Source organism: Candidimonas nitroreducens (assembly GCF_002209565.1).
In the GTDB taxonomy this organism is placed as follows: Bacteria; Pseudomonadota; Gammaproteobacteria; order Burkholderiales; family Burkholderiaceae_B; genus Candidimonas; species Candidimonas nitroreducens.
In genome coordinates, this window is record NZ_NJIH01000004.1 from 228,737 (window position 1) to 286,407 (window position 57,671).

Sequence of the window (57,671 nt, forward strand, 5' to 3'; positions counted from 1 at the left end):
AGGCCGGTATTCCGGTCGTCGCACAGCCTTGCAGGCTGCGCTCCTTCAACCAACTGAACCTTGGAATTGCCCGTTTCGGTGCAAATTCGGTGCACTGCCTGTTCCGTCGCCAGCAGCACGGAGCCGACAACATGGCATCAATCACACGCATCCCCGGCGGTCAATGGCGCTGCCAAATACGCAGGAAGGGATACCCCACGCAGGGCCGGAACTTTAACAGCAGAGCGGACGCGATAGCGTGGGGACAGACGGTAGAGGCGGACATTAACCGGGGGCGCTTCGCCGTTCCGGACAAGGCAACGCAGGACATGACCATAACCGCCCTGCTGGGCCGCTACCTGTTAGAGGAATCCAGCCGCAAGGCGTCCGCGTCGGACGACAAGCAACGGGCTGAAACCATCAAGCGTGTGCTGGGTGGCTTCGGCGTCACAGAGCTAACAGCGGCGCACCTGAGCCACTACAAGCGTAGCAGGCTGGCTGTACGCGCTCCACAGACGGTAACGCATGAACTGAACCTATTGCATCGGGCCTACGTGGTTGGCGTGAATGAATGGGGCCTGGTGCTGCCCCAGGGGATACCGTGCACAGGTAGGCCCAAGCTGCCACCTGGCCGCAATCGCCGGGTGCGCCCCCATGAGGTACGGGGACTCCTGGCTTGTACCGGGTCGCGTGAGCTGGCGGCCATTGTGCTGCTTGCCGTGGAAACGGCCATGCGGCGCGGGGAAATCCTCGGCATGCGGTGGGAGCACATCAACCTGTTACGGTGCTCTGTGCTCCTTCCTCACACTAAAAACGGGGATGCTCGGACGGTACCGCTGTCTACTGCCGCTGTGGCTGTCCTACAGCCGCTACAGCGGGATAGCGGGCCAGTCTTTAGCCTTACCCCAAGGTGTGCCAGCCAAGCCTTCAAACGGGCTGTAGATCGTGCAGGGCTATTCGATCTGCACTTTCATGATCTACGGCATGAGGCTACCAGCCGGCTATTCGAGAAGGGGCTGAACGTAATTGAGGTAGCAAGGATCACCGGGCATAAGTCCCTGGCCATGCTGAATAGGTACGCGCATCTGGACGTTAGCGGCCTGGTAGAAAAGCTGGCGGCAGCATCATAAGCAGATGCCGCAGGCGCGGCCAAACATCGACACAGACACGGAGGCCATATGGCGACAATCAGCAAGCACGGGGAACGGTTCAAATGTCAGGTGCGGCTAAAGGGATTCCCGCATACAGCGAAGTCCTTCCGGGACAGGGCCGAAGCCGAGGAATGGGGGAGGGACACAGAGACAGCGATACGGGAAGGTACCTACGAGGAACGCATTTCCGAGCCGCCCCCACGAACCATCCGGGAAATGCTGCAAAGGTATCAGGCCGAGGTATCACCCGGCAAGGCCGACAATGGGCAATCCGACAAGGCCCGCATAAAGCGCCTACAGGCAACGTTGGGCGCGTACTCGGTACATACCCTACAGTCCACCCGGCTAGCCCGCTACAAGGCCGATAGGCTGGCCCAGGGCGCGGCAGCGCAGACTGTGCTGCATGAGCTGGTCATCCTGCACCATGCTTACCGGACGGCCTGCGATGAATGGGGCTTACAGATGGATCATGCGATACCCCGGACAAAGCGCCCCCGGCTGCCTCCGGGCAGGGATCAGCGGATACGGCCTGAGGCCTTGCAGGCGATCCGGAAGGCTACAGGCAGCAAGCTACTAGGGGATGTTATCGAGTTCGCCATAGAAACGTGCATGCGCCGCACGGAGATAACCAGCTTAACCCCGGATCACGTTTCGCTGGAGAACCGGACGGCCTTCCTACCCAAGACCAAGAACGGCATGCCGCGCCTTGTCCCGCTGACGCCCCGCGCCGTAGAGCTGCTGCGGCCCCGGATGGAATCCACGGGTACGGTGTTCGGCATTGAGCCTAACAGCCTGTCGCGGGCATTCTGCCGGGCAACACGGCGGGCTGGATACCCCAAGCTGCGATTCCACGATACCCGGCATGAAGGCATAAGCCGGATGTTTGAGCGTGGCTTGGGCGTACTGGAAGTGGCCAAGATCAGCGGCCATAAGACTCTGTCGCAGTTGAACAGGTACACCCACTTGGACGTTAGCAGCCTGGTGGAAAAGCTGGCCAGGGCGGTAGAGCCTCACGGCTCGCCATCGCCGCCTAGCGCCCGCACAGCGCAGCCTGCGGCGGGCAAGGTGTCCCTTTGGGCAGTCGCTCCCGCTACCATGGTCACGTACAGCGTGTTCGGATCAGTCAAGACCACGGTGAACTGAGCATTCAATGGCCGGACGCTACATAATGAGTCGCGGGCGCGACGGCGAAGGCAGCATAAGGGAGGCGGGCTGGGATTGCCCCGGCCCTTGCTTGCCCCGTTAGTCCGGCTCTTTCCAATGGTTCATCATGTACGTGCCAATGATGGAGTTACCGCCCGGCACGATACGTAGGATTGCGCGCTTGTCCCTGTTGGGATTGTCGGAGCCTGTCAACAAGTTGACCACGCCATGCGCCGCTTTCGTCGTGTTGCCGTAGAAGCTGATAGCGGCTGCTGCCTCGGGGGCGTTCTGGTAAGCATGACCACCGAACAGCACATCAGCCACGCCCACCCCCTCGGGCAAGATACCGGACATGTTGAAGTACGTCAGTACACCTTGAGCCAGTGCAAAGCCCTTGGTGTTCTTGTCCATATACTCACGCGCCGCCGTAGCCGACATACCGGCGGTATTGAGTTGAAGCCGGGAGTAATACAGCAGAGACGCCCACACAAGACCAAACGAGAAAGCCGCCGCCGTGCGGGCGTCGAACAAGGCCGCATTGCGGATAACCTGCTTGCCCATTGCCGTCATGCCGTAGCCGTGGAACTGCCCCAGGACAGCTCCGATAGCGGACTCGCTGCGCCACATAGGAGCCTCACCAATAAGGGCGCGCTGCAGCACTTGGTACGTTGCCCGGTGGATAGCGTCAATCATCCTGTCTGCCGCGTACTGGTCATCCCACTTATCCCAATGGAACGCATCGCCTTCCTTACGGCTTGGCTCGTACTTGTCCAGCTGGGTCTTGATGCGAGCCAGTACTTCCTTGGACAGCCCGGCGTCAGCTAGGCGGGCCGTGCTCATGCCGCCATCAAGGCCGCGCGCCGCACGTACAAATGTCTCGGTCAACAGCGGTAGGAAAGCTTTGTGCAGCATACGGGTTACCGCGTGCGCGCCACTGATATAGCCTGTGGCGTGGGCCACCCGCTGCGAGATGCGCAGAATGCGCTCTCCGAAACCATGCATTGCCCGCCCGTTCGGTTTCAGGTCTGCCGTGTACTTCTGGATGCGGTGATCTGCACCAGTAAGGCCGGTGCCGAACATTTCCCCAAGCTGCTTAACTATCGGCGTTTCCTTACTCAGGGCCAGCCCCACCACTTGCGGTAATTGCCCTATGCCTAGCGCCGTTACCATGTTGGACAGGTCGGCCAGGTTCGCTATGCCCAGCTTGCCCATTATTGACGAATACGTGAAATTGCCTAGGGCTTCCAGCAGCGGATAATCCTTGACAACCATCGGCGCGAAGCCAAAGGCGCGGCCTGCGAACTTGATATGCTCTATGTCCTGGCGGCGCGGCCCATCTTGTTGTACCAGCTTTAGCAGCGAGTCGAAATCCGCCTTGGACTTGAAGCCATGCTTGGCCATAGCGGTTTGCCCAGCGAACCTGCGGGCCATATGCGTAATGGTCTCGGGTAGGTCATGCTCCACGTAGTCCAGCAGGCGCACGCCGTCTACTTCCCGCAGAAGGTCGAACTCAGTCCGGCTGTAGTCCTTGCGAAGCGCGGTCAACTTGTCGCGGAACTGTGCTATTACGTCGTCCGTGACTTCTGCACCGTGGAATAGTTCATCCAGCAGCTGGGCCGCTAGCGTTTCGTACTCCAGGCCTTCACCTGTAACCCGTTCGTCAGGGCTTTGCAGCGCCTTCAATAGCCGGTTATCTACTTGGCTATCTACCTGCTGTACCAAGCGATCCCGCGCCGCCGCGATAGCAGCCGGGTCTGCACCATCCTTCACCATTTCGGCTAGTACCGGATCTACCTGCCTCTCCATGTACTGCTGCTTGAAGTTCTTACGCAGCGCGTTCCACGTTGGCTTATCGTTCTCCAGTGCTTCGCCGAACTTCCGCCAGTTCCATATCTGAGGCATGAAGCCGACAACCCCGCCGCCCTTGACTGCATCGGCGTACTCGCTGCCCGCTGCTACTCCGTCCTCTACCATCTTGAACACTTGCTGATCCATGATGCTGGCTAGCTTCTGCACAGCGGCGGGGGCGGTAGACACGTGCGCTACTCCAGCCTGCACAGCTGCGCGGTGCTTCATGCGTTCCTCGATCGCCAGCGTAGAGATACGCTGCCGGGCCTTGATTCCTCCTGCCATGTGATCCAATTTTTCTTTGGTGGTCATGAGGCCGGTAATGTGCGGGTCTGCTTGCAGTAGGAATGGGCTGCTGTAGGCTGATCGCAGCCGCTCGAAGTCCATAGAAACTGTACCATTGCGCGGGCGTGCGGCGCTGCCGATAGAGTTCTCGAACAGTACCGCCCCCGCCTGCCTGGCGTGCACGCTGGAGGAAGTGGACATAGACACGCCGGGCGACATGGCCCACTTGCTTTTGACCCATTCTGGTGCCTTGGCCAGCACCGCCTGCAAGCGGTCTATCTGCTGCTGCATGGCCGGGTCTATCTTATCGTTGACCGTGCTCAAGTGATCCGCTACGGCTTGCTCACGCGCGTTCAGCGTGAAGCCGTGATAGTCCGGCGCATTGCGCTGGGTAGGCTGCTGCCCGGTGCGGGAGTAGCGCGCCTCCATAGACAGGTCGGAATCTCGGAACAGAACATAATTCGAGTTCTTCACATTAGCGCCGCGTGTACGGCCTGTGGCGTACTTGATGCCGGGTACACCCGCAGCCGCCAAGGCTTCCGACGCAGCTTTCTGGCTGCCCAGCTTTTCGGCCAGCTCGTTGTACGCCTCGCCTCCGGTCTTACCCTCCAGCTCTATGCCGTGCTCCTTGAACGCGGCGGCGGCGCGCTGGCCAGCGGCGGGCGCGTCCCAATCGACCATATGCGCCGGGTCAGCGTTGACCCGCAGTCGGTACAAGCCACCTGATTCAGCAGGCTTGCCGCGCCGGGCTGTTTCCTTGTTCCGATAGTCCAGGGCCGTGCCCTTCTCGGACGTGACGTAATGGCCGAAGCCAAAGGCACTCTTTCCCTCGCCGCTGCCCGCATAGGACAAGTCCAGGGACTCTATGCCCTTGGTAGGCGAGCCGTGCCACACGTAGGGGAAGGTCAAGTCGGCGGATTGCTTGCCCTCGCGGCGTGCTCGCTCCAGCGACCCGCGCACGTAGGCAATTGCGTCGTTGGCGGATACCGCCAGGTTCTTGAACATCGGCACGTTCTCGCGCAGCCAGTTCCGCAGCTTGGCCACAATGTCCTGCACCACGCCCAGCGTGGGGTACTTCTCCACCAGATAGCCCAAGGCTTCCTCAAGCCGCAAGTGCTCGGGGGTGTCCGTGGGGATCGCCTTCATGGCTTCGCGCACGCGCGCATCTTCGGACTTGGTAAGGTCGCCCAGGATCTGCCGGTAACGCTCAGTGCCTACCGTGCGTTCAAGGCCGTAGTGAACGCCTACCTCATGCATGACCAAGCCCATAGGGTTCTCGGCGTTCTCTTTGGTCAGCCGATCCTTGAACACGTACACGCGATCCTCTTGGGGGATATACACGGCCTGGGCGTCATCGGGGATGGCTTCGCCAAAGTGGCGCTGATAGCTGGATACCTCGGGCAAGTCCTTCGCGCTGCGCAGCTCGGTAATGATCCCGGCATCATGTAGGGCGCGGTACGTGGGGTCGCCCAGCGTGGGCTCGGGCTTGTAGCCCAGCGTGGGACTCCAGGCGTCAGCGGGCGTGTACTGCTCCTGCGTCAGGCCCTCGTAGTACACGCTGCCATCTTCGCGTTCCACGCGGCGCGGGCCGGGGGATGGGCCGGTGCCCAGGTCAACATTGGGCATGTCGGCGGCGTCGGTGCTGATAGACAGGTCATCCACCGGGCCGTCCGGGTCGTCGCCTGCTAAACCCTTCGCGCGTTCCCGATTGCTTATGCTGTTCTGCACGGCTTCGACGTTCTCTCGGGCATTGTCCAGTACGGGCTTGAAGTCCTCGGGCACGTCTACTTTGTCGTCAGTGACTAACTTGCCATCGGGTGTATGCATCAAGCCACCGATGCCGCCCATAGCTGCCCCGAACGTGGCATTGGTCAGTAGAGAGGACATGCGGAACCGCTGGTTCTCCATGTGGTCTACGAGTTCCCCTATCGCGACGTTCTCCGCCGCACCGGCTGCCGCACCGCGCATGAAGCGGGCAGCTCGGCCAGCCGCTGCTGCGCCTCGGGTAAGGGACACTGCTGCGCCTGCGCCAGCCGAGCCAAGGATAGCTACCGGGTCAACCATGCCGCCTACCAGCTGGCCCAGCTCTGGCGACCAGCCGGGCGTATTCCCCATGCGGCGGAATAGATCGCTGCGTTCCTGCGCCACTTCCAGGCGGTGCGTGAAGTCCTTGGCGTTCACGGCCCCGAGAACGTAGTCCATCATTTGATCGTTGCCGTACAGCCCGGCCTTCTGGATGATGGCTTTGTTGTCGTCACTCATGGCATTGAACGATGGATCCGGCTTGCCTTCGTCCACCCAGGCCGCAAGCTGCCCCGTAATGGTGTTGTGTACCATCGAGTCCAGTACGGATTCAGCAAAGCCTGCGTGCTGCCCCTCGAACGCCAGTCGGCGGGCATCTTCGTCGTACAGGCCGGACTCGGGGTCATCCTCCGGGCCGTACTGCGCCTGGAAGGCTTCTGTAGGCTTGCCAGTCTCTTTAAACAGCGGGGCGTCTACCCCACTATCGTCCAGCGCCTGGAAGCGCGCAGCGGCCTTGGTAAAGGCCGGTAGCCCCTCCGTGGCCTGGAAGGTATCGACTACCTTCTCACCGGCTGCGCTTAGCACCTTGCCCGCGTATGCGGACGTTTCCGCGTTGCCCCACTTCGCTTTATCCCAGCCGCCGTTATAGGCGCGCAGCGCATCGGGCTTGTTGCCGAAGTGGCCCAGGTTCTCTTTGAGCACCTGTGCGGCCATGAACAGGGAATCGTGGAAGTCGTTGGGGTCGAACTGGATGCCTAGCCGCCCCTCCAGCGATTGCTGAGTTTTGGGGTAGATCTGGAAATCACCCAGCGCGCCAGCAGAGGACGGCCCCTTGTTCTGGCCGTTGTCGGATTCCGTGTGCCAGATCCCCCGAATTTCAGCGGGGGTGAAGCCGGAGAATGACGCGGCGGCGCTGATCGCGGCATCCGGGGATAACTTCTTGAAGTCGTTGTAGTCCATCTAGTCCTTTGAGTTGATAGGTGTCCGGGTTAGTTGAATAGGAAGCCGGTCGCCATGTCTTGCTGACGATTGCCCAGGGTGTCCATCCGGGCGCGATGCTTCGCTGCGGTGTCGGCGTGCTTTTTAAGCAATGATTCGTACTCGTCCACTACCTGCTGTGCTGTAATCGTTACCCACACGGATTGCATACCCGCTGTGGCGTTCTTGGGCATGCGTTCTACCTGCAATATGCCGGGGCCAATCTGCCGCGCGGTAGCAGATTGATAATTGCTGGGGTCAAACGGATCTATTACAGGTTGGAATGGCCTCATCTTCCCCGTAGCGTCATCCAACACCCAAGCCTCGGGTATGCTGCCCCTGGGTGGCGGGGCAATCTGCGTGGTGGGAAGTGTGGATGCAGCTACCGCCTTGGCCATCGCGTTATTGATGACGTTGGTAACGGCCTTCTGGTAGTCCTCGCTGCCCTGGTTGGTAATGCCGATCTTCTCCCGCACGGCGTCGAACATGCTTTTCCAGTTCGATGACGGATTGGGTTCCGACAGCGTGCCATCCACGTAGTCCACCTTGGATGGGTCGCGGAACATGATGGAGAACGCCAGCGGCACAGCTGCATCGCCGCCTACGCCGGAAGCGCGCATACGGGCAACTTCGGGGGTCAGCAGCGAGCCAAGCCTCTCCTTGGTTTTGTCGTTCAGCGAATACGGCGTCAGCGCCCCCTGGCCGAATATAGGTAGGTACTTCTGAAATACCGTGTCATTGCTGGACAGGAAGTTAGCTACGTCCTTGCGGTCTTCCTTGGACACGGGCGCGTGAAAGTTTCGCATGATCGCCGTGCGGATCGCGTCTACGTCGCTGGGGTTCCGCATGTCCACGCCGGATTGCATGAAGGCCACCATCTTAGCTGCGTTCTCGCCGCCGACGTACTGCCCCAGGGCTGCGATACCACCGGGGGCGGCGGTCATGATGCGCATGTAATTAAGCTGCTGCTTCATGTCGTCATTGATCGCGGTGCCCTGCGTGAAGAAGTTATTCGCTGCCGTGGTCATCTGCATGGACAGCGACTTATTCACCATCTTGCTGCCCATCGCAGAGGCGACCGATAGCTTATTGATCTGGTTGGTAAGCTTCACCGGGTCGTTCGACGCTACCGCGTCCTGCCAGGACTTATCCAGTGCGCGCTGCGCCACGTCGGGCGATACGTTGTCCAGGCCGGGATGCATGGCCCCGTTGTTCAGCGACCACTGCACGGCGGTTTCCTGGCCGATTACATCCTGCGCCTGCGCGGTAGCCTTGTCTCGGGCCTTCTGTGCTATGGCCTTCTGGTGCTCCAGATACAGCATGCCACGCTGCCGCGCGGCCTCCAGGCGGGCTATGGCTGCGTTGTCGTACAGAGGCTTATCGCTGCCGGACTGCACGCGCCATTTCTCATTCTGCGCCGTCGTCCATGCCGTCAGCGCCTCGGCGGTCTGCGGCCCGCCGCCGTGCAGCAGGGCCACTTGTAGGGCCGATTGATCCATCCAGCGATCAAGGTAGCTGGGGTCGTTGCGCTGTACCCACTGCTGGGCATACGGAAGCACCTGCGTTTCCAGGTGCGTCTTGTTGTCTTGCGACAGCTGCGCGTACATAGGCGACTGCTTGAACGCCTCGTAGATGGCGAAGTTCCCTTGCATCATGCCGCTACGTAGTGCCTTGACCGTGGTGCTCTGCCAGGCATCCGGCGTCATGCCGGGTATAGGCTTGAAGGCGTCCACGGCTCGCTGTGTCTCCAGCTGCATTTCCTCTGGCGTGAAGAAGCCCGCACCCGCTTGGGTCTTGTTCTGCAAGGCCGTGCCCGCAGTCACAATGGAGTTCCCGAAGGAGACTGTGTTCTGCTCCTGCACGTACTTCAAGTGCTGCTTGAGGTGCTGCGAGAGCATGGTAGGCATTTGCTCGGCCAGCTTCGCCTGAATCATGGCGTCCATGTTCGGGTCGCCTGTGTTCCCCACCTGCGACATTTGGCCCACCAGCCATTCGCGGGCCTCGTCGGGCGACTTCTGGAGCAAGTCCGGCATAGCCGTGTAGAAGTCGGACTCTGCCTTGTTCAGCGCCGCCGAGAGGGTCATTGCTTGCGCCCCCTGGACAGAGGCGGAAGGGCCGAAGATCTTGGTGTACCAGGGCTGTTCCTTCTCTACATCCAGCAGCGTCTTGCCCTGTGCTACTTGGGCCATGCCCTCGAAGTACTGCCGCTTCTGCGCACGCTCGATAGCCTGCTGCATGATGCCGCCCGTAAGCTTGTTCAGGGCGTCCAGCGTGCGTATGCTGGAATCAGCAGCAGCCGCGAAATTGCTCTGCGGCGCTTGCGATGCTTGGCCGAAGGCCGTAAATCCCTGTGCGCTGCCGCCGCCTATCCGAGTAGCCGGGCCGCTGCCTACGCTCTCCGGCTGCTGGAGTACAACATTGCCGCCTGAATCAAGGCCGTAATCACCTGCCATACGTGGTTTCCTTATTGATGGTTATTGCCCTGCGGGCGTATGCACGTCAGCCGGTTTGTTATGGCGGCGTTGCAGGATTTCGCGGTACTCGTCTATGACCATTTGTGCTGTGACGTCCACTGAAACCGGCTGCATGTTCGGCGCAGATTCCATAGGCACGCGGCGTACTAGCAGTTCACCGGAATCAATCTGCCAGACCGACGCCGTTTTGTATTTGCCTATCGTTGAAACCCCTACGGCCTCTGCCGTTGCACGCTCGATAACGCGCCTGATGGCAAGTTGGTATACCTCAGAGCTTTGATGGGCAAGGTTGGTCTTTTCCTGCACGCAAGCAAAGAGGCTTTTCCCGTTCACGGATGGCCGGGAAAAGGACGTAGTGCCGTCGATGTAGTCCCAACACTCCATGTCGTCATCGGCGGTGGCGGACTGGTGCGCATCGTTGCTGCGTGCAGCGGGGGTATGTTGATCTGTCATGGTGTTCCTTGGATTGAATGCGGCTGTCTGTGCGATCCTAGAAACGCAGGCCGATCGCAGCCGCGACCCTGAGCTACAGGGCCGTGAATGGAAATGGAAGGGGGATGGGAGGCCGCTAGAACGCTAGGGCCTGTATTGCGGCGCGCTGCTAGATGCTTGCGGGCGTGGCTGATGGGGCGGTCTGTGTATGTCGAGCTTTGCGCCTTACGGATCTATCGGGCGTTTTGCGATAAACCCACGTAGCATCAAGCCTACCCTTTTCGGAGGATCGGCTATACGCAGGCCGCATGGTCTTACGCTGGCGCTGTTCGTCCCGCGCGGCCTTCCTGTCGTACTGTGCCGCGAAGATCCGCTCTGCCCGTATTGCTGCTGCTGGGATAACGGGCCGGTCTGGCTTGACATACCGAGTACGCCAGCACCGGCGTTTTTTCTGACCAATCAGCGTTTTTGTACGGCGTTTGATGCTGCGGATACTGCTCATGCGGTTTGCTCCATCGTGCAGGGTGGGAGCCGCGTCAACCCCTGGCCAAGAGGCGCGGGGGCGGCGGGGCATTGAACGAGGTGGCAGACCGGCCTCATTGGACACCGGCACGCCCGGAGGCGTCCCCGCTCAAGCCCGCCATAGAAAAGCGTGCACAAGCTACAGACATAAAAAAAAAAATCCGCGTGGTGCGGAAGTCCGCCGATGAGATTTCGAGCTGCCAGGCTCGGCCGTGTTTGGTGACACAACAGCCGCATCCTACCAGGGGCCGCGTGAGTACGTCAATCGGAAATGCATGCGCTGCTAGCCAGTATTTCTTGCAAGGCTGCGGCCTTCTCTGTGCCAGCGGATGCCCTTCAACACTCCGCGTTGTACCGCACGGTCGATAGCCGTAGAAAATGAATCCGTGCCTAATTCCCCCGCCGCCCCGATAGCCTGCTTTAGCGTTCGCGTAGACACCTTGGTTATATTTTCAGCTAGACCCGCCAAGTAACCCAGGATGGCATGCGCGGCGGTGTCGGTCTTGCTCTCGCCCGCCTGCTTGTCCATTGGCTCCGAAGTCACCCAGCGCGCCCCAGGCATGGCTTCTTCAAGGACTGCGCGAAAGCCCCCCGTGTCCGCCGACAGGATCAGTGTATCCGTGCGCCCCGCCTGTCCATCGGCATCCGACATACGGCAGGCGGCCCGGTGGATACCTTGAAGTACACAGTGGGCCTGCTCGGCTATGATCACTTCGGCAACTTCCGTGCGGGCGTTACGCCGGGGCTGCGCTGCCTGCTGCTGTGCGGTCAAGCTAGCCGCTAGGTCAAGCGCGTCCCGCCGCAGTACGCCCGCCATGATGACCAGTCGGCAATGCCGCATATCGTTCCTGCTAGTCTCTTGGCCCCAGGTCAGGAACTGAATACGGGGGCGCTGCTTGCCGTCAACTGTGATCTGCCGCGAGAGGTCAACCCCGATCTTCTCCAGGTTCCGCTGCAAGTGGGATAGCGACCGCTTGAACGTGAAAATGAGTACGCAGTCGTCAGCAGGGGCCGCAGCTATGGCGCGTGCAATTTCTCGCGCAGCTGGAAGTGACGCGGCCGGCGAAGCCGCCATGCGCCGGTTGCCGGTCGGCATATTGATCAGCCGGAGGGTGACGTTATCGTACCTGCGGTACGCGCGCATTTCTGGGCTTGTGCGATCAACGATGCTGGGGTCGGCGCGAGTTAATAACCTAATTGCATGGCTTGCGTCCAGTATGGCAATGTTCTGCAGCGCCGGGGATACCAGCACGTCACACCGCAGTACGCCATCCCCGGCCTTGCCGCTGCCTGTTTCTACCACGGACACCCGACTATCAAGCAGGGATAGCAGGCCCTCCGTGGTATCGCGTATGGCTCGTATGTAACTGTTTGAGCCGTGGACGCCTTCCAGGGCTGCCCGCAGCGCGTCCAGCTCACCCGGTGACAATACGTCAGCAAACACCTGTGGGTGCCGCTCTGGATCGGCCCGCAGCGCGTCCAGCTCTACCGTGGCCACAGCTGCCACCTTAGCCAGATACGGAACCAGAGCAGGCGCGTATTGCGGCGCGAGTGCGGCTGCCGCCTGTATGTCCGCTACGGGGATGGCGTGCGCGCGTGTAGCAATCAAGGACTCGTCCCATATCGTCAGGCTACGCGGTTGACCCCGGTACTCGGGGATGTTGCCCCGCCTTAGCTTTTCGTGAGAGAGTAGCAGTATCGGCCTGGCGTCATCATCTGGAGTCGCAGGCAGAGAGGCATAGCCCGATCCTGCTTGCGCCTTGGCTGCGTTTACCCGAAGGGAATGCCATAGCCCTATGGCTTGTTCAGGAATCCCACGGCCCATTAGCTGACGCTTGAAGTCGCATAGAGCCTCTACGTGTGAGGCGGCTACAGCAAACGTCAAGCCTAGATCCAGCTCCCAGGCCGCGACAATCAAGGCAATGGCCCCTTGGGTCTTGCCGCCCCCACAAGGGAGGCTGTAGGCGTACCGCCTGGTATCCAGCCCGACAGCTTGCCGCGCCATGCTTCCCAGCATGTAGTGCAAGGCTTTGTACTGGTCAGGTAAAACCGTATTTTCCAGCTGGATTACGGCCATCTGAATTTCTAATGCCCGATCTGTAAGGGCAGATGCTGCGTTCGACCTGTGCTTTATCCGGCCTGGTGGCGGCAATAGGTGCTCCTGGAAAGTGGAATTGATTTAAAGGGGGTAGTCCCAAGAAAAGAATATGGTTTATGGGCACCACCCCCGTTAAGTTGGTCGGGCTACTTGATACCCATGATCTGGCGTATCAGGCCAGGGTCAGCCGGGACGGTGATGGTTCCCTGTGGTGTCTGGATGGTGGCCGTGGGCACCAGCGCATTGCTGCTTGGTACCGGGTGCTGCTGGGTATCGGCCTTGGCGGGGCCGTCGCTGGTGACTGCTGGGGCTGCGTCCTGCCGGACAGCGGGCTTTACCGCTTCTGGTACAGGGTATACAGAGGCGTACCGCCCGGGCGCTGGTCGGCAGTCCGGCCTCGGTGGTAGCTGCGGGGCAGGCGCAGCCCGGTCATAGTGCCCATCTTTGTAAGCCCCATGCCAACCTGCCACCAGATGCGGCGATAAGTCCTCTTGCTGGGCTATCTGTCTGATCGGTAGCCCACGGACTGCGTGCAACTCGGCCACCCATCGCCTGTACTCCAGCGTGTACGGGCTGTTGTCGCCGCAGGCATTGCGGTTACGGTTACTCATTGCTGGGCGTCCCTGCTGCTTGGCTGGCCTGCTACTTTATTGCGGCGCGCGCGGCCAGGTTTGGCGCGTTCCGCCCAGGTCGGCAGGAAGCCAGTGCAAGCCTGAACGGCGCGCCGGTAGGCGGCTGCGGGCGTGCCATTGGTGTCGAGTTTGAGCAGCGAGAAATAGTCTTGTTCTCGTGTGTTGTCCTCGATAGGATGTTTATCCATATGTCCTCTGGTGTGGATTGATTGGCGACAGCCATCGATTGGCCTTGTCTTTATGGGGCCAATATGAAATGGATATGGTATCTATCCTATATGGGGCACAAATCAAGCAAGGCAGGCGGTGCGCCGGGCGCTGGGTCGGGGCAATGTGCGGAAAAAAGAAATAGACAGATACCCGCACGCGCGCATGCGCACAGGCAGGCACCCCGTTCCTTTTCTTCTATATGAGTCCCGAAACGCCCGCGCTGCCTGCCCAGGCGCGCCGGTCAATCCGCGCCTGTGTCGCCGTCGTCATCTTGCGACCAATCCGGCGTTATCCTCGGCGCGGCCCCTCCCTGTTCCCGGCGTGCCCGCAGGTTTAGCAGCTCATCACCTGACGCAAGGATGCTCCGCAGTGCGTACTCTTTCCCCCGCCGTAGTGCCTGGCCCAGCTTCGTACCGCCTGCTGGCAGGTCGCCGAACTCGAATCGCTTGCCCGGCACCTCCCCCCACAGGTCAATCGGCCCAAACTCGCCTGCCAGCCAGCGTTTGAACGCCTGCCCATAGATTAGCCAGTACTCTTGCACGCGGCAGCAGCGTTCATCATGGCTCCATGTATCCCATAGCTGCTCGGCCTGCTCCACACATTCCACGCTCAGGGCATACAGGGCTTCCGTGCTCAGCGGCACAAGGCTGCCCATGAACGCCTGCATGCGGTCATTGTCGCGCAGCGCGGCGGCTCGTTCAGCTTCTGCGGCCTTCAAGCGTTCGGCCTGCGGCGCGCCTCCGGCAGGGGCGGGGCCGGGAGTCGTAGCGGCGACAGCGCTGCCTCCAGATTTATGGCTGCGCTTGGCTGTCGCCGGGCGCTTGGCCTTGGGCGTAGAAGTCATCGCCTCATATGTCCCTGCATAGCCTTGGGCGCTGCGTCCGGGTTGATGTCGATTCTTTGCATAGTGCTCCTTTATCAAAAGTTGGATTGGTAGGGCTGCCGCCCTGATGCATGCATGCCAGCCGGGTTCCTCCTTACGTGCGAGTTCGCACCTGTCGGCGTTGACATGCCAGTGACTGCTGCTTTGCCGGGTTTGCATACGGCTTGCCTCCCGGTGCCACCACGCCGGGGTACAACCTCCAGATTGTTAAAGAGCAAGCCCGATTGCTCGGACAGAAAGCAAAAAAAAGGCACACCAAGCAAGCCTCTCCCATGATGGGAAAAGCCTAATTGGTGTGCCTTCTGTATCCGGTCGGCTGGGGTGTTATGGCCCATCGCCGGGGGTGCTATTGGCACGGCGCCCCGCCAGGACTTATTTGGATGCCCGGAACGCTCAAACAGCAATTCGTTTCCGCTCGCTCTGTATTCACGAACGCCGCAGTTTCCTGCGAAGGCGTGACTCTACCGGAAACGATTGCCGATTGTCAATACTTCCCCTCAGCATTGGCTATCTGGTCGTATACCTGCGCCTTCGGCGTCAGCTCCTTGACCTCGCCCGCCAGGGCCAGCCGTTCCTGTTCGGATTGCATGGCAATCTGGATTAGCTGCATGCGGGACAGCTCCGGCGGCTTCGCCGCTTCCAGCTCCTGCCATCTGTCGATGATGGCCGCCCGCATCTGGACGCTGTACCCGGACACGAGAATCAGGGTTTCCCGCTTGGGGAGGTTTAGGCAGGGTTTTTCCCTGCCGTAGGCGTCCGAATAGATGCCTCCAAATTTGGATGCATCTTGTCCCAGCCCCTCCAGCGTGCGCTGGGCGTCCCGTAGAACATGGAAATGATTCTTTCCCACCAGCCGGGCTATCTCCTGCGTGGACATGGTGAGGGGCACGCCGGTACTCAGTGCTACAACGTTGTTGTTCATGGTCAATTCCTATACGGGAGAAAAGAGGGATTCGAGTTTCTGCAAGGCGTTCAGCTTGCTAGGGGCCATGCGGATGTACCGCCACTTCCCGCTACTGGTGGCATGCGCCGCGATACAGCGGCCTTGCTTGTCGTAGGTACGGGTAATGAATGCGGAGCCGTCGCGGGACAGCTCCGGCAAGTTGCTCAAGTCGAATTGCATGTACATTCCTCGCCACGCAACGGCGACCCGCTGCGCGGCAAAAGAGGCAAAGAGAGTAGGGAAGGGTGCGATCAGGCGGCAGCGCCGAGGGCACGCGCGAACGCGCTACGCATCTGGCTGCTTTGAATCGCTTGGGTGCTGCGGCGCTGGAGAATCCCCCGGATGAATGCCGGAAGGTGGCGCACGCGCTGGAGATGGTGGTAGTTGGGGTGCGGCGAGTGGCTACTGCTGGATACCGAAAACGGCGATCAAGCCACCCGCCGAAAACGCAACGATGCTGGCCACGCAGAGTAACACCACTGCCTGCACCCACCGTAAATGCTTGCCCCTAGCGATTGCGGCTATGTTCTCGTTGTGTAACGTGTTCTGTGTGAACCACCCGCCCAAAGTCGCTAGCATGGCAAAAATCAAGCCGAGCAAAAACGCCGTCAACGAATGGCGCAAGGTGTGTGGGGCCAGTAGCCGCGATAGCTTGTCCATTGCAGCCACGATGCCCGCAGCCGCCGCGCCATTGAGTAGGATTAAAGCCCTGAATACCTCCACAGATAGGGTAATCATGGACTTGTAGGTTTCTATCTTGTGGCTTTCTCGGAATCCTTCGTGCATGCTTACTCCGTGCCTTGCATAGAATTGTGCTCGGTGCGAATCAGGCCCGCAGCTTGCCCCAAGTGCGCTGAGGGCCGAAGTACAGCTCTGCTACTCGGGCGTTCTCCGTGCGACAGGCATACAGCAGGGCTATGGCCCGGTGGCGATCAACCTTACGCGACTCATCGAACGAAATTTGCATCATCGTTAAGTCAGTCCATAGGCCATCATTAATGCCTAGGCTGCGAAGGAATGGCCGGCCGCTTTCTATCGTTTGTATGAGTGATGCTTCTTCATCAATTGAACTGTCTGGAGGCGGTGTACCGGTTTTTGCCAAGTGCGCCGCCACCACAGTCTGATGCATTGCGCTGCATAGATGCGCAAATGCTGTGCTCAGATCGCCCGCAGTCTCCGCCTTTTGCGCTAGATCATATGACTTGTCTGCATAGACAAAGGCCTCAAACGCGGCATGCAGATCAACGGCGATGACGTGGGGACGGCTTCGTTGATTCACCCATATGATGACCGCAGCGGCCAGGATGACCACCACCACGAATACACCCATTGCTGTCCCTCCTCTTGCCCGTAAGCAAGTTAACTTTTGTCACAGTATCCGTCCGGTCTGCCTGCTAAGCAACAGGCATAAAGGCAAACGGCCCCGAAGGGCCGTCGTCTGCTTGGTCTGTGTGCCTGTTCAATACGCGCAGGCTGCCGCCTTCCGTGCCGCTTGGGCGTGCTTGCCGTCAGCCTTGGCCTTTTCCCGGCCCGCTGCTGTACGCTCGGCTATCCGCTTGCGCTCCATGTCGGCCACCTGTGACAGCACGGCAAGTATCAATTCCCCTGCACATTCCGGTACGTCATGAAGTGCCGCTTCGCTCCACATCGGCAGCGGGTTCACCTTTGCCCGCGATGCTTTGCCGCTTGTACTCATCCGATCTAAGGATCAATTCGGAGAGTTCGAAGTAGGCACCAAAGGCGGCGTTCTCGTTAGCGTAGTGCCTGGCAAACGCCCAGAAACCGGGGTTCTGCACACCTACGCCGGTCATCGGGTCAATTGCAATCCGATGCTTACTAGTTCTCCATCGCTCCCATGCGGGCCAGAACTGGCTGTATGCGACGCTTGCGCGTGCGCGCCTTTCTTGTTTATCCCGCTTATCCGAGTACAAGCTAAACCCGACTACCGCCGCCACAAGCAAGAAAGCTATTACGCCCGTCATACCACCTCCATTGCTTTTTGTTGCGAGTATCCCGCGCACGTTGAGAAACTGCAACCGCACGCGCTAGCCATCAAATCAGCGGCCATACAGAAAACCCTCCCGAAATTGCGGGCCTGCTGCCTAGGGAGGCGCGGCTCGACCCGTGATATACAAATAACATTTGTTTTCTGTATGAATTGCGGATAGACTGGCGGCAACAATCAAGCATGAGGTGCAGCCATGAAAGCCAAGCGCGTTGCCATATACGCCCGCGTATCAACCGACAGCCAGACCACGGAGAACCAGCTAGCTGAACTGCGCGCCGCCGCCGGGCGGCACGGCTGGGAAGTTACCGGCGAGTACGTAGACCATGCCATCAGCGGCGCGAAGGGACGCGACCAGCGGCCACAGTTCGATAAGCTGCTCAAGGGAGCGGTGCGCCGGGAGTTCGACGTTATAGCAGCGTGGTCTGTAGACCGCCTTGGGCGCTCCCTACAGCACCTTGTCTCATTTCTAGGCGACATACAGGCGGCAGGCGTAGACCTCTATCTACACCAGCAGGGCCTGAACACCACCACGCCGTCAGGTAAAGCCATGTTCCAAATGTGCGGCGTATTCGCTGAGTTCGAACGCAGCATGATTCAGGAACGGGTTAAGGCCGGTCTGAAACGTGCCAAGGAACAGGGCCGCATAGGCGGGCGCCCCAAGGTGGACGGCAAGACAGTGGCCCGCGTACTCGAGCTGCGCGGCCAGAGCATGGGCATGTTGAAGATAGCCCAAGCGGTCGGCTGCGGCACAGGCACGGTGCAGAGGATTATCAAGGAGCATGCGCCCGCGTAACGCTCGGGCAATCAGTGCAGTCTTGCTGGCAAGCTGACGCGCCAGCCAGGAAACATATTGCCAGGCTGGCCGCTGAATGCGTAATGGGGTGGGGTACCCCTTGCGCGGGCCGCGCGGGGGAAATTGCGTGGGCGCGCGGGGGCGCAACCCTTACGACTAATCGTATCGATTTTCGGCCCGGCCTTCCCGGTGCAAATTCCGTGCAATTACATAGGGAAATGGCGGTGCAAAATCGGTGCAGTCAGGGGCTATAATCGACCCATTCAGGGCACACGCTGGCTGCCCTGTCTCCAGGCAAGCATCTGATTTTTCTAGGGAATTTTGGCGGAGCGGACGGGACTCGAACCCGCGACCCCCGGCGTGACAGGCCGGTATTCTAACCAACTGAACTACCGCTCCGCAGCGGTGTATGCATTTGCCCGCAGAACCACGATACGAGGGTATCATGGCGTCCCCTAGGGGATTCGAACCCCTGTACTCACCGTGAAAGGGTGATGTCCTAGGCCTCTAGACGAAGGGGACAGGACGAAAAACACAAGCCACATGGATATTTGACACATCGAATGCGGCTTCTTCGGCAGACTGGCGATTGGTGGAGGTAAGCGGGATCGAACCGCTGACCTCTTGCATGCCATGCAAGCGCTCTCCCAGCTGAGCTATACCCCCGATACCGGCGCGTCTAGCGAAGAAACGAGATTATGCACGAAACTTTTCTGGAGATCAAATTGAGGGTGGCGGGCTGTGGCCGGAAGGCGTCATGTGCGCTGCCACGGGAATCGGGGGAATGCAGCGCAGATGCAGGGCACGGCACCCGCCGCTGCCGTCTGCCCCTGACCACTGACAATAGGCCCCTGCTCATCAGGCCCTGAATCCGGGTCACCCTTTGCCTTTGCCTTTGCCCTCTGACCGCCGGCCCGGGCGCCCCAGGCCTCGGATTCGGGTCGCCAGTCGCCAGCTGCCGAAGAAGATAACCCCGCCAGAATACCCGATGACTATAATTTCCCCAGTCATCGCACCGGCAGCCAGGTACGCACAACAACACAAGAAAGGCGGAGACAAGCATGCCAGCACGTATCAAGAACCGTCTTTTTCGAAACGACGGCAGTGTTCTGCGGCTCGGCGGCCGCGGTGCTCCGGCGGGCGACGCCGGCGCTCGGCACTTCGCGTTCCCGGCCTGAAATGCCTGGGCTTTCTTTGACGGCGTGGCTGCGGCTGCTGCCCCTGATTCTGGTCATTCTGATCGATAGCATCGGCTATACCGTGATCATCCCCGTGATGTCCACGATGCTGCTGGGCGATGCGCCGGCCATGATGATGGGCGCGGATGCGTCCACACGCTACATCGTGTATGGCGTGGCGGTAGGCATCTACGAGCTGATGATGCTGTACATGGCGCCGGTCATGGGCGAATTGTCCGACCGTGTCGGGCGGCGGCGTATTCTGCTGGTCTGCATGGCGGGCGTGGGCGCCGGCTTTGTGCTGATCGGCGTCGCAATCTGGCTGAACCTGGTGCTGCTGCTGTTGCTGGGGCGGCTGCTGGGCGGCGCCACGGCGGGCAGCCAGGCGGTCGCCCAGGCGGCCGCGGTGGATCGCAGCACGCCGCAGGACAAGTCCCTGGTTCTGAATATATGCCTGCTGGCCTCGTCGGTCGGCTTCATACTCGGCCCCTTGATCGGCGGCATGATGTCGTATGACGAACGGGTCGATCTGAATGATTTCACCACCCCGGTTTTCCTGATGGCGGCGCTGGCGGGCATCGGCCTGCTGTTGCTGGTCTTCGGCTTTCGCGAGACGCCGCCGGCGCGGGTGGCGCACGGGCGCATCGACTGGTGGATGGGCGTGCGCGGCTTCAAGGCGGCCTGGGCGGATGGCGCCATCCGCCGCCTGGTGGCGGTGTTCGGGCTGATGCAGCTCGGCTGGGGCAGCTATTTCCTGTTTTTCCCCAGCCTGCTGATCAACCGCTTCGGCCAGGACGCCGGCACGATCTCGCTGCTGATGGGGCTGCAGGGCGTGGGCTTCTGCCTGGCCTACGGCGTATTCCTGCCGGTGCTGCAGCGCCGCCTGGAGTCGCGCGTGCTGGCGGTGGCCGGCCTGTGGTTCACGGCGGCCCTGGTGGCGGTTTCGGCCGCCGCCTATCACATGGCGCTGCAGTGGGCACTGACGCTGCCCGTCTCTATTGCCGTGTCCGTGGCCTACGGCGCAATCATCACGCTGTTTTCCAACGCGGTCGGCCAGGAACGCCAGGGCTGGATACTGGGGATCAGCATTTCGGTCAACGCCGCCATGTGGGGGCTGGCGTCGATCGTCAGCGGCGCCCTCAGCGGACTGGGCTATGGGCTACCCATTCTGCTGGCGCTGCTGTCGCTGGCCGCCAGCGCGGTGCTGATGGGCAGGCCCGCGCCCGGTGCCGGCATCGAGGCGCCCTCTTCCCACGCGGGAAGCCCGGGCCGATAACGATGCACCGATGAATACATGATCGAGGAAGCCGCCATGACCGATTCCGCCACGTTCCATAGCTTGTTCACTCAGACGGCGCAGGCCACGCCCGATGCCGTGGCTTTGTCCGACGAGGCCCGCAGCATCAGCTACGGGCAGCTCGACGCCCTGGCCAACGGCGTCTCGCACGCCGTGGCGGCGGCACTGCCGCACACGAGCGGGCCCGTCTGCGTGGGCTTGAATCTGTCGCGCAGCATCGAGGCCGTGGCGGCGATGCTCGGTGTGCTCAAGGCCGGCGCGGCCTGGGTGCCGCTGGATCCTTCATACCCGGCGGAGCGGCTGCGCTACATGCTGGACGACAGCGGGGCACCGGTCGTGCTGCATACGGCACTGGCCGGCAACGGTGCCTCGGGCAACAACACCTCGCACGACGGCGCTGTAGGCATTGCCGCCAGCGACCGCAGCCTGCGCCTGGGCGAACTGGCAGGCGCAGGACATCAACAAGGAAGTCAAAACCCACCGGTACTCATCGACATTGGCCGGATCCAGCCCTTGCCCGAGCCCGCGCCGGCGCCGCGCCCGGCGGCCGGGCAGGAAGACATGGCCTACGTCGTATATACCTCTGGCTCTACGGGGCGGCCCAAGGGCGTGCCCGGCACGCATCGCGCCATGCTCAGCCGCTTCGACTGGATGTGGCAGGCCTTCCCCTTCGAGGCCGGCGAACGCACTTGCGCCAAGACGGCGCTGAACTTCGTCGATTGCATCTGGGAAACCTTCGGCGGCCTGCTCCAAGGTGTGCCGGGAGTGATCGTGAACGATGCCGTGGCGCGCGACCCGGCGGCGCTGCTGGCCTTGCTGGCGCGTGAAAACATCAGCCGGCTGGTGCTGGTGCCGTCCCTGCTGGCGGCGCTGATCGACATGTCGCGGCACGGCGGCCCGCAACTTCCGGCGCTGCGCTATCTGACTTCGTCGGGGGAATTGCTGCCGGCGGCGCTGGCCCGCCAGGTGCCGGTGCTGGCGCCGCGGGCGGTGTTGCTCAACCTCTATGGCTCGTCTGAAATGGCGGCCGACGCCACGTGCCAGGTCGTCGAGCCCGATGCGCTCGACGGCAAAATCGTGCCCATAGGCAAGGCCATCGGCCGGATGCGCACCTATGTGCTGGACGAGGCGCTGGCTCCGGTGGCCGCCGGCGAGCCGGGCGAATTGTGCGTGTCGGGCCCGGGCCTGTCTCGGGGCTATTTGAATCGCCCCGACCTGAGCGCCGAGAAATTCTTGCCCAACCCGCATGCGCCCGAAGGCGAGGCCGAGCATACGGTACTGTTCCGTTCAGGCGACCTGGTCGCGCAGCGCCCCGACGGCGCGCTCGATTATCTGGGCCGCCGCGACTTCCAGATCAAGCTGCGCGGCTTTCGCATCGAGCCGGGCGAGATCGAGACCGTGCTGGCGACGCATCCCGGCCTGCGCGCCTGCGCCGTGGCCGCCATCGAAACCGCGGCCGGGCGGCAACTGGCGGCGTTCTACGAGGTCTTGCCGGGCGCTTCCGAGCCGATCACGCCGTCCGGGCTGCGCGCCTTCCTGGCCGAGCGGCTGGCCGACTACCTAGTGCCGGCCCGCTACTTCCGCGTGCCCAACCTGCCGCAGCTGCCCAACGGCAAGCTGGACAGGCATCGCCTGACGCCGCCTGAAACCGCGCCGGCCGAGGCGGCAACGCGGCAGGCGCCGGGCAACGACGTCGAGCGCGCACTGCTGGCGATCTGGCAGGAGGTGCTGGGCGCAGACCAGCCGCTGGGCGTGGACGATGATTTCTTCACCATCGGCGGCGACTCCATCCGCGCCGCCGGCGTGGCGGTGCGCGCCCGGGAAAAGGGCTACCGATTGACGCCGCAGGACGTGTACCAGTACCCCACACTGGCGGAACTGGCGCATCGCGCCGCAACGGCCGGCGGCACCGACGCAGAGCAGGCGCCGCCACCGGCGCAGGATGTGCCGCTAAGCCCGATGCAGCGCTATTACTTCGGCTGGGCGCGGCCCAACCCCAACAAATTCAACGTCGGCTTCATTGCCCGCAGCGGCGAGCGCCTGTCGGCGCAGCATCTGCGCCAGGCTTTGCGCGCAGTCGTCGACCATCACCCCGCCCTGCGCCTGCGTTTCGGGCCCGATGGCCAGGGCGGCTACCGGCAGTGGCACGCCGACCCGCCCGATGTCTACGATGTGCCCATACACGAATACGTGCTGCCCGCCGACTCGCCCCGGGCGCAGCTGGCCGCGATCGAAGCCGTGGTGGCGCAGCTGCATGACACGCTGGACATCGAGTCGGGGCCGGTGATGACCGCGGCCATCTTCGAAGACCCGGCCGGCCGCATGCATCACTTCTTCTTCACCATGCACGAGCTGGTGACGGACGCCCTGTCGCTGCAGATCACCCTGGAAGACCTGCGCACCGCGTACCTGGCGGCGCGCGACGGTCGCACGGCAAGGCTGCCGGCGCGCACGCTGCCCTATCACCAGTGGGTGGCGCGCGTCATGGACTATGCCCGCGGCCCGCAGGCGCAGGCACAGTTCGATTACTGGCTGGCCCAGGCCGACGCCCAGCCTTTTCCGGAAGACGACAGGGCCGACGGCGCCCTGCAGCGCGACATCGATCAGCATGGCTTCGAAGTGTTCGATGCAGCAACGGTGGGTGCGTTGCGCAAACGCCTGGGAGGCGGCTTCCAGCCGGCCCTGATCCACGGCATCGTCGCGGCCCTGGCCGTGGTGGCGCACGGGCGTTCGGGCCAGCGCAGCCTGGTGTTCCACAAAGTCGCCCATGGCCGCGAGGCCTGCATCCCGGGCGCGGACGTGTCGCGCACAGTAGGATGGTTCATCACCCACACGCCGATCACGCTGCGGCTGGAGTCCGATCCGTCCGAGCCCGGCGCCCTGCCTGCGATCCTGCAGTCGGTGTCCCGCCAGTACCGCGCCATTCCCGACAACGGGCTGGCCCACAGCGCGCTGCGCTACTACAGCGACGATCCACGCGCACAAGTGCTGGCGCAGTTCGACCAGGTGCGCACCCTGTTTCAATACATCGGCGACGTCTGGGAAGACAACTACGACGGGCAACTCTTTCTGCCTACCAACCAGCGGCTGATGGATCTGCCCGACACCGTGGCCGCCGAGAACCTGGCCGACTATCACTTGCACGTGTACGCACATTTGATGGAAGGCTGCCTGCGCATGAAATTCTTCTATACGCGCCCCAACTACCGGCAGGAAAGCATTGAAAACATGGCCGCCGCCTTCACGCAGGCCATGGCGGGGCTGCTGGAAACAGCAAGCCCGTCCGGGGCTGGACGGGCTTAGGGCCTGCTTACACTAAATAAAAATAAAAGGGGCGGTATTTCCGGCATTTCCGATTTACGCATCGGAGTGGCAACAGAGCTCGAAACCGTGCGGGCGCATCGGCCCGCCCTCATTTCCAGAACTACCACAGGCATCCGGCGTGCCAGACGCCGGATGCCTGCCCGGCCGGCGCCTACTCGACTTTTCCGATGTCTTGCACCGCGCGCCGCAAGACCACGTCATCGGCATCCCAGTACTTCTGGAATTCGTCGGCGTCCATGTAGTCGATGGGGCTGCCGGCCGCCAGCACCTTTGCCTGCACGGCCGGATCATTGGCGACTTTCTTGGCCGCGGCGCGCAGGCGCGTGATCACCTCGGCGGGCACGTCTTTGGGTACGAAGATGCCCGACCACTGGACGAACTTCACGTCATAGCCTGCCTTGGCCAGGCTGGGTACGCCGGGCAGCGTGTCCAGCGGCTTGTCGCCCCAGTGCGCCAGGGGGCGCACCGCACCGGACTTGATGTGCTGAAGAATGCTGGACGGGCCGGTGGCGATCGCATCGACCTGCCCCCCCAGCAAGGCCGCAACCGCCGGCCCCGCGCCCGTATACGGAACATGCGTCATTTTGACGCCCGCGTTCTTCTCGAGCATGGCCATGGGCACGTGCATGGAACCGTAGATGCCCGAGCTGCCGTAGTTCAGGGAGCCGGGCTTCTGGCGGGCGGCGGCAATGAACTCGTCGACGGTCTTCCACGGGGATTTCGCCGACACCACCAGGACGGTGGGATCCGCGGTGATGCGCGCAATGGGCTTGAAGTCCGTCGTCTTGTAGGCCGCCTTGCGGCCGAGCAGCTTGTCGGCCTCGGGCAGTATGGAAATGGACGAAAGCATCAGCATGATGGTGTAGCCGTTCGGCTTGGCATGAGCGGCTTCGCCCGTGCCTATGGCGCCGCCCGCGCCGGCCTTGTTTTCGACCACTACGGTCTGTCCCAGCTCTTTGCCGAGCGCATCGGCGATGGGCCGCGCCACGGTATCGGTCACGCCGCCCGGCGGGAACGGCACGATCATCGTGACGGGCCGTTCCGGATACTGCGCCCCGGCCGCGCCGCAGGCCGCCATGGCCAGGCTTGCCGCGAACATCTTCAATGCAGATACTTTCATCGCAATCCCCTCTGTTAGGTGGCTATAACCACTTTTGTACCACTATGGTAAATTGGTATTTAACGGAAAGTATATGGCCCTAATATGCCCGAGACAAGTGGTATTTAACCAAGGGAAATTCATGCATCTCTCGCCACCAGATATTTTGACCAATTGGTACACAAACGGCCTGGCGGCACTGATAGCCGGATCCAGCCCGGCGCCCGGCAAGCCATGACATCCGAAGTACCCGCACTGCGGCTGCGCAGTGCCGGGGCACAAGCCCTGGCCGCCTATCTGCTGGCCGAAATCCGTTCCGGGCGGATATCTACAGGGGTGAAACTTCCCGGAGAGCGAGAGCTGTGCCGGCGCTTCAATACCTCCAGGGGCTCGGTGCGGCGCGTCCTGGCGGCCATGCGCGACGAGGGCTGGATTACGCAGGCGGTCGGCAGCGGCACCTTCGCCGCCCGGCCCGCCCACGTCTATCAAACAAGCACGGACTGCGACGGCGGCGGCCAGCTTTCGGATCAGGTCAGCCCGGCCGAACTCATGGAGGCCCGCCTGCTGATCGAGCCGCTTATGCCGACACTTATCGTTCGCCATGCCACCCATGCCGACTTCGTCCGCATGCACGCATGCCTGACGAAAGGCGGCCAGGCTCAAACCATCGAAGACTTCGAGCGTTGGGACGGAGAGTTCCACCAGGCGCTGGCCCAGGCCACGCACAACCATTTCTTCCTGCAAGTGCTGGCCCTGACCAATCGGGCTCGCCAACAAGGAGACTGGGGCAGGCTCAAACGCAACTCGCTCACAGCGCAACGCCGCGCCGAATATGAACACCAGCACCACGCCATCGTTGCCGCGCTGGAAGATCGGGACGCGGAATCGGCACGCGAGGCCCTGACGGCGCATTTGGCGCAAATCCAGCGGAACTTGTTCGACCCGCCCGCAACGCCCTGATCGCTCGCGGCAGGCCGGCCGCCGTCAGCGCCCCGGCGCGTACGCGGGCGCATCCGTTGCCGCGCGCATGGCCCTAAGTGCCCCGGCCGGTGCCTTGCGGCTTGCTCGGCAAAGGCCCATGGTCAGGAGAGGCGGCGGATTTCTTCGCGCCGTTTCAGCCACCATGAATAGCCGGACGGCAAGAAATCGAGCGCCTCGCCGACACCGAGAGCCTGCGCGGCGTGCACCGGCCAGCTCGGGTTCAGCAGGAATTCCCGGGCCATGGCTATCAAGTCCGCGTCACCGTCGCGCAGGATCTGTTCCGCATGTTCGGCGTCCGTTATGAGGCCGACTGCGCAGCTTTCCACCCCGGCTTCGCGCCGCACGCGCGCAGCGTACGGCACCTGGTAGCCGGGTACGCGCGGCACGATCGCCATGTTCAGCGGGCCGTTAATGCCGCCCGATGAGCACGTGATCACGTCCACGCCGCAATCTTTCAACGCACGCGACAGCGCGACCGTGTCGTCCATGTCCCAAACACCGCCCTGACCGTCGACCGCGGACACCCGGAAGAACAGTGGCCGATCGGCTGGCCAGACGGCCCGAACCGCCTGCGTAATTTCCAAGGCAAGCCGCATGCGCCCCGCCAGGTCTCCCCCCCAGGCGTCGCTGCGCTGGTTGGACAGCGGCGACAGAAACTGATGAATCAGATATCCGTGCGCACCGTGTATTTCGCAGATGTCGAAACCCGCGTCGACGGCCCGCCGCGCCGCATCGGCCCAGGCACGGATGACCTGCCGTATATCGTCCTCGTCCATGGCATGGGGAACCAGCGCCCCCGGCTTCGCCGCGATGGCGCTGGCCGAAACGCCCTGCCATGGAGGCTGGCCGTTTGCGGCATCCTCTTCGGTCAGCGGCCGAAACATCGTCCACGGGGGGCCGCAGGATGCCTTGCGGCCGGCGTGCCCGAGCTGAATTGCCGGCAGCGCGCCATTCGCACGGATGTGATCCGTCAGGCGCCGATAGGCCGGCACGTGCTGATCGCTATAGATGCCCGCGCACCCATAAGTCTTGCGGGCACGCTCTTCCACCGCTGTCTCCTCTGAAAATACGATGCCTGCGCCGCCCATCGCAAATTTGCCGAGATGAACCAGATGCCAGTCCGTCGGCGCGCCAGCCTCGGACAGATACTGGCACATGGGCGAAACCACGATACGGTTGCGGCTGCTCACGCCGCGGCATTTCCAGGGCGTGAACAGCAGGGGAACAGCGGGTGGAGTTGCTGCGTGATTCATCTCGTACCTTTCATCTCATTTATTGAACGTGATGCCCCGCTGAGAGATCACCCGGCCCCATTTCTCCCGTTCGGCCAGCGCATAGGCGGCGTACAGCGAGGGATCGGGGTCGACGAGCTCGAAGCCGAACGAAGCCAGGCGTTTTTGCACGAACGGATCTTTCATGGCGGCGCGCAGCGCCTTGTTGACACGCTCGGCAACCGGCTTGGCCAGGCCTTTGGGCCCGAACAGGCCGAACGACGTCAAGGACTCGAACCCCGGCACGCCCTGATCGGCGATAGGGGGCACCTGCGGCATTGCGGCGCTGGGCCGCGTGCCACTGGTGCCCAGCGGCCGTATCACGCCGCTTTTGAATGCCGCGTCACCGATACTGAGGTCGACGAAAGCCGCCTGTGTATCGTTGGCCATCAGGGATTGCAGCGCCGGGCCGCCGCCCTTGTAGGGGACATGCAGCATTTCCGTGCCGGTCATTGCGAGGAACATTTCCATCGCAAGATGGCTGGAACCCCCATAGCCCGCCGAAGCGTATGCCACTTTTCCCGGGTGCTTCTTCAGATAATCGACAAATTCGCGAACACTCTTGATGTGCATCGAAGAGTTCACACACAATATCTGCGGATTAGAGGCGATCATGCCCAGCGGTGTGAAATCGGTATCGATGTCGTAGGACAGGCCCTTGTAATAGTGCGGCGCCATCGCAAATGTACTGTTGGTGCCCATCAGCAAGGTGTAGCCATCGGGCTCGGCGCGCGCAACGTTGGCATAACCGATAGTGCCGGTGGCGCCAGGTTTGTTCTCCACCACTACGCTGACCCCCAGATCCCGGCCCATGCTTTCCGCCAGAACCCGGCCGATGACATCGGTAGAACCGCCGGCGCTCCATGGGATGACCAGTTTGACCGGGCGATTCGGATACTTCCCCTGCGCCGAGGCGAAGCCCGGGCATAGCATCAGCCCGGCATAAGTGGCTGCGCCGAACACGATGCGTCGACGGTTGAGGCGGTTGATTCGCTTTGCATTCATGGTGTCTTCTCCTTCCCTATGTGCCCTGTGCAAGGGGCTCGTAATAATGCTTATTCCATGAACATCGAGACGGGCTTCCCGGCGATGAGAGGCGCGGCTCAATTCCACGGGGCTTACAACGTCAGCGTTCCCGCAATGCGGACATCAGTGCGTCCGCCTATCCATATGGCAGCCGCGTCCGCGTGCACATGGACGCGGCCGCGCCGGTTCAATACAGTTCCCTGGCGAGCCAGGTAGGTCGAGGGCATGCGCCCGGTGTGCGTCAGCCACCAGGCCAGGCCCGCCTGGAGATTGCCGGTGACCGCATCTTCCGGTACGCCCTCGGATGGCGCAAATGCGCGCACTTCGATATCGCCATCGGCAGTGTCGGTGGTACAGAGAGCGGCTACGCCTATCTTCAATCGCCCCATGGCGCCAAAGTCGGGCTTCAGCGACAGCACAGTCTCGACATCACGCAACAGAACCGCGCACCAGCCGGAACCGTTGTCAATCCACTGAGTATCGAGCAGATCCGCAACGCCCAAGCGCAGCGCCCTGGCGGCTTGCGCGCGGGTATCGCCATCCATTGCCCCGGTGCGGCGCAGCGGCGGCGCGCGGAAGGCATAACCTTGCGGCAGCGGCCGCACGTCGACCGGCCCGGCGGCGCAGCGCTGCACCATCGGATTCGCGGCCTGTATGGCATGATGGGCGACCCATGCGGCGCACGCGCCCAATGTGGGATGGCCGGCGAACGGCAGCTCGCGCCGCTGCGTAAAAATGCGCACGGCGTAGCCGGCCTCGGCATCGTCCATCGACGCCATGACGAAGGCGGTTTCACTCAGGCCGAGCCAGGCGGCGACGCGCTGCATCGTGCACGCATCCATGTCCTGCGCGTCGAGCACGACGGCCAGCGGATTGCCCGAGAGGCTCCCGTCCCCGAATACATCGACTTGATAGAACGGATAAGTTGTCATGTGCTCGGCCACGTCAGGGGTTGAAAATGACTAGCCTCTCCTCCGTCATTTCGTGCACGGCATAGGCGGGGCCCTCTTTGCCAAAACCACTGTCCTTGACGCCACCGAACGGCATGGCATCGGCACGGCAACTAGAGCTTTCGTTCAGCTGTACAGTGCCGAAACGCAGGCTGCGCGCGGCTTTCAACGCCACATCGACGTTCTGCGTGAAAATCCCCGCAGACAAACCATACGGGGTATTGTTGGCATCGTCGAAAGCCTCTTCGATGCGGTCGAACATCCGCAGGGCCAGCACTGGCGCAAAGGCTTCTTTACACCACAGATCCTGGTCGGCGGGGACGTCCGTCAGCACCGCGGGGGTGACCACGGCCCCATGCCGCTGGCCGCCACAATGGATCGTGGCGCCGGCCCGGCTCGCGCGTTCGATGACGGCCACTGCGCGTTCGGCGGCGTCCGTGGAGATCATCGGGCCGATCTGCGTCCCGGGCGCAGACGGGTCGCCCGTCTGCATGGACTGGACGAGCTTCAGCACCATGGCCAGACATTCGTCATAGACGGAATGGTGCACATATAAGCGCTGCACCGAGGTACAGACCTGCCCCGCCTTGCGGAATGCGGCGCCGACGATCTTGGGCACCGCGCGCTCAAGAATCGCATCGCCGTCGACGATGGTGCTGGCAATGCTGCCCAGTTCCATTTGGGTGCGCCGCAAGCCGGCCGCCTGCTGGATTCTCCGGCCCACCTGGGTGCTGCCGGTAAAGGCGTAGAAATCAATCCGCGGGTCGCGCAGCAGATGTTCGCCGACGGCCTGCCCGCTGCCTTGCAAAACGCTGAGGAAATCGGCGGGCATGCCCGCGTCGAGCATGGTTTGCGCCAGCAAGCCGGCAGTAAGCGGCGTCAGCGCCGATGGCTTGAGCACCACGGCGTTCCCGCCCGCGTAGGCAGGCGCGATCTTGTGCAGCACCGTGTTCAATGGAGAATTGAACGGCGTGATGGCGCAAACCACGCCGACCGGCAGCCGCAAGGTGAAGCCGATGCGATCTTCGGCGCCGGGCGTGGCGCCAAACGGCACCATGCCGCCCGTCAAGCGCGTGGCCTCGTCGGCGGAAAGCGTCAGGGTGATAATGGCGCGGCCGGCTTCCGAGTTCGCGTCAGCTGCGGTGAAACCGGCCTCTTTCACCAGCAGCTCGACAAAATCATTGCGCCGCTCGGCCAACAGCGCCGCGACACGGCGTAGAACAGCCGCGCGCTCGGCCGGCGGCGGAGCGCCGCGGTCGACAGCCCCGCGGGCAATGGCCAGCGCCGCATCGATCTGCGCAGGGCTGGCCGTGGCCATCTGCGCAATCGGCTGCAAGGTGTACTTGTCAAGCACATCGAAATGCGCATCCGAACGAACCCAGGCGCCGTTGATCAGGCAAGCATTGCGCCAGTTAGGACGGGATGTCATAGGGGCTCCTTTGCCGCCGGGGCGGATCGCGTCAATTCGATGCAGGCTTGCTTTAGCCGCGCGCACCCTTCCCGCAGCACCTCGGGCGCGGGCGCATACGATAAGCGAATATGGCCGGGCAGTCCGTAAGCCTCGCCGGGCAGTACGGCCAACCCCTTGCCGGTCAGGAGGTAATCGGCAAAAGCGATGGCATCGCGCATCGGCACCGCGCCGTCCTCGCCGAGCAGCGCTTGCACGGAAGGAAATACATAGAACGCGCCTTCAGGCACCTGCACCGATAAGCCCGGTATTTCGCGCAGCGCCTCTACCATCAGATCCCGCCTCTGCCGGAAGTGCCCGGCGAACTCGGCGACGCAGGCCTGATCGCCAGTCAATGCGGCCACGGCCGCAGCCTGCGCGATGGCGTTCGGATTGGATGTGCTTTGCGACTGCAGCTTGGTCATGGCCTTGAGCAGTTCCGCCGGCCCCGCGCCGAAGCCCATACGCCAGCCGGTCATTGCATAGGCCTTGGAAACGCCGTTGACCAACAGGCAACGCGCTTGCAGCTCGGGAACCAGCCGGAGCAGGCTCGCCGGTTTTTGCGTACAGAACACAATGTGTTCATAAATATCGTCGCACAACACCCAGACGTGGGGATGCCGCTGCAACACCTCGCCCAGCGCGCTCAGCTCGTCGTCATGGTAGACGGCCCCGCTGGGATTGCACGGCGAGTTCAGCACCAGCCATTTGGTGCGCGGCGTGATCGCGGCTTCCAGCCTGGCCGCCGTCAGCTTGAAGCCGGTCTCGCTGCCGCAGGGAATATCGACCACGCGCGCGCCGGCCAGCCGCGCGATGTCGGGGTACGACACCCAGTAAGGCGCCGGGATGATGACTTCGTCGCCCGGATCCAGCGTAGCCACCAGCGCATTGAAAATGACCTGTTTGCCCCCGTTGCTGGCCATGACCTGCTCGCTGGAGTAGGCCAGGCCGTTGTCGCGCTCGAATTTGCGGCAAATGGCGGCTTTCAGCGCCGGAGTGCCGCCGACATCGGTGTAGCGGGTCTGGCCGGCGCGCATCGCCCGCTCGGCCGCTTCCACGATATGGCCGGGCGTCGGGAAATCGGGCTCGCCAAGCGTGAGTCCGACGATATCCCTTCCTTCGGCGCGCAGCGCGCGGATCTTCTGCCCGGCCATGGAGCTGGGCGAACTGCGTACGGCGGACAAGCGCTGCGACAGGATATTCATGCCGCCCTCCCCGGGTAGGCCGGCCATTCCTTCTTGGCCCCCAGGCCGCGCATGAAGCGGTCGCGCAGCTGGGCCGGGTCGCGCTCGGTGGCGCTTGCCGGTGCTACCCTCTCGGTTTTCGCGACGATCACGAACGGCCCTTCGGCCGCCTTCGACGCTTGCAGCAGCCGGTCGAAGTCCGCCTCGTCGCGGGCCCAGTGCGCCTGCTCGATGCCGCAGCCGCTGGCAATAGCCACGAGATCCGCCCCCAAGGCGGTCTGGGTCGGCTGGCCGCCCGTGATCTGATAGGCCTCGTTGTCCCATACGACCAGCAGGAATCGTTTCGGCCGTTGGCTGGCCAAGGTTGCAAGCGAACCCAGCTGCATCAGCAGCGAGCCGTCCCCTTCGAGCACGACTACGCGCCGCTGCGGCTGGACAAGCGCCACGCCGAGCCCGATCGAGGTGGTCAAGCCCATGCTGCCGAGCATATAGAAATTGCACGGCCGATGCCCGCAGTTCCACAACTCGAAGTTGGTGTGGCCGATGCCGCCGATGATGGCATCTTCGTCCGACGACTGATCCACCACCCGGCGGGTCAACTCGGCACGGCTCATGGTTTTGGTCAACGGCTTCATAATTCCTCCGCGGAGCGCGCGGTCAGCAGCGGGTTCAACAGCAGCGCGGCCGGCGCCTGGGTCTTGTACGCCTGATCCAGGCTACGGCCGACGATCATTTCCAGCGTGTCCAGGCTCTCGAGCCGGTAGGACTCGATGTTCATGGTGTTCAACAGCGGCTGCATGGTGCGGTAGACCATGAACTGGCCGATCTGGAACTCACCCAGCGTCCCCCGCTCGGAAATCATCATCGGCACCGGAATCTGATAGGGCAGCGACAAGGACGCCAGCGCGTTGGCAATAGTGGCGAAGCCGCTCGTCTGCATCAGTACAATGCCCCGGCCTCCCGCCATCCAGGCCCCGGCGACCAGGCCCACGGCCTCTTCTTCACGAGTAGGATTGATCACGGTGAAGAAATCGTCGCGCAGCAGTTCGTCGATCAGCGGCGCAAGCACTTTGTCCGGCACGTAGGTAATCAAGCGTACGTCGCGCGACTTCAGCGTACGGGCGACGATTTCAGGCCAGCGTTTGCTCATGACAATCCTCCATCGGCCGGCGCGCCATAACCGCCACCGCCCGCCGTCTCCATGACAATCTGATCGCCCGGATATAAGGTCTTCTGCTCGGTCGGGTCGTTCAGCACACCATTGATGGACAAGCTGCCCGCTTGCCCCGCCTGGCCGCCGAACAGGCCGGGCGGCGGGTGCTTGAGGCGCGTCATCAGAAAAGATGCCGCCACCGGCGAAGCCTCGTCGGTGATCTCGAAGGCGAAACGCAGCCCGTCGCCGCCATGATGCGAGCCGCCACCGCCGCTGCCGCGCCGTATTTCACGGCAATGGACAAGAATGGGTGCGAGCACTTCCATCATTTCGATCGGCGTGTTGCCCAGATTCGCGGGGAAGGACAACGCGGAGAACCCGTCGCGGCGCGCATTGGCGCCCTGGCCGCCGTTGATAAAGTTCACCACGCTGAACGGCTGGTCACGGTAGCGGCCGGCCATCGTCACCGACGAATTCGCGCAGCCCGATGCCCATACCTGATCCGGCAGCACATCGGCCAGCGCGGTGAAGATCGCCGGCGGCAGCATGTGTCCGATGGCACCCCTGCCCCCCGATGCGGCGGGATAGGTCGGATTGAAAATCGACCCTAGCGGCGCCGTGGTGCGGATCGGCAGGAACGAACCCTCGTTGTTCGGAATGTCCGGACACAGCAATGCTTTCAGGGGGTAGGCGGAATAGGCGAAGGTGTATATGGGCACCACGTTGACCGCTCTGCGCAACTGCGGACTGGAGCCGGCATAGTCGATGGAGATTTCCTCGCCGGCGACGGTCAGGCGGCACTTGATGACGATGGGCTCCTCGAATCCGTCGTGCAGCACCTCGGATTCGTACACCCCGTCGGGCAGGGCCGCAATGGCGGCCCGCATCGCCAGCTCGGAACGCCGCCGCACCTCGCGTCCGAGAGCATTCAGATCCACGGTCTCCAGCAGCGGCAGCAGCCGCTCCTGCATCATGTTGCAGGCGGCCACCTGCGCCCAGATATCACCCAGGCCTTGTTCCGGCACGCGCACGTTCTGGCGAATGACGGACACCAGCGTTTCGTTGATCTCTCCCTTGCTCATCAGCTTGAGCATCGGGATCTGCAGGCCCTCTTCGTAGATTTCGCGATTGCTGTTGCTGCGCAAGCGGCCGCCGATGTCCGGCAGATGCGAAACCACCGCTGCGAATGCCACCAGCTCTTTGCCGCGGAAAATGGGCATCACCGTGTTGATGTCGTGGATGTGGCCCGTCCCCATCCAGGGGTCGTTGGTAATCAGCACATCGCCGGGCTCCAGCGTTTCGGCCGGGAAGCGGGCGAGGAAATGCTTGACAGTGGCGGGCAGGCTGCCGATGAACGAGGGAATGCTCATCGTGGACTGCGCCAGCGAGCGGCCCTGAGTGTCCGTGAGCACCACGGCGAAGTCGTTGGCGTCGCGCACCAGGGTCGAAAAGCAGGTGCGTACGAACGCGGCGGACGCCTCGTCGACGATACTGATGAGCCGCTTCCAGAGAATTTCCAATTCAATGGCATTGAATGGCGAAGCGCTCTCGGGGCTGGGCTGTGCGGCCATTATTCAAACTCCTTCAATTGAATCGAGACGCTGAAGTCGGGCAGGACGTCGACGTCAGCCTTGACGGGCACCACCAGCGTGGATTCACGCTCCTCCAGCACCAAAGGCCCTTCCAGGCGGGTGCCGGGCAGCAGGTCATAACGCTGATACACATCAACGGGCTCGAAGCGCTTGCTGATGGGCAGATAGATCTCGCGGCGGCCGGCGGGCACTTGGCCGGTCGGACGAATCGGCATCGAGAAGCGATGCGTCTGCTGCTCACCCAGTCCGGTCAAGCGCCAGGTAAGAATCTGGGGGCGCGCGCCCGGCACCAAGTGGCCGTACAGGCGCTGATAGGCCGCCTCGAAGTGCTGGCGAAAGGCTTCCGGTGCGCTCTGGCCCAACTCGTCGTAGGGCATTTGCACCGACACGTTGTCCCCCTGGCCGTAATAGCGCATTTCCGCGCCAACGATCCAGCGGATGTCAGCCAGGTCGGCGCCAGCCTCGCGCAATTCGGCTTCGATGTCGCCGCGCAGGTCGGCAAAGCGCTGGCGCACGTCGTCCCATTCGACCAGCTCCAGCAGCGCCGGCTGGGACCATGCCCGGTCGCTGCGCGCCGGCGCGGCCAGCATGCCCAGGCACGAGCCGGCGCCGGCCGCCACCGAAGCCAGTACGCGGCCTATGCGCAGCTTGCGCGCCACTTCGACCACATGCACGGGGCCCGCCCCACCGGTGGCCACGACAGTGAAGTCCCGCGGGTCGTGGCCTTTCTCCGCGATGTGGATGCGAGCGGCGCTGGCCATGTTCTCGTTCACCATGTCATGGATGCCCCAGGCCACCTCGGTGGAAGACAGATCGATCTGGTCGGCCACGGTGGCCATTGCCTGCAGCGCTTTCTCGCGGCTCAACGCCATCTCGCCGCCAAGGAAATTGCCGGGATTCAGGTAGCCCAGCACCAGATCGGCATCGGTCACGGTAGGCTGCTCGCCGCCCAGGCCGTAGCTGGCCGGCCCAGGCACCGAACCGGCCGACTCGGGGCCGACATTGAGCAGGCCCAGCCGATTGACCGTCGCGATCGAACCGCCGCCGGCGCCGATCTCGATGAGGTCGATGCTGGGGATCAGGATGGGCAGGCCCGAGCCGCGCTTGAAACGGTGCACCCGGGCGCACTCGAAGCTGAACGCGATCGGCGCTTCGCCGTGGGCAATGACGCAGGCCTTGGCGGTAGTGCCGCCCATGTCGAATGCCAGTACCTGTCCGATGCCCTGCTCTGCGGCGGTATTCAGTGCCGACAGCACCCCTGCCGCCGGCCCCGACTCCAGCAGGAAGATGGGAGCATGCGCCGCCGCATCCGCGGACGAAAACCCGCCGCTGGACACCATGATGCGCAGCGGCACGCCCCTCTGGATGTCGGCCAGGCGCAAATGCAATTCGCGCAGGTATTTTTCGACGATAGGCTTGACATAGGCGTTGGCCACTACCGACGAGGTGCGCTCGAACTCCTTGATCTCGGCGGCCAGTTCGGACGACAGCGAGACGGCCACGCCCGGCAGCGCCCCGGCCAGGTATAGTCCGAGCCGGCGTTCGTGTTCGCCGTTGATGTATGCGTGCAGAAGGCTGATGGCGACGGACTGCACGCCGGTGCCTCGAACCCACTCGGCCACCCTGGCCATTTCCTGCTCCGTCAGCGGGCGAACCACACGGCCGGCAGCGTTCAGGCGCTCGTCGACCTCCATGCGAAGCTCGGGCGGCACCAGCGGCGCGGGGATCGCAAGATCCAGATCGTACAGGTCGTAGCGCCACTCCCGGCCGATGTCCAGGCTATCGCGCATGCCGCGCGTAGTGATCAGTGCAGTGCTGGCGCCTTTGCGTTCGATCAGCGTATTCGTCACGAGCGTCGTGCCATGCACCACCTCGACCAAATGGACATCGGCGCCGTCGCGGCGGACGCGGGCAAGAATGTCTCGAATGACGGTGCTGACGGCCTCGCCCGGATCGTCGGGCGTGGTCAAGGTCTTGCCTATCCAGATTTTTCCCGTATCGGCCAGCGTCGCGATGCCATCGGTGAAAGTGCCTCCGATATCCACGGCAATATGCAAGCCTTTGTCGTCCTGTGTACTCACCTGCTCCCCCTGAGTGTGCTTCGATCCAGCTAGTTCGCGCTTATGGTAGGGCAGTGAATATGCCAGTACAAATGAAAAATATCTGAGTATTGATTGATACAATCAATAAATAGCCAGGCCGGCATTCGAATGGGACGCGACATGAACAAAACGATCACACTGAGGCATTTGCGATGTTTCATGGCCGTCGCTCAGACGCGCTCTTTCACGCAAGCGGCGCAGCGCGTGTATCTCACCCAATCGTCGCTGACGACGACCATCCGGCAGCTCGAGGAAAGCCTGGGCCTGCGGCTGTTCGACCGCACCACGCGCCAGGTAAGCTTGACCGCAGCCGCGCGGCACTTCCAGCAGCACGCCGAAAAGCTGCTGCGCGACTTCGACATGCTGATCGACGATACCCGCGCCTTGGCGAACGGCTACAGCGGGCATCTGAGCATCGCCGCCGCGCCGTCCATCGTCGTCACGGTGCTGGCGCCGGCGCTGGTCGAGTTCCGCGCGCGCTCGCCCGGCGTGTCCGTTTCGCTGCGCGACGCAGGCTCGGCAGAGATCGAGCACCGAGTGCTCGACGGCAAAGTGGATTTCGGCGTCTGCAGCCGCCTGCAGAACCACCCCGAGCTGGAATACCGCCCTTTGCTGCGCGACCGCTACGGCGTCGTCTGCAGCGCCGACCACCCTCTTGCGGCGCTCGAGCGGCCCGTTACCTGGGATGACGTCTCGCGCTATCGCAGCGACTGGGTCGGCCTGGCATCGGACACGCTGGTGGGCCGGGTGCACAAGCAGATTCTTGGCGATGACGCGCCGAGCGCTTATCTGGAAGAGCTGTCCAGCACCTCGATGCTGGGGCCCATGCTGGCGCTGGGCAACCGATTTTCCATCATTCCCGGCTTGACGCAGGTGGCCCACCAGCTGGACTTCTTGCGCTTCCTGGACATGGCGCCGCCCCATATCGAGCGCGAACTCTGTCTGGTCACCCGGCGATTGCGTTCCTTGTCGCCGGCCGCATCGACATTGCTGGCTTGCATGTTCGAGGAGCTGACCCGGTTCGACCTTCCGGCCGGCATGGATCTGGTTCAGGAAGCCAATACAGGCGATCTTTTCTCACCCCGCACACCCGCCTAGCGCCCAGGCACACCCAGCTAGGGTTAACCATAGGTAGACGTTTCCATGCGCGCTACTTACTATCATCAACATTATTAACGACAATATTATCGATAATATTGTAAAGAAGCGGAACCCACCATGAGCAAGCCAGCCGGATTACGAAAGGGCCTCACACAATACGGGGACGTGGGTTTCTCCCTGTTCTTGCGCAAAGCGTTCATCAAGGGCGCCGGCTATACCGACGATGCGCTCGACCGCCCCATCGTGGGTATCGCCAACACCGGCAGCGGCTTCAACCCCTGCCATGGCAACGCGCCGCAGCTGATCGAGGCCGTCAAGCGCGGCGTCATGCTGGCCGGCGGCATCGCGATCGACTTCCCCACCATCTCGGTACACGAGAGCTTCGCGCACCCCACCAGCATGTTCCTGCGCAACCTCATGTCCATGGACACCGAGGAAATGCTGCGGGCGCAGCCCATGGACGCCGTGGTGCTGATAGGGGGCTGCGACAAGACGGTGCCGGCGCAGCTCATGGCCGCCGCCTCCGCCGGCATCCCGGCCATCGAGCTGGTAACGGGCCCCATGCTGAACGGCTCGCACCAGGGCACCAGGGTGGGCGCCTGCACCGACTGCAGGCGCTATTGGGCCAGCTACCGCGCCGATGAAATCGACGACGCGGAAATCGCGCAGATCAATAACCAGCTGGTGGGCAGCGTCGGCACCTGCTGCGTCATGGGCACGGCCAGCACCATGGCCTGTATTTCGGAAGCCCTGGGCATGATGCTGCCCGGCGGCGCCACGCCGCCGGCCGTGACGGCCGACCGGGCCCGCATCGCCGAACGCACCGGCACCCAGGCGGTGGCCATGATCAAGGCGGGCCTGACGCCCGAGCGCATCCTGACCCCCCAGGCATTCGAGAACGCGCTGCGGGTGCTGTTCGCAATCGGCGGGTCTACCAATGGGCTGATCCATCTGACTGCGGTGGCGGGGCGCATGGGCATACGGGTCGATCTCGCGCAGGTCGACCGCATGAGCGCGGAAACCCCCGTGCTGCTGGATCTGAAACCGTCGGGCGACCACTATATGGAAGACTTCCACAAGGCGGGCGGACTGGCCACGGTCTTGCGCGAGCTCCGGCCGTTCCTGCATCTGGATGCCTTGACCGTAACCGGACGCACACTGGGCGAAGAACTGGACGCGGCCGCGCCGGCGTTTCCCCAAGACGTGGTGCGCAAGCTCGACAACCCGGTTTATGCCCAGGGCGGCATCGCCGTGCTGAAGGGCAATCTTGCTCCCGAAGGGGCCATTATCAAGCAGTCCGCGGCGGCTCCCGGGCTCATGGCCCACGAAGGGCGGGCCGTCGTGTTCGAGAACAGCGAAGACCTGGCGGCGCGTCTGGACGACCCGGATCTGGACGTGCGGGCCGACGATATCCTGGTTCTGAAGCATATCGGGCCCGTCGGCGGCCCCGGCATGCCCGAGGCGGGCTATATCCCGATACCGAAGAAACTGGCCCGCCTGGGGGTCAAGGATATGGTGCGCATCTCCGACGGCCGCATGAGCGGCACGGCGGCGGGCACCATCGTCCTGCACGTCACACCCGAAGCGGCCTTGGGCGGCCCGCTGGCCTGGGTGCGCACCGGCGACCGCATCAAGCTGGACGTGCCGAACCGCAGCCTGTCGCTGCTGGTCGGCGACGAAGAAATGGCCGCCCGCGCCGCGGCGCAGCCCATGGATCGGACGCCGGATCCGGACGCCCGGGGCTACCGCAAGCTTTACCTGGAATGCGTGCTGCAGGCCGACAAGGGCTGTGACTTCGATTTTCTGCAGGCCCCGCACATGACGCGCAGCGTACCGGGCGCTTCATCCTGAACATCTCACTCTCGCCAACAGAAGGACTATGCCATGAGTGCAAAGGGCACTAATCACGACCTGGGCGCCCGCATCGAATCGGTGCAGGCCAGAACCATCAGCATTCCGCTGGATCACCCCACATCGTTCTCTACCAGAAAGGTTCTGGCGCGCGATTACGCGGTGCTGAAGGTGCGCACGGCCGATGGCACCGAAGGCATCGGCTTCTGCTACGCCGGCAGCCACGGCGGCAGCCTGGTGGCGCATGCCGTGCGCGATCTGTTCCGCTCGCAGCTCGTCGGCCAGAACGCGCTGCGCGTCGAGGGGCTATGGAGCGATCTGTACCAGGGCTCGCTGCTGCACGGGCGGGCCGGGTCTGTCATGCGGGCGCTGTCGATCATCGACATTGCCCTGTGGGATCGCAACGCCCGCGCCGCCGGCCTGCCCCTCAGCCAATACCTGGGCGGCGACCAGATCGACTCCGTGGATGCCTATGCCAGCGGCGGCTACTACCTGGACGGCAAGACCGACCAGATGCTGGGCGACGAGCTGGCGGGCTACGTCGCGCAGGGGTTCAAGGCGGTCAAGATGAAGGTTGGGCGCCTCGGCCCCAAGGAAGAAGAACGCCGCATCCGCACCGCGCGCGAGGCCATCGGGGACGACATCCTGCTCATGCTGGACGCCAACAATGCCTGGAAAGACCTGCCTACGGCGCTGGAATACATGAAGCGCTACGCCCCCAGCAAGCCTTATTTCATAGAAGAGCCCTTCAGCCCCGACGACATCAACAACCATGCCGCACTGGCTCGCAGCACGCCCATCCCCGTGGCCACGGGTGAAATCGAGGCGGGCCGCTGGCGCCACCAGGAACTGCTGGAAAAACGCGCGGCGATGATGCTGCAGACCGACGCCGCCGTCTGCGGCGGCATTTCGGAATGGCGCCGCATCGCGGCAATGGCCGCGGGCTTTGGCGCCAGCATGTACCCGCACTGGTTCCACGACCTGCACGTGCATTTGGTGGCGGCCACCCCGAACGCCACCTATGTTGAATTCTTCCCCGACGACCAGGTGCTCAATTTCCGCCGCCTGGTCGACACCCAGCTCGAATTCACCGGCGGGCGCCTGCAGGTTCCCAGCCGGCCCGGCCTGGGATTCAGCTTCGATGCGGCGGCACTCGAGCGTTATGCGCTCGACGATTGGGCATAAAGACCGGAGACATCCATGAGCACAGACAAAAAAGGCGGTATTTATTCACCCGTGGTGACGCCGTTCGGGGCCGATCTTGCCCCCGATGGCCAGCGGCTGGTGCGGCATTGCCGCTGGCTGCTGGGCCAAGGCGTCGGCCTGGCCGTATTCGGCACCAATTCCGAGGCCAACTCCATGTCGGCCCAGGAAAAAATGGGCCTGATGGACGACCTGGTCAAGGCCGGCATCGCGCCGGGCCGGATGATGCCGGGCACGGGCTGCTGCGCCCTGACCGACACGGTCGAACTGACGCGCCACGCTCTGGCCCACGACATCCATGACGTGCTGATGCTGCCGCCCTTCTACTACAAAGGCGTCTCGGACGATGGGCTCTTTGCCTCGTATTCCGAAGTGATCCAGCGCGTCGGCGACGCCAGTCTGCGCATTTACCTGTATCACATTCCTCCGGTATCGCAGGTGCCCCTCAGCATTCCCCTGATACAGCGCCTGCTGGATGCTTATCCCCGCGTCATCGCCGGCATCAAAGACAGCTCGGGAGACTGGAGCAACACGCAGGCCATGCTGCAAAGCGTGCAGTCGCCCGATTTCAACGTGTACGCCGGCAGCGAGTCCTTCCTGCTGGATACGCTGCGCGGCGGCGGCGCCGGATGCATTACCGCGACCGGGAACGTGAACCCCGCGGCGATCGTGCACCTGTACGAAACCTGGCAAAACGAAGACGCCGACCGGCAGCAGGCTGCATTGAACGCGGTGCGGCAGGCCTTCCAGCAATTTTCCATGATCCCCGCCCTCAAGGCGGCCGTCGCAAGCTATGGCGATGATCCCGATTGGTTCCGGGTGCGCCCGCCGCTGCTGGCGCTGGGCGATGCCCAGGCAAAGAAACTGATTACCGACCTGGACAAGCTGGGGTTCTCCATGCCCGGCTTGAATCAAAAAGCCGGGCATATCGGCTAGCTTCGCGCCGAACCAGCCGAGCGACGGCTGGTTCGGCGCAACCCTGGCGTGCAAACCCCAGGCACAGACGGGCACGCGGATGATGCAGCGATAAAAGACCCGAACACGCAGAGCTTGTATTCAACCAAAACGTTCAACTCATCACGGAGACAAACCCTATGAGGCTGTCATTTACACAGAGTGTCGCTACAACGTCTATCGTCGCGCTTGCCATGGGCCTGGCCTGCACATCCTCGGCCGAAGAGCTGACTGGGACACTCAAGAAAATCAAGGAGACGAACTCGATAACCATAGGCCATCGCGCCTCGTCCATGCCGATCTCTTACATGGACGACCAGCATCATCCGCTCGGGTACGCCGTAGACGTATGCAAGCTGGTGGTCAAGGATCTGAAGAAAAAGCTGAACCTGCCCAATCTACAAGTGAACTGGCAGATGACCACCGCCGCCAACCGCATTCCCCTGCTGCGCAACGGCGCCACCGACCTGCAATGCGGCAGCGGCACCATCACCGAATCGCGCCGCAAGGTGGTTTCCTTCGGCCCGCCCTATTACATTGCGGGCATCACCGCCATCGTCAAGAAAAGCTCGGGGATCAAGACACTGTCTGATCTGCGCGGCAAAAGCATAGCCGTAACCGGCGGCACGACCGCGGTGCCCGTGGTTACCGCCTACACCGATAAAAACAAGCTCGGCTACCAGTTGGTGAAAACCAAGGAAAACGGCCAGTCCTTCCTGCTCGTGCAAAGCGACCGGGTCGCCGCCTACATGAACAACGACATTATCCTGTATGGCGCGCGGGCTACCACGGCGGCGCACCCCGAAGACTACGACATTCTTTCGGAAACCATCGACGTCGAGCCGTTTGCCATGATCTTCCGCAAGGACGACCCGCAATTCAAGAAGTTCATCGACGATTCGGTCGTAGGCGTCTTCAAGAGCGGCGAAATGAAGAAGCTGTACGACAAGTGGTTCCTGGCGCCGATTCCGCCCAACAAGGTCAACCTGAACGTGCCCCTCGGGAAACAGCTGGCACAACAATTCAAGGATCCGGTGGTCGACTGGGTAGTGAAATAAGCCGGCGCTTGCATGCGAGGCAATACCGGGCCGGCACGAAACCCCGTATCGCCTCATAGGCCAGGTATCGCTTGCGCCAGAACCCCTGGGCCGGCAACGGCCCAGCCATCGGCCCCATTTACTTCGCTCCGCCCGCACGCAATGCGCGGCCGATCCGGCCATGCGCGCTGCGCGGATCCGGCTTCGGGCGCATAAAGACAGCGTAGAGACATGAACATCATCGAGATCAACAATATCAGCAAGTGGTACGGCAAATATCAGGTATTGAACGACTGCTCGGTTCGCGTCGCCAAAGGCGAGGTGGTGGTAGTGTGCGGGCCGTCCGGTTCGGGCAAATCGACGTTGATCAAGACCGTCAACGGGCTGGAGTCGTTCCAGCAAGGCGACATCGTGGTCGACGGCACCCATCTGAACGACGCCATCGATTTCCCGAAACTGCGCACCCGCGTGGGCATGGTCTTCCAGAAATTCGAGCTCTTTCCCCATCTGACCGCCACCGAAAACATCACGCTGGGCCCGATCAAGGCCTTGTCGCGGGACAAGGCCGCGGCGCGCGAGAAGGCGCACGCCTTGCTGCGGCGCGTCGGCCTGCTGGAGCACAAGGACAAATACCCGGCGCAGCTGTCCGGCGGCCAGCAGCAGCGGGTCGCGATTGCCCGGGCGCTTGCGATGGATCCGATCGCGATACTGTTCGACGAGCCGACATCGGCGCTCGACCCGGAAATGGTCACCGAAGTGCTGGACGTCATGACCGATCTTGCCAACGAGGGCATGACGATGATAGTCGTGACCCACGAAATGGGGTTCGCCAGGCGGGTTGCCGACCGGGTGATTTTCATCGACGGCGGCAGCATCGTCGAAGACTGCCCCAAGGAAGAGTTTTTCGACAACTCGGAACGCAGGCCCGACCGGGTCAAGTATTTTCTCTCGAAGATCCTGTCGCATTGACGGCAGGCCCGCATTTCGATTCGACGGCGCACCTTATGGCAGGTGACGGAAAGAGAGCGACATGAATGTACTTTTCGATATATCTGTAGACCCCGATTTTCCGTGGTGGCAATACCTGCTGAACGGCTTGGGCATAAGCCTGGCCCTGGTAGCCTGCGCCTTCGTCATCGCCATTCTGGTGGGGTCTGTAGTCGGCGTGATGCGCACCACCCGCAACCCGTGGATGCGGCGGTTCAGCATCTACTATGTTTTCGTATTCAGGAACATCCCGCTGCTGGTGCAGTTCTTCCTGTGGTTCTACGTCGTTCCCGGCCTGTCCGAATCCATAAAGCACCTGGTGCTTGCCGTGGGCCCCGACGTCAGCCAGTTCGCGGCGGCCGTCTTGTGCCTGGGCATATATACCTCGGCCCGAATCGCCGAAGACGTCCGTAGCGGCATAGAAGCCATAGAAGGCGGACAGCGCCAGGCGGCCTACGCGGTGGGCCTGCGGGAATTCGGCGTGTACCGGCACGTGCTGCTGCCGGTCGCGTACCGGATCATCATCCCGCAGCTGACTTCCGAGGCCACCAGCCTGGTGAAAAATTCGTCGGTCGCCTATTCAATCGGCCTGGCGGAACTGTTTTCCCGCACATTGACCATGGGCGAGCTGACTTTTCGCTACACGACAGCCTTTCTCGCATCCGCGGTCGGCTACGTGTCCGTCACGCTGGTATTGACGGCGCTGATGATCTTGCTTGAAAGAAGATTCCGCCTGCTTTCGTCCCTGTCGGGTGGAGCGCACTCATGACTGCATCGCTCTGGACACAAATTACCACGTACACGCCCTTTCTATGGGCCGGGCTGGAATACAGCATCCGCCTGACGGTGGTGGCCGCGATCGGGGGGCTGATCCTGGGCGGGATTCTTGCCGTGCTGCGCATACTCGGATGGCGGGCGGCGGCGTATTTCGTTTCTTTTTATGTGAACGTTACCCGGGCCGTGCCGCTGCTGCTGGTCATATTCACGGTGTACATACTGACGCCCATCGCCATAAAAGGGATTTTCGGCCTGCCCTACCCGCCCAAGATCAGCGCGGCGGACAGCGCATATTTCACCTTTGCGCTATTCGAGGCAGCGTACTACTGCGAAATCATACGCTCGGGCATCAACGGGGTATCGAGCAACCAGATGAATGCCGCCGAGGCGATAGGCCTGACGAAGCTGCAGGCCATGCGGTATGTCGTGCTGCCGCAGGCCTTGCGCATTGCGATCCCCATGATCGTCACGCAGATCATCATCCTGTTCCAGGACGCGTCGCTGGTTTCGCTATTGAACGTCATCGATTTCGTCGGCGCGGCAAACATTATTGCGGAACGCGATGGCCTGCTGGTCGAGATGTACTCGATTGTCGCCGTTGTATATTTGATAATATGTGGCGCCCTGAGCCTGGCCGTGGGCAAGCTGAACAGGAAATTTGCCATCGCGAAATAGAAGAACCGGCTCTCGGCGCCCTATGGCCGCCCCGGGCCACGGAAGCCAAGCACGGCGGCGATTCTTCGCTAGAGGATATATTGACGAACACTACTCAAGCCGACGGATACGACGAGGCGGCCGACCAGGGGGCGACGGTCGAGCAAATTGTCGATGCCCTGGAAGAGGACATCGTGCTCGGCTATCTCAACCCGCGCGAACGGCTGACCGAAGACAATCTGCGCGAGCGCTTCTCGGCAACGCGCCATGCCGTGCGGCAGGCATTGATGGTTCTCGAAAAGCGCTGCCTGATCGAGCGCCGCAAGAATTTCGGTGCGGCGGTAAAGTCATATACGCGCAAGGAAGTCATCGACTTGTACTCGGTGCGCGAAACCCTGGAAATCAGCGGCGCACAACAAATCCCCTTCCCCGTGCCGAGTTCGGAACTGCAAAAACTCATCGATGTGCAGGAACGTCACGATCAGGCCGCGCGAACCGGAAACATGCGTGCGGCCTTCAAGGCCAATATCGCCTTTCATCAAGCCTTGTTCAATCTGACGGGCAACAATATTCTCGCCACCGTCATAGAAGACTTCGCCCGCCGGGCCCACGTGATCCGCTTCATCTCCATGGCCAATCCGGATCTGCTCGAGAAGGCTCGCCGAGACCACTGGAAGATCATCCGGGCAATCGAGCGCCAAGATCGCGAGGAGCTGGTGCTGGTGTGCCGCGACCACCTGTTGCCATCACGCGATACTTACCTTGCGCAATTCCGCCATCGCGACGAGCCATGACCGCCAAAATCAAGCTGCTGCAAATCGGACAGTTCCCGGAAGACGCCCAGAATCTGATCAAAGCCCAATTCAACTGCATTCTTCCCGCGCAGCTGGATCAAAATCCCCAACTGCGCACAGACATACGCGGCATCGTCACCCGCAGCAATTATCGTATTCCGGAAGACACCGTCCGATCGCTGCCGAACCTGGGCATCATCGCGACCTGCGGCGTGGGCTACGACGGCATCCCCGTCAAGCTCGCGCACGCGCGCGACGTGGTCGTCACCAATACGCCCGACGTGCTCAATAGCGCCGTCGCGGAATTGACCGTGGGGCTGATTCTCGCGCTGCTGCGCCGTTTGCCTGCCGCGCACCACTACGTGCACGCGAACCGGTGGCCCGAGGGCCCCTTCCCCCTGGGGGAAAGCCTGGCGGGCAAGCACGTGGGGATCGTGGGATACGGGCGCATAGGCAAAAGCATAGCCGAGCGGCTTTCAGTGTTCGGCGCGCATCTGGCCTACCATGGCCGCAGGCGCCAGCCAGTGGACATGGCCTACCAGCCAGACTTGACGGCGCTCGCCCGCGACAGCGACATCCTGGTGCTCGCGGCGCCCGGCGGACAGGCCACGACCCACATGATAAACGCGCAGGTGCTGTCCGCGCTGGGCGCGGCCGGCTACCTGGTGAACATTGCCCGCGGCTCGCTGGTCAACGAGACAGACCTGGTAAATGCCTTGTCCAGCGGCGCCATTGCCGGCGCGGCACTCGACGTTCATGCGGCCGAACCGCACGTAAACCAAGAGCTGTTGAAACTGGACAACGTGATACTGACGCCGCACATGGGCAGCGCCACGCACCAGACCAGAATGGCCATGGCGGAACTCACGCTGTCCAATTTACGCCGGTTTTTCGAAGGCAAGCCGGTGCTGACGCCGGTTTCTTCTTAGCACAGGCGCGCCAGCAGCGCGACCAGCTGCCCCTGCCGGGCCGTTCCCGTCTTGCGAAACAGGCTGGCCAGCTGCGAACGCAAGGTCGTGATGCGCACGGCGCGCTGCTCGGCGGCTTCCTGCAGCGAACAGCCGGTCAGCAACAGCATGGCCAGCTCGGCTTCTTTGGCGCTCAGGTCGAACAAGTTCTGCAGGCGGGCCTGCGCATCGCAGGCCCCGTCTATGCCCATGGTGCGTATGACAATGGACGCGGCATATTGGGCGTTGAGGCCATATTCCATGGCATCCATCAATGGATAGACCGACAGCACCAGGGCCGGGCCGCGCTCGGTGTGCAATACCAGCTCGCCCGTGGGAAGCCGCGCCTGGCCCGGCGCGGCGCAGGCCCGGGATATCAAATCGTCCAGCACATTGCCGTCCCGGCTGTCGCGGACGTCGAGCCGCTTCTGGACGACCAGAACCGGCATCGCTGCTGTGGAAAACAGCCGGTCGGCGGTGGCGTTCATGTGCAGCACGTGCCGCTGGCGGTTGACGATCAGGTGCGCGATGTGCATCTGGTCGAACGCCGAGGAGTGCGCGTCGAGCCGGAGCCTGGCCAGGTGCTGCCGGATGCGGACGGCATGCTGCAGCACGGGCTGCAGCGAGGCCATGGTGTCGATATCGTGCCCGTTGAAGTCGGTTTGTCCCGTGCCCCGGTTGAGCGTGAAAATCGTATTGACGCCCTGCTGGTCGAACACTTTCAGCAGCAACACCCCCTGCATGTCCTGTGGCGCGAACCACTCGTTATAGATGACGGATCGGAGAAAATCCGGCTTGTCCAGGACGGACTGGTCGGTATATACGCTGCATCGCGGGTTCTGCGCGGGGCCCGCCTGCAGCGGGTCGAAGCGCATCAGATCGTTCCAGTACAGATCCGAATAATATTGATCGCAGTCTCCGTGGATGCGGTCAAAACGCCCGTCCTGCTTGATCAGCAGCGATGCCGCCTTGCAATCGAACGCCTGGCGGATGCTTTCGCAGGCCCGGGCCCACTGGCCCGTGTCGTGCGCGGCCTCGTAAATTAAAGCGGACAGGCCGGCAAGCGAGTCCGAAGAAAGCGTGCTCATGCGCGTTGAACGGCAGCGCGCGCCATACACATGACAAATCGAAGGATGCAGCCATCCCTGTTTGCTCGCATGCGGATCCCCTTGCGATTGCTTGTATTGCCGGTACACCCCTGCCCGGCAAGCACTTTTTATTGAGCCGAGTCTACCAAAGAATGGCAGGCAATAGCTCATTCAAATGAATGAATCGCTGTTGCGCTGCACATGATAGATTTTCGGGGTTCACAGGCCGGCCGATGGCCGAGACACCCCGCCTCCCTGCAAGCGGCACGGGGCAAAGCAAAATGGCGGCCCGCCACGCAAACAGCCCGGTAACGACTACGCCATGACCAGAACCATCCAGCAGCGGCCGCCGCGCCGAGCCAAGCGGCCACGCGGCGCCACGACGACAGCAGCCGTACCGGCCAGACTGTGGGCCTGCGTGCTGGCCTGCGGCATCGCCGGCGCCATGCCGGCACCGGCGCAAAGCGCGTCGGCAGGCTTCGATTGCACCAAGGCCACACGCCAGATCGACAAGGCGATCTGCGGCTGGGACACGGTGGCCGCACTCGACGGCCGGATGACGGCAGCCTACAAGACGGCGCTCGCCGCGCAGCACGGCGAGGCCGCCGTTGCCGCGGCCAGGCAAAGCCAAAGGGAATGGCTGGCCCGGCGCGACCGCCGCTGCGCACTGAACAAGGTCACCCCCAGGGAAGGCAGCGAAGAAGGGCTCAGCCCCCGGCAATTCGGCCAGCTGATGTGCCTGCAGACCGCCTATCCGGCACGCATCGCCCAGCTCATGGACATCGCCGCCGCCCCCCTGGTGCCGCGCAAGGTCGAAACCGTGCCTGTCGAACCATTGCAGGCGGCCTACCCCGACGACTGGAGCCAGGCCGGCTATCAGGCCCAGTTTTCGCCCGACAAGACGCTGATGGCGCTGGGCGTCGAGGACGGTGCCGGCTACATCAAGCAAGTCTGGCTCTACCAGCCGGCCAGCGGGCGCCTGGTTGCCGCCTCCCCCCGCACGCATGTCAGCCGGCCGGCACAACGTGGGGACATTTCCGATCTGAATACCTGGATCTGGGGACGCGATGGCCGCCTGTACATTCAAGCCAAACACCCCCTCGGCCCAGGCAGCCTGTTCGCCGCCGATATGCAGGGCTATGCCGAACTACGCGACCCGCCACCGGACGTCGCCAGACATCTAGCAAACCTGGATGCCGCGCGCTCGCGGGCTCCCGCCCCCGGTACGCCGCCCCAGGAAAAACAGCCGCCCGGCTTCGACGACGACAGCTACGACGAACAGCAAGGCGGCAATTTCACCGCCTGGGCGCAGAACAAGGGGCATGGCTCCTTCGACCTGATGGCGGCGGGCGCGGGCGACACGGCGCCGCGCCTCATCGCCTCGGGCGGCTGGGAACTCAGGGCCTTCTTGTTCGACCCGAGCGGCACGCGCCTGTTCTACAACGGCACAGACGGGCTGGTCGTCACCGACCCCGCCACCGGCACGACGCGCCGCCTTCAGGGCACGCGCGGCACTACGTCCGAAGTGCGGCCGATCAATATGTCTGCGGACGGCGCGATCCTGGTCTACTCCGCCAGCGGCGGCTGCACGCGCGATGCCGCCCACGAAATCGACCTCGACGCGGACGATGACGACGGCAAGCGAGTATGCGTGGCCTATCTGCCCGCCGTGGCCGGCGCAGCCGCCACGGCCCCGGCACTTGCCGCGCCCGCGGCGGAAGAAGGCTCCGCCCACGCCGACCGCTGGCTGGGGAAATGGCAAGGCAGCGGCGAAGGGGCTCTTAGGGCCGACATCCACCGCGATACCGCCAAACCCGGCCATCTGGCCGTCGACCTTTATACCTCGGCGCCGGGCTGCTCGGGCGCGGTCACGCTTTACGGCCAGCCGCAGGGCGCCAAACTGCAAGGCACCAGCCACGACCCCGACCAGCCTGCCGCGCCGGCCTGCACCATCGAATTTTCGCTCGACCACGCAGGCGCGCTGAAATCCGAGGTGGCCGGCCCCTGCTCTTACTACCATGGCGCCAGCTGCGGCTTTGACGGCAGCATGACTCGATCCAAGTAAGGCCCCATCGAGCCGCAACGGCACGGCCAGGGTTTCGTGCCGGGCCAGGGCTATGACAGGGTCGCCCCGCGGATAAGCACAGGCGCCGCCGCCCGGGCGCTCGTCAGCAGCAAGAGCCGCCCGGTTCCCGGCACCGGCACCAGGCAGCCCCTGCCCGGCAGGTAGGCCACCGGCTTGAACTCGCGCCCCTCCAGCCGCGACAGAACCGTATGCGCAAGATAGAAGGTTCGGTAGGCCGGCGCGCACGATGCCGGCGCAAGCATTGCTCTCGGGCGAGGCGGCCTGGGCAAACGCAGGATTCCTGGCAAATACTCGGGGGTTTTCCATAGTCCTCTTGGCTACCGGGCGGGCGCATCGCAGCCTTGGTTTTCGTTCTATACGCCTCAGGGCAAAAGGGCCTATTTTATAGGCCGCGTTTTTACCTCCGCCGATTCCCCGCCGGCTTTTCGACATGGCCAGCATCGACGCTCACGCCACGCTCTCTCGCCCAGACGATCGCGGCGCCGCGCTTGTGTATGCCTATCTTGTCGTAGATGCGCGATATGTGATTGCGTATGGTGTTGCTGGAAATGGAGAGCTCGGCGGCGATGTCACTGTCGCCCAGCCCCTTGCACATCAAGCTCAGCACCTCGTATTCGCGCTGAGTCAGATCGGTCAGTTCCGCAGCCAGGGTGCCGGCGCCATTGCGTTTGCGCACCTGAGCGAGCTTTTCGATGAAAGCCCTGCTGAACCACGAGGCATCGCTCATCACGCTTTCCAGCGCCGCGATCAGGTCGCCATCGGCGTGCCGCTGCTCGGTAAGATCCTGCAAGGCGGCCAGGATGCAGCGCTGGCCGTGGATAGAAATGGTTTCGGCGGAAGCCAGGCAATGCCGCAGGGTCGCATCGTGGTGCCGGACATCGACCTCGAGATTCTTCGCGTAGCCCAGGGTCTTGATGGTGGCAATCAGGCGCTCGTGCTGCAGCCTGCTGAAGAAACCCGTCTCGACGGCCGTGCGGGTCACGACATCGGCCGCGCTATAGCCGAACGTGTCGCTGAAGGCAGTATTGACGTCGACCAGGCCGATTACAGGCTGGGTAGCGATGAACATCGGCACCGGCGCGAGCCTGAACGTCTTGTAGAAGCATTCGTCCCATTCCGACGATGCTTGCCCATGCGCGCCGCGCGTCGAGGCACGGGAATCGCCCTGCGCCGCGCGACTGCGCGAGTCCGCTGCGCGCTCGCGGCGAAAACCGACATCGCGCATGACCAGTACCACGTGATACCCCTGTTTGTCGGCGGGCTTGGAAACCACGCGGGCATTGATTTCCATCCATTTATACCCGCCGGGCTTGGTGCGCATCCGCACCACGGTGGGCGACCGGTCGTAGCCGTCGCGCATCAACGCCTCGTGGGCCATCGCCACCGCGGGCAGGTCTTCGGGATGAACGAAAACATCGGGCCCCTTGCCCACCATCTCTTCAAGGCGCCAACCAAGCAGTTGTTCACACGAAGGCGAGGTGTAGCTCATGACAAGGCTCGAATCCACCTCGCATATCATGTCGAAGGCGTGTTCGGCCAGGAAGCGGAAATCAGGCTCATCCATATGATGAGGGCCGGTTATGGGTCGTATTTATTCTCCGTCCCAATATATCAGCTCTCGGCACGGGGATAGCCTGGCGTCCATTACCAAGCCCGACAGTTGTTACTATTGTTGTCCGGACGGGGGCGCGCCGGCTGGCGCCACTAAGGACTATTCGTGAAAAGTCACGAACTCTTCCAGAGCCATGCGTTCGGTGCGAAACTGGTTGGCGGCGCAGCCCGGATCTTCATAGCCCAGCGACATGCCGCACACCAAGGTCTGATCCGCATCGATGTTCAACAAGCGCTTGACGATGTCGGGGTAATTGGCCAAGGCCGCCTGAGGGCAGGTGTCCAGGCCGAAGCCGCGCGCGGCGACCATGATGTTCTGCAGGAACATGCCGTAGTCGAGCCAGCTACCTTGTTGCAAGTCGTTGTCGATGGTAAAGATGAGCACCACGGGCGCATCGAAGAACAGGAAGTTGCGCCCGTGCTGGCGCGACATGGCCTCGCGGTCGCCTTTTTGAATGCCCAGCGCCCCGTAAAGCCCCCAGCCGCAGGCGCGGCGCCGTTCCAGATAGGGGCTGCGCCAGGCTACCGGGTAGTATTCATATTCGCGCGCCGCAGCCGTGCCGCGCTGGTGGGCGGCATGCAGCGCGGCGGCCAGCTCGTCACGCTTGACCCCGGTGACGGCATGTACCTTCCAGGGCTGGATATTGCTGCCGCTGGGCGCGGTGGCGGCAATGGCCAGAATGCGCCGCAGCAGTTGCGCGTCCACGGGGCGGGGCAGGAACCCCCGCACACTCTTGCGCGAGGCAACAGCCTGCGCCACGGCCTCTGCGCCACACGAGGCAGCGGATATATCGTCGGAACCAGTGAAACTCATGCTGCGACCATCCTGTTGCAGTTCGACGCCCGCCAGCTGCGCGGCGGGCATTGCGGCCGAGGCCTTACGCGGGTACCGTGGCCTTGATCGAGGGGCGCTCGCTCATTTCCTTGAACCAGGCCGTGAGCACCGGGCGGCCTTCGCGCCAGCCATAGTCGGCAAAGCGGAAATCCAGGTAGCCCAGGGCGCAGGCCAGGGTCAGGGTGCCGATGTCTATGGCCTGCGCGCGGGCGCCGGCCATGGCGGTCTCGAAATGATCCAGAGCGCATTTGATCTTGTCCATCTGGCCGTCGACCCAAGCGTCCCAGCGAAACTCCGACGGGCGCAAGGCTCGTTCATAGCGCGACAGCAGCGCGGCATCGAGTATGCCGTCGGCCAGCGACTGTTCCGTCAATGCCAGCCAGCGCAGCGAGCCCTCGCGGGGAACCAGATCGCCTCCGCCCAGCTCGTTCAGGTACTCGCACACCACGCGGCTGTCGTACAGCACCTGGCCCTCGTCGGTGAAGAACGTGGGCACCTGCCCGAGGGGGTTGGACGAAACAATCGCCCGGTCGCGATTCACCGGCCCGGCCGCACTGGGCAACTTCTCGATACGGGACTCCAGCCCCAGCTCGTGGGCGACGACCATGCATTTGCGTACGAAAGGGGAAGCCGGAGAAAAATGGATCTTCATTACTTGTCCTGGGTCAGATTGAAGGAATGGCGGCGCAAGCACTGGGGGCCGCCGGACGGCCACGACGGCCGGCCCGGCTTGCGCGTCAGGCCGAACCGAGCCGAACCGGATCGGATGCAACTCATGACCGATTGTATGCGCTACCTGAATGTCCGGGGCCGCATGGACATCGTCGACGGATTCGCGCGGCGCCCCCGCGAGCCAGCCGCCTCAAGCAAAAAGCCGCTTGAAATCCTCGGGAATCGCAGCGCCCTTCAGGCCGCCCTCTTCCCGCGGCACGGCCCAGGCGCGCAGCTCGTGGCCGGTGGCAACCAGCCTCTCGCCGCAATGCACCGTGTAAGCAATGCGCATGCGCCGTTCGGCCCACTCCTGGAATTCGGCCCGTATGGTGATGACGTCGTCGTAGCTGACCGGCGAGCGAAACACCGCGCCCACGTCGACCAGCGGCGTCACCGCACCATAGCGCGACCGCACCTCGCGCTGGCTCAGCCCCTTGCTGCGCAGCATGCCCTGGAACGTGCAGTCGAACCAGTAGAAATAATTCGGATAAAAGACGATGCCCGCCTCGTCGCAGTCGCCCCACTCTATGGTCAATTCGCGCTCGAACCGCATGATGGGCCGCCTCCTCACAAATACTTTAAGTGTCAATTAATTCATGATAGCCGCTGCGCGGGATTCGCGCCAGGCCGGCCCGGGCTTTACAGGCGCCGGCATTTCCGTCGGCCGCTCTTGTTGCATTCAGACACTATTTACCCGTCGGCATCGCTATCGGCCGCGAGCCGCCGAGTTCAAAAAAAATGGCTGCAATTAGCGGTCATCATCGAGCAGAATCTGCTTATTTCAGCCATCTTTCTGTCAAATATTCCTATTGCACTGCACACAGACAGTCCTCTACCATCGCTGGCATCCTGTTTCGCGGACAGCCGCCATGTCCCTACACCTATCCTCAGCCTCGCTCGAACCCATGCGTGCCATCATGCCCGACCCGCCGGTGCCGCAGCCGGAGTCCCGACCCGGGCTTCAGCCTATGGCCGCCGGTGCCGGCCCTCGGCAAGCCTGGACGATCGACGCCATTCTGCAGCTGTACGAATTGCCTTTGCTGGATTTGCTGCACCGCGCACAACAAGTGCACCGCGCGCACCACGATCCGCATGCCATACAGCTATCGACGCTGCTGTCGGTCAAGACCGGCGGCTGCCCCGAAGACTGCGCCTACTGCCCGCAGTCGGCCCGCTACGAGACCCCCGTGCAGGCGCAGGCGCTGATGCCCCTGCAAGACGTGCTGGCCGCTGCCCGCCAGGCCCGTGCCGCGGGCGCGCAGCGCTTTTGCATGGGAGCGGCCTGGCGCTCGCCCACGGCGCGGCAGATCGAACACATCGCCGCGATGGTGTCCGGAGTCAAGGCCCTGGGCATGGAAACCTGCGTGACACTGGGCATGCTCAAACCGGGCCAGGCCGACGCGCTGAAGACGGCCGGGCTGGACTACTACAACCACAACCTGGACACGGCGCCCGAATTCTATGACCGGATCATCAGCACGCGCAGCTACCAGGACAGGCTGGATACACTGGAACGCGTCCGCGACGCCGGGCTCAAAGTATGCTGCGGCGGCATCGTGGGCATGGGCGAGTCGCGCGCCATGCGCGCCGGCCTGATCGCCCAGCTCGCCAGCCTGGATCCGCCGCCCGAATCCGTGCCGATCAACCGGCTGGTCAAGGTACCGGGCACGCCGCTCGACGATGCCCCCGAGCTGGATCCGCTGGAATTCGTACGCACCATAGCCGTGGCGCGCATCACCATGCCGGCCGCCGTGGTGCGCCTGTCGGCCGGGCGCGAGGATCTGGACGAATCCAGCCAGATTTTGTGCTTCATGGCCGGGGCCAATTCGATTTTCTACGGCGACAAATTGCTGACCACGGCCAACCCCGGGCAAGACCGCGACCGGACGCTATTGCAGCGCCTGGGCATGCATCCGATACCTTCCACTCCGCACTCACCATCATGTATACCCTGATTGTCAGCGTCAGCTGCAGCGTCGCCGTATCGATTCTGTTGAAGATCGCCCGCCAGCAGCGCATCGAGATAGACCAGGCGATCGCCGTCAATTACCTGCTGGCCGCGGCCCTGTGCCTGGCCGTACTGCGGCCCGACCCCACCTCGCTGCTGCGGCCCGACACCCCCTGGTGGATACTGGCGGTGCTGGGCGTGCTGCTGCCGGGTATTTTCCTGGCCATGGCGGCCGCGGTACGCCACGCCGGCATCGTGCTCAGCGACGCGGCGCAGCGCCTGTCGCTGCTGATCCCGCTGCTGGCCTCGTTCGTGATCTTCGGCGAGGCCGCCTCCACGGGCAAGCTGGCCGGCATCGCCGTGGCCCTGGCGGCGCTGGTATGCCTGCTGCTGCGCCCGCGCCGCCAGGCTTCCGCGCCGGACGAACTGGGGAAATCGGCGGCGCTGCTGCTGTGCGTGTGGGCAGGCTACGGCTGCATCGACGTGCTGTTCAAGCAATTGGCCAAGAGCGGCGCCGACTTCACCAGCAGCCTGTTCAGCGCCTTTGCGCTGGCGGCGGTGCTGATGTTCCTGTACCTGACCCTGCGGCGCTGCGCGTGGAGCCTGCGCAACGTGGTGGCGGGGCTGGTGCTGGGCCTGCTGAATTTCAGCAATATCTATTTCTACATCCGCGCCCACCAGGTGTATCCGCACAACCCCACGCTGGTGTTCTCCGCCATGAACATAGGCGTGATCTCGCTGGGCGCGGTGGTGGGCGCCGGCTTCTTCAAGGAAAAACTGTCCTGGGTGAACGCGCTGGGCATCGCGCTGGCGATCGCCGCCATTGTGATACTGGTGCAGAACATGTGAGCGCCCGATAGGGAATGCCTGGGCCAAGCCGCCGCCTTGGCGGCCTGCGCATCCCAGACAAGCACGCAAGCACGAGGCCGCTAATACCTGGGCGGAACAGGATCGGGCGCGCCGGCCTGCGCATCAGCGCCCGGAGAGCGCCACTGGGCCAGGGCCGTGCGCGCACTGGACAGCAGCAAACCCAGATCGGACGCCAGCACCACATAATCGAATCCTTGCCGGGCAAATGCGCGGGCGGCATCTATGGTGCCGGCCAGCGTTCCAATAGGCGTACCCGACGCGGCACAACGTCCGGCGCAATCGGCAAGCACTTGCTGCACATCGGGGTGGCCGCCCTGGCCATACAGGCCCATCGACCCGGACAAATCCGTCGGGCCGATGAAAACCGCATCCACCCCCGGCACAGCGGCGATCTTTTCGATTTGATCCACGGCCTGCGGGGTTTCAATCTGCACGACAATGCCGATATTGTCGTTGGCGGCCCGGAAATGATTCTCGAGCGCACCGAAACGCGATGCGCGGCTCAAGCCGGCCATGCCCCGCTGGCCCTCGGGGGGGTAGCGCGTGGCCCGCACCGCGCGCTCGGCTTCTTCGGCGCTTTGCACGAAAGGGAACAGCAAGGTGGACGCGCCGGCGTCCAGGATGCGCTTCACGATCACCGTGTCGTTCCACGGAACCCTGACCACGGGCAGCATGGGCGTACACCCGATCGCTTGCAGCATGTGCGTGATCTCGGCGATTCCTATGGGGGAATGTTCCGCATCGACGATGGCCCACTCGAATCCGCTGCAACCGATGGCTTCGGCAACAAGAGGGCTGGCCGACATCAGGAACGTGCCCAGCGGCGGGCCGGCCTGCTTGTCGGCGAGACGTGCAACAAACGGATTCATGCTTTGCTCCTTCGATTCCAGGCGGGAAGCGGCGCATGCCGGAGCACGCGCACGGCCGCGGTTCCCGGTTACTGCTTCTCGATGCCGGCGCGCTTGGCCACTTGCGCCCATCGCTTCAAATCCGACGAGATGGCATGCGCGAATTCTTCCGAGGTGCTGCCGACAGGCTCGACACCCATGCTGGTGAAACGCTCGAGCGTTCCGGGCTTGTGCACCAGGGCGATGAGGGCGTCCTGAAGCTTGCGCACGATGGGGGCGGGCGTGCCCGCGGGCGCCACCACGCCGACCAGCGTGGCCACCTCCGTGCCCGGCAGGCCCACCTCCGCCACGGTAGGCACATCGG

The 57,671-nt window shown here is 63.0% G+C and carries 49 protein-coding genes and 3 tRNA genes (1 of these 52 cut by a window edge); 19 read left to right on the top strand and 33 right to left on the bottom strand.

Going from position 1 to position 57,671, the window contains the following annotated elements; translation table 11 throughout:
* The first annotated feature begins 308 nt into the window (after window positions 1–308).
* Both CEY11_RS08530 and CEY11_RS08535 read left to right on the top strand, forming a co-directional pair.
* Window positions 309–1,109, top strand: coding sequence for a site-specific integrase (locus CEY11_RS08530; RefSeq protein ID WP_233154796.1), 801 nt, complete (start codon window positions 309–311; stop codon window positions 1,107–1,109).
* A 48-nt stretch (window positions 1,110–1,157) separates the two neighbouring features.
* The gene (locus tag CEY11_RS08535; protein WP_088602955.1) at window positions 1,158–2,273 is read left to right on the top strand and encodes a site-specific integrase; all 1,116 of its coding nucleotides are present in this window, start codon (window positions 1,158–1,160) and stop codon (window positions 2,271–2,273) included.
* 99 nt (window positions 2,274–2,372) lie between these two features.
* Here CEY11_RS08535 and CEY11_RS08540 read toward each other — a convergent pair whose 3' ends face one another.
* The 12 genes from CEY11_RS08540 to CEY11_RS25530 all read right to left on the bottom strand — a co-directional run bounded on the left by CEY11_RS08540 (window position 2,373) and on the right by CEY11_RS25530 (window position 17,582).
* A complete protein-coding gene (locus CEY11_RS08540; protein WP_088602956.1) occupies window positions 2,373–7,388 on the bottom strand; it encodes a transglycosylase SLT domain-containing protein in 5,016 nt (1,671 codons plus the stop codon).
* 29 nt (window positions 7,389–7,417) lie between these two features.
* Window positions 7,418–9,859, bottom strand: coding sequence for a hypothetical protein (locus tag CEY11_RS08545; protein WP_088602957.1), 2,442 nt, complete (start codon window positions 9,857–9,859; stop codon window positions 7,418–7,420).
* A gap of 21 nt (window positions 9,860–9,880) precedes the next feature.
* On the bottom strand, window positions 9,881–10,333 hold the full coding sequence (locus tag CEY11_RS08550) for a hypothetical protein (protein WP_088602958.1): 453 nt from the start codon (window positions 10,331–10,333) through the stop codon (window positions 9,881–9,883).
* Window positions 10,334–11,117: 784 nt separating this feature from the next.
* On the bottom strand, window positions 11,118–12,911 hold the full coding sequence (locus CEY11_RS08555; RefSeq protein WP_088602959.1) for a hypothetical protein: 1,794 nt from the start codon (window positions 12,909–12,911) through the stop codon (window positions 11,118–11,120).
* Window positions 12,912–13,539: 628 nt separating this feature from the next.
* Window positions 13,540–13,752: a hypothetical protein gene (locus CEY11_RS25070; RefSeq protein WP_143322737.1), complete on the bottom strand. Its 213-nt coding sequence runs from the start codon at window positions 13,750–13,752 to the stop codon at window positions 13,540–13,542.
* A 263-nt stretch (window positions 13,753–14,015) separates the two neighbouring features.
* Window positions 14,016–14,816, bottom strand: a complete 801-nt coding sequence (locus tag CEY11_RS25075; RefSeq protein WP_143322739.1) for a hypothetical protein — start codon at window positions 14,814–14,816, stop codon at window positions 14,016–14,018.
* 325 nt (window positions 14,817–15,141) lie between these two features.
* Window positions 15,142–15,579, bottom strand: coding sequence for a Rha family transcriptional regulator (locus tag CEY11_RS08565; RefSeq protein ID WP_088602961.1), 438 nt, complete (start codon window positions 15,577–15,579; stop codon window positions 15,142–15,144).
* 9 nt (window positions 15,580–15,588) lie between these two features.
* The gene (locus tag CEY11_RS08570; RefSeq protein ID WP_088602962.1) at window positions 15,589–15,780 is read right to left on the bottom strand and encodes a hypothetical protein; all 192 of its coding nucleotides are present in this window, start codon (window positions 15,778–15,780) and stop codon (window positions 15,589–15,591) included.
* Between the two features lie 222 nt (window positions 15,781–16,002).
* On the bottom strand, window positions 16,003–16,386 hold the full coding sequence (locus CEY11_RS08575; protein WP_088602963.1) for a hypothetical protein: 384 nt from the start codon (window positions 16,384–16,386) through the stop codon (window positions 16,003–16,005).
* A 40-nt stretch (window positions 16,387–16,426) separates the two neighbouring features.
* The gene (locus tag CEY11_RS08580; protein WP_088602964.1) at window positions 16,427–16,930 is read right to left on the bottom strand and encodes a hypothetical protein; all 504 of its coding nucleotides are present in this window, start codon (window positions 16,928–16,930) and stop codon (window positions 16,427–16,429) included.
* A gap of 129 nt (window positions 16,931–17,059) precedes the next feature.
* The gene (locus tag CEY11_RS25945; protein WP_332888360.1) at window positions 17,060–17,296 is read right to left on the bottom strand and encodes a recombinase family protein; all 237 of its coding nucleotides are present in this window, start codon (window positions 17,294–17,296) and stop codon (window positions 17,060–17,062) included.
* Window positions 17,223–17,582 carry a hypothetical protein gene (locus tag CEY11_RS25530; RefSeq protein WP_088602965.1) on the bottom strand — a complete coding sequence of 120 codons (360 nt, stop codon included), beginning with the start codon at window positions 17,580–17,582 and terminating at the stop codon, window positions 17,223–17,225. The genes CEY11_RS25945 and CEY11_RS25530 overlap by 74 nt, the downstream gene beginning before the upstream one ends.
* A 219-nt stretch (window positions 17,583–17,801) precedes the next feature.
* Between CEY11_RS25530 and CEY11_RS08595 the strand changes: the two genes are divergently transcribed.
* The gene (locus tag CEY11_RS08595) at window positions 17,802–18,401 is read left to right on the top strand and encodes a recombinase family protein (RefSeq protein ID WP_088602966.1); all 600 of its coding nucleotides are present in this window, start codon (window positions 17,802–17,804) and stop codon (window positions 18,399–18,401) included.
* A gap of 322 nt (window positions 18,402–18,723) precedes the next feature.
* Here CEY11_RS08595 and CEY11_RS08600 read toward each other — a convergent pair.
* From CEY11_RS08600 to CEY11_RS08610, 3 genes are all read right to left on the bottom strand, one after another.
* Window positions 18,724–18,800 (bottom strand) — tRNA-Asp (locus CEY11_RS08600).
* Between the two features lie 47 nt (window positions 18,801–18,847).
* Window positions 18,848–18,923 (bottom strand) — tRNA-Glu (locus CEY11_RS08605).
* 68 nt (window positions 18,924–18,991) lie between these two features.
* Window positions 18,992–19,067, bottom strand: a tRNA-Ala gene (locus CEY11_RS08610).
* Window positions 19,068–19,580: 513 nt separating this feature from the next.
* Here CEY11_RS08610 and CEY11_RS08615 point away from each other — a divergent pair.
* Window positions 19,581–20,855 (top strand): MFS transporter, encoded by a 1,275-nt coding sequence (locus CEY11_RS08615; RefSeq protein WP_088602967.1) that lies wholly within the window; start codon window positions 19,581–19,583, stop codon window positions 20,853–20,855.
* A 36-nt stretch (window positions 20,856–20,891) separates the two neighbouring features.
* The gene (locus CEY11_RS08620; protein ID WP_158215238.1) at window positions 20,892–24,179 is read left to right on the top strand and encodes a non-ribosomal peptide synthetase; all 3,288 of its coding nucleotides are present in this window, start codon (window positions 20,892–20,894) and stop codon (window positions 24,177–24,179) included.
* Between the two features lie 172 nt (window positions 24,180–24,351).
* Here CEY11_RS08620 and CEY11_RS08625 read toward each other — a convergent pair whose 3' ends face one another.
* Window positions 24,352–25,320 carry a tripartite tricarboxylate transporter substrate binding protein gene (locus CEY11_RS08625; RefSeq protein ID WP_088602969.1) on the bottom strand — a complete coding sequence of 323 codons (969 nt, stop codon included), beginning with the start codon at window positions 25,318–25,320 and terminating at the stop codon, window positions 24,352–24,354.
* A 213-nt stretch (window positions 25,321–25,533) separates the two neighbouring features.
* Here CEY11_RS08625 and CEY11_RS08630 point away from each other — a divergent pair, with 213 nt between their 5' ends.
* Window positions 25,534–26,259 carry a FadR/GntR family transcriptional regulator gene (locus CEY11_RS08630; RefSeq protein ID WP_088602970.1) on the top strand — a complete coding sequence of 242 codons (726 nt, stop codon included), beginning with the start codon at window positions 25,534–25,536 and terminating at the stop codon, window positions 26,257–26,259.
* 122 nt (window positions 26,260–26,381) lie between these two features.
* On the opposite strand, the gene CEY11_RS08635 is transcribed toward CEY11_RS08630, so the two are convergent.
* The 9 genes from CEY11_RS08635 to CEY11_RS08675 form a co-directional block, all read right to left on the bottom strand.
* Window positions 26,382–27,533: an NADH:flavin oxidoreductase/NADH oxidase gene (locus CEY11_RS08635; protein ID WP_088602971.1), complete on the bottom strand. Its 1,152-nt coding sequence runs from the start codon at window positions 27,531–27,533 to the stop codon at window positions 26,382–26,384.
* Window positions 27,534–27,548: 15 nt separating this feature from the next.
* The gene (locus CEY11_RS08640; protein ID WP_088602972.1) at window positions 27,549–28,556 is read right to left on the bottom strand and encodes a Bug family tripartite tricarboxylate transporter substrate binding protein; all 1,008 of its coding nucleotides are present in this window, start codon (window positions 28,554–28,556) and stop codon (window positions 27,549–27,551) included.
* A gap of 113 nt (window positions 28,557–28,669) precedes the next feature.
* A complete protein-coding gene (locus tag CEY11_RS08645; protein ID WP_088603226.1) occupies window positions 28,670–29,509 on the bottom strand; it encodes a PhzF family phenazine biosynthesis protein in 840 nt (279 codons plus the stop codon).
* Window positions 29,510–29,522: 13 nt separating this feature from the next.
* The gene (locus tag CEY11_RS08650) at window positions 29,523–30,956 is read right to left on the bottom strand and encodes an aldehyde dehydrogenase family protein (RefSeq protein ID WP_088602973.1); all 1,434 of its coding nucleotides are present in this window, start codon (window positions 30,954–30,956) and stop codon (window positions 29,523–29,525) included.
* Window positions 30,953–32,179, bottom strand: coding sequence for a pyridoxal phosphate-dependent aminotransferase (locus tag CEY11_RS08655; RefSeq protein WP_088602974.1), 1,227 nt, complete (start codon window positions 32,177–32,179; stop codon window positions 30,953–30,955). The genes CEY11_RS08650 and CEY11_RS08655 overlap by 4 nt, the downstream gene beginning before the upstream one ends.
* Window positions 32,176–32,793, bottom strand: a complete 618-nt coding sequence (locus CEY11_RS08660; protein ID WP_088602975.1) for a thiamine pyrophosphate-dependent enzyme — start codon at window positions 32,791–32,793, stop codon at window positions 32,176–32,178. The genes CEY11_RS08655 and CEY11_RS08660 overlap by 4 nt, the downstream gene beginning before the upstream one ends.
* On the bottom strand, window positions 32,790–33,308 hold the full coding sequence (locus CEY11_RS08665) for a thiamine pyrophosphate-binding protein (protein ID WP_088602976.1): 519 nt from the start codon (window positions 33,306–33,308) through the stop codon (window positions 32,790–32,792). The genes CEY11_RS08660 and CEY11_RS08665 overlap by 4 nt, the downstream gene beginning before the upstream one ends.
* On the bottom strand, window positions 33,305–34,882 hold the full coding sequence (locus CEY11_RS08670) for a hydantoinase B/oxoprolinase family protein (protein ID WP_088602977.1): 1,578 nt from the start codon (window positions 34,880–34,882) through the stop codon (window positions 33,305–33,307). Before CEY11_RS08670 ends, CEY11_RS08665 begins: the two co-directional genes overlap by 4 nt.
* Entirely contained in the window at window positions 34,882–36,984 is a 2,103-nt protein-coding gene (locus CEY11_RS08675; RefSeq protein WP_233154798.1) for a hydantoinase/oxoprolinase family protein, read from the bottom strand. Before CEY11_RS08675 ends, CEY11_RS08670 begins: the two co-directional genes overlap by 1 nt.
* Before the next feature lie 141 nt (window positions 36,985–37,125).
* Between CEY11_RS08675 and CEY11_RS08680 the strand changes: the two genes are divergently transcribed.
* The 10 genes from CEY11_RS08680 to CEY11_RS08725 all read left to right on the top strand — a co-directional run bounded on the left by CEY11_RS08680 (window position 37,126) and on the right by CEY11_RS08725 (window position 47,292).
* On the top strand, window positions 37,126–38,103 hold the full coding sequence (locus CEY11_RS08680) for a LysR family transcriptional regulator (protein WP_158215239.1): 978 nt from the start codon (window positions 37,126–37,128) through the stop codon (window positions 38,101–38,103).
* Window positions 38,104–38,223: 120 nt separating this feature from the next.
* Complete coding sequence (locus tag CEY11_RS08685) at window positions 38,224–39,957, top strand: IlvD/Edd family dehydratase (protein WP_088602979.1); 1,734 nt, start codon at window positions 38,224–38,226, stop codon at window positions 39,955–39,957.
* 33 nt (window positions 39,958–39,990) lie between these two features.
* On the top strand, window positions 39,991–41,142 hold the full coding sequence (locus CEY11_RS08690; RefSeq protein WP_088602980.1) for a mandelate racemase/muconate lactonizing enzyme family protein: 1,152 nt from the start codon (window positions 39,991–39,993) through the stop codon (window positions 41,140–41,142).
* Between the two features lie 15 nt (window positions 41,143–41,157).
* Window positions 41,158–42,096, top strand: a complete 939-nt coding sequence (locus tag CEY11_RS08695) for a dihydrodipicolinate synthase family protein (protein WP_088602981.1) — start codon at window positions 41,158–41,160, stop codon at window positions 42,094–42,096.
* A gap of 158 nt (window positions 42,097–42,254) precedes the next feature.
* Window positions 42,255–43,172: an amino acid ABC transporter substrate-binding protein gene (locus CEY11_RS08700; protein ID WP_088602982.1), complete on the top strand. Its 918-nt coding sequence runs from the start codon at window positions 42,255–42,257 to the stop codon at window positions 43,170–43,172.
* Window positions 43,173–43,388: 216 nt separating this feature from the next.
* On the top strand, window positions 43,389–44,120 hold the full coding sequence (locus tag CEY11_RS08705) for an amino acid ABC transporter ATP-binding protein (protein WP_088603228.1): 732 nt from the start codon (window positions 43,389–43,391) through the stop codon (window positions 44,118–44,120).
* A 61-nt stretch (window positions 44,121–44,181) separates the two neighbouring features.
* Complete coding sequence (locus CEY11_RS08710; RefSeq protein WP_088602983.1) at window positions 44,182–44,907, top strand: amino acid ABC transporter permease; 726 nt, start codon at window positions 44,182–44,184, stop codon at window positions 44,905–44,907.
* Window positions 44,904–45,590, top strand: coding sequence for an amino acid ABC transporter permease (locus CEY11_RS08715; protein ID WP_088602984.1), 687 nt, complete (start codon window positions 44,904–44,906; stop codon window positions 45,588–45,590). The genes CEY11_RS08710 and CEY11_RS08715 overlap by 4 nt, the downstream gene beginning before the upstream one ends.
* Before the next feature lie 80 nt (window positions 45,591–45,670).
* Window positions 45,671–46,363: a GntR family transcriptional regulator gene (locus CEY11_RS08720; RefSeq protein ID WP_233154799.1), complete on the top strand. Its 693-nt coding sequence runs from the start codon at window positions 45,671–45,673 to the stop codon at window positions 46,361–46,363.
* The gene (locus tag CEY11_RS08725; RefSeq protein ID WP_088602986.1) at window positions 46,360–47,292 is read left to right on the top strand and encodes a 2-hydroxyacid dehydrogenase; all 933 of its coding nucleotides are present in this window, start codon (window positions 46,360–46,362) and stop codon (window positions 47,290–47,292) included. The genes CEY11_RS08720 and CEY11_RS08725 overlap by 4 nt, the downstream gene beginning before the upstream one ends.
* Here CEY11_RS08725 and CEY11_RS08730 read toward each other — a convergent pair.
* Window positions 47,289–48,398: a helix-turn-helix transcriptional regulator gene (locus CEY11_RS08730; RefSeq protein ID WP_088602987.1), complete on the bottom strand. Its 1,110-nt coding sequence runs from the start codon at window positions 48,396–48,398 to the stop codon at window positions 47,289–47,291. The two genes, CEY11_RS08725 and CEY11_RS08730, sit on opposite strands and share 4 nt — an antisense overlap.
* 322 nt (window positions 48,399–48,720) lie before the next feature.
* Between CEY11_RS08730 and CEY11_RS08735 the strand changes: the two genes are divergently transcribed.
* Entirely contained in the window at window positions 48,721–50,463 is a 1,743-nt protein-coding gene (locus CEY11_RS08735) for a lysozyme inhibitor LprI family protein (protein WP_088602988.1), read from the top strand.
* A 50-nt stretch (window positions 50,464–50,513) separates the two neighbouring features.
* Here CEY11_RS08735 and CEY11_RS08740 read toward each other — a convergent pair whose 3' ends face one another.
* The 5 genes from CEY11_RS08740 to CEY11_RS08760 form a co-directional block, all read right to left on the bottom strand.
* Window positions 50,514–50,726, bottom strand: coding sequence for a hypothetical protein (locus CEY11_RS08740; RefSeq protein WP_088602989.1), 213 nt, complete (start codon window positions 50,724–50,726; stop codon window positions 50,514–50,516).
* Between the two features lie 155 nt (window positions 50,727–50,881).
* Window positions 50,882–52,048, bottom strand: coding sequence for a PAS domain S-box protein (locus CEY11_RS08745; RefSeq protein WP_088602990.1), 1,167 nt, complete (start codon window positions 52,046–52,048; stop codon window positions 50,882–50,884).
* 147 nt (window positions 52,049–52,195) lie between these two features.
* On the bottom strand, window positions 52,196–52,909 hold the full coding sequence (locus tag CEY11_RS08750; RefSeq protein WP_088603229.1) for a nitroreductase: 714 nt from the start codon (window positions 52,907–52,909) through the stop codon (window positions 52,196–52,198).
* Window positions 52,910–52,973: 64 nt separating this feature from the next.
* Window positions 52,974–53,582, bottom strand: a complete 609-nt coding sequence (locus CEY11_RS08755) for a glutathione S-transferase (protein ID WP_088602991.1) — start codon at window positions 53,580–53,582, stop codon at window positions 52,974–52,976.
* Window positions 53,583–53,792: 210 nt separating this feature from the next.
* On the bottom strand, window positions 53,793–54,194 hold the full coding sequence (locus tag CEY11_RS08760; protein ID WP_233154800.1) for an acyl-CoA thioesterase: 402 nt from the start codon (window positions 54,192–54,194) through the stop codon (window positions 53,793–53,795).
* Window positions 54,195–54,558: 364 nt separating this feature from the next.
* Here CEY11_RS08760 and bioB point away from each other — a divergent pair, with 364 nt between their 5' ends.
* Window positions 54,559–55,596 (top strand): biotin synthase BioB, encoded by a 1,038-nt coding sequence (gene bioB, locus CEY11_RS08765; protein WP_408608111.1) that lies wholly within the window; start codon window positions 54,559–54,561, stop codon window positions 55,594–55,596.
* Window positions 55,584–56,438 carry an EamA family transporter gene (locus CEY11_RS08770; protein WP_088602993.1) on the top strand — a complete coding sequence of 285 codons (855 nt, stop codon included), beginning with the start codon at window positions 55,584–55,586 and terminating at the stop codon, window positions 56,436–56,438. Before bioB ends, CEY11_RS08770 begins: the two co-directional genes overlap by 13 nt.
* A gap of 80 nt (window positions 56,439–56,518) precedes the next feature.
* Here the strand turns inward: CEY11_RS08770 and CEY11_RS08775 are convergent, their stop codons facing one another.
* Both CEY11_RS08775 and CEY11_RS08780 read right to left on the bottom strand, forming a co-directional pair.
* A complete protein-coding gene (locus CEY11_RS08775) occupies window positions 56,519–57,328 on the bottom strand; it encodes an HpcH/HpaI aldolase family protein (protein WP_088602994.1) in 810 nt (269 codons plus the stop codon).
* 68 nt (window positions 57,329–57,396) lie between these two features.
* Window positions 57,397–57,671: the final stretch of a Bug family tripartite tricarboxylate transporter substrate binding protein gene (locus tag CEY11_RS08780; protein ID WP_158215240.1), read on the bottom strand. 697 nt of this gene lie beyond the right edge of the window; only the last 275 of its 972 coding nucleotides appear in the window; the start codon falls outside the window, past its right edge — the gene reads right to left on this strand; it ends in the stop codon at window positions 57,397–57,399.

Coding starts and splice junctions, on each gene's coding strand:
- CEY11_RS08530 (WP_233154796.1), top strand. CDS start 309: ATGACCATAACCGCCCTGCTGGGCCGCTACCTGTTAGAGGAATCCAGC.
- CEY11_RS08535 (WP_088602955.1), top strand. CDS start 1,158: ATGGCGACAATCAGCAAGCACGGGGAACGGTTCAAATGTCAGGTGCGG.
- CEY11_RS08540 (WP_088602956.1), bottom strand. CDS start 7,388: ATGGACTACAACGACTTCAAGAAGTTATCCCCGGATGCCGCGATCAGC.
- CEY11_RS08545 (WP_088602957.1), bottom strand. CDS start 9,859: ATGGCAGGTGATTACGGCCTTGATTCAGGCGGCAATGTTGTACTCCAG.
- CEY11_RS08550 (WP_088602958.1), bottom strand. CDS start 10,333: ATGACAGATCAACATACCCCCGCTGCACGCAGCAACGATGCGCACCAG.
- CEY11_RS08555 (WP_088602959.1), bottom strand. CDS start 12,911: ATGGCCGTAATCCAGCTGGAAAATACGGTTTTACCTGACCAGTACAAA.
- CEY11_RS25070 (WP_143322737.1), bottom strand. CDS start 13,752: ATGGATAAACATCCTATCGAGGACAACACACGAGAACAAGACTATTTC.
- CEY11_RS25075 (WP_143322739.1), bottom strand. CDS start 14,816: ATGCAAACCCGGCAAAGCAGCAGTCACTGGCATGTCAACGCCGACAGG.
- CEY11_RS08565 (WP_088602961.1), bottom strand. CDS start 15,579: ATGAACAACAACGTTGTAGCACTGAGTACCGGCGTGCCCCTCACCATG.
- CEY11_RS08570 (WP_088602962.1), bottom strand. CDS start 15,780: ATGCAATTCGACTTGAGCAACTTGCCGGAGCTGTCCCGCGACGGCTCC.
- CEY11_RS08575 (WP_088602963.1), bottom strand. CDS start 16,386: ATGCACGAAGGATTCCGAGAAAGCCACAAGATAGAAACCTACAAGTCC.
- CEY11_RS08580 (WP_088602964.1), bottom strand. CDS start 16,930: ATGGGTGTATTCGTGGTGGTGGTCATCCTGGCCGCTGCGGTCATCATA.
- CEY11_RS25945 (WP_332888360.1), bottom strand. CDS start 17,296: ATGAGTACAAGCGGCAAAGCATCGCGGGCAAAGGTGAACCCGCTGCCG.
- CEY11_RS25530 (WP_088602965.1), bottom strand. CDS start 17,582: ATGACGGGCGTAATAGCTTTCTTGCTTGTGGCGGCGGTAGTCGGGTTT.
- CEY11_RS08595 (WP_088602966.1), top strand. CDS start 17,802: ATGAAAGCCAAGCGCGTTGCCATATACGCCCGCGTATCAACCGACAGC.
- CEY11_RS08615 (WP_088602967.1), top strand. CDS start 19,581: ATGCCTGGGCTTTCTTTGACGGCGTGGCTGCGGCTGCTGCCCCTGATT.
- CEY11_RS08620 (WP_158215238.1), top strand. CDS start 20,892: ATGACCGATTCCGCCACGTTCCATAGCTTGTTCACTCAGACGGCGCAG.
- CEY11_RS08625 (WP_088602969.1), bottom strand. CDS start 25,320: ATGAAAGTATCTGCATTGAAGATGTTCGCGGCAAGCCTGGCCATGGCG.
- CEY11_RS08630 (WP_088602970.1), top strand. CDS start 25,534: ATGACATCCGAAGTACCCGCACTGCGGCTGCGCAGTGCCGGGGCACAA.
- CEY11_RS08635 (WP_088602971.1), bottom strand. CDS start 27,533: ATGAATCACGCAGCAACTCCACCCGCTGTTCCCCTGCTGTTCACGCCC.
- CEY11_RS08640 (WP_088602972.1), bottom strand. CDS start 28,556: ATGAATGCAAAGCGAATCAACCGCCTCAACCGTCGACGCATCGTGTTC.
- CEY11_RS08645 (WP_088603226.1), bottom strand. CDS start 29,509: ATGACAACTTATCCGTTCTATCAAGTCGATGTATTCGGGGACGGGAGC.
- CEY11_RS08650 (WP_088602973.1), bottom strand. CDS start 30,956: ATGACATCCCGTCCTAACTGGCGCAATGCTTGCCTGATCAACGGCGCC.
- CEY11_RS08655 (WP_088602974.1), bottom strand. CDS start 32,179: ATGAATATCCTGTCGCAGCGCTTGTCCGCCGTACGCAGTTCGCCCAGC.
- CEY11_RS08660 (WP_088602975.1), bottom strand. CDS start 32,793: ATGAAGCCGTTGACCAAAACCATGAGCCGTGCCGAGTTGACCCGCCGG.
- CEY11_RS08665 (WP_088602976.1), bottom strand. CDS start 33,308: ATGAGCAAACGCTGGCCTGAAATCGTCGCCCGTACGCTGAAGTCGCGC.
- CEY11_RS08670 (WP_088602977.1), bottom strand. CDS start 34,882: ATGGCCGCACAGCCCAGCCCCGAGAGCGCTTCGCCATTCAATGCCATT.
- CEY11_RS08680 (WP_158215239.1), top strand. CDS start 37,126: ATGAACAAAACGATCACACTGAGGCATTTGCGATGTTTCATGGCCGTC.
- CEY11_RS08685 (WP_088602979.1), top strand. CDS start 38,224: ATGAGCAAGCCAGCCGGATTACGAAAGGGCCTCACACAATACGGGGAC.
- CEY11_RS08690 (WP_088602980.1), top strand. CDS start 39,991: ATGAGTGCAAAGGGCACTAATCACGACCTGGGCGCCCGCATCGAATCG.
- CEY11_RS08695 (WP_088602981.1), top strand. CDS start 41,158: ATGAGCACAGACAAAAAAGGCGGTATTTATTCACCCGTGGTGACGCCG.
- CEY11_RS08700 (WP_088602982.1), top strand. CDS start 42,255: ATGAGGCTGTCATTTACACAGAGTGTCGCTACAACGTCTATCGTCGCG.
- CEY11_RS08710 (WP_088602983.1), top strand. CDS start 44,182: ATGAATGTACTTTTCGATATATCTGTAGACCCCGATTTTCCGTGGTGG.
- CEY11_RS08715 (WP_088602984.1), top strand. CDS start 44,904: ATGACTGCATCGCTCTGGACACAAATTACCACGTACACGCCCTTTCTA.
- CEY11_RS08725 (WP_088602986.1), top strand. CDS start 46,360: ATGACCGCCAAAATCAAGCTGCTGCAAATCGGACAGTTCCCGGAAGAC.
- CEY11_RS08730 (WP_088602987.1), bottom strand. CDS start 48,398: ATGAGCACGCTTTCTTCGGACTCGCTTGCCGGCCTGTCCGCTTTAATT.
- CEY11_RS08735 (WP_088602988.1), top strand. CDS start 48,721: ATGACCAGAACCATCCAGCAGCGGCCGCCGCGCCGAGCCAAGCGGCCA.
- CEY11_RS08740 (WP_088602989.1), bottom strand. CDS start 50,726: ATGCTTGCGCCGGCATCGTGCGCGCCGGCCTACCGAACCTTCTATCTT.
- CEY11_RS08745 (WP_088602990.1), bottom strand. CDS start 52,048: ATGGATGAGCCTGATTTCCGCTTCCTGGCCGAACACGCCTTCGACATG.
- CEY11_RS08750 (WP_088603229.1), bottom strand. CDS start 52,909: ATGAGTTTCACTGGTTCCGACGATATATCCGCTGCCTCGTGTGGCGCA.
- CEY11_RS08755 (WP_088602991.1), bottom strand. CDS start 53,582: ATGAAGATCCATTTTTCTCCGGCTTCCCCTTTCGTACGCAAATGCATG.
- CEY11_RS08760 (WP_233154800.1), bottom strand. CDS start 54,194: ATGCGGTTCGAGCGCGAATTGACCATAGAGTGGGGCGACTGCGACGAG.
- bioB (WP_408608111.1), top strand. CDS start 54,559: ATGCCCGACCCGCCGGTGCCGCAGCCGGAGTCCCGACCCGGGCTTCAG.
- CEY11_RS08770 (WP_088602993.1), top strand. CDS start 55,584: ATGTATACCCTGATTGTCAGCGTCAGCTGCAGCGTCGCCGTATCGATT.
- CEY11_RS08775 (WP_088602994.1), bottom strand. CDS start 57,328: ATGAATCCGTTTGTTGCACGTCTCGCCGACAAGCAGGCCGGCCCGCCG.